The 40,635-nt window shown below is 32.7% G+C and carries 51 protein-coding genes; 38 read left to right on the top strand and 13 right to left on the bottom strand.

Annotated features, from left to right (window positions below; genetic code table 11):
- Positions 1-349 precede the first annotated feature (349 nt).
- The 16 genes from N456_RS22985 to N456_RS22910 all read left to right on the top strand — a co-directional run bounded on the left by N456_RS22985 (position 350) and on the right by N456_RS22910 (position 18,724).
- Positions 350-5,608: an Eco57I restriction-modification methylase domain-containing protein gene (locus tag N456_RS22985; protein ID WP_062062784.1), complete on the top strand. Its 5,259-nt coding sequence runs from the start codon at positions 350-352 to the stop codon at positions 5,606-5,608.
- Positions 5,605-6,024: a hypothetical protein gene (locus N456_RS22980; RefSeq protein WP_062062781.1), complete on the top strand. Its 420-nt coding sequence runs from the start codon at positions 5,605-5,607 to the stop codon at positions 6,022-6,024. Before N456_RS22985 ends, N456_RS22980 begins: the two co-directional genes overlap by 4 nt.
- 93 nt (positions 6,025-6,117) lie before the next feature.
- Positions 6,118-10,398, top strand: coding sequence for a strawberry notch C-terminal domain-containing protein (locus tag N456_RS22975; RefSeq protein ID WP_062062778.1), 4,281 nt, complete (start codon positions 6,118-6,120; stop codon positions 10,396-10,398).
- 90 nt (positions 10,399-10,488) lie between these two features.
- Complete coding sequence (locus tag N456_RS22970; RefSeq protein ID WP_240315584.1) at positions 10,489-11,388, top strand: AAA family ATPase; 900 nt, start codon at positions 10,489-10,491, stop codon at positions 11,386-11,388.
- 11 nt (positions 11,389-11,399) lie between these two features.
- Entirely contained in the window at positions 11,400-12,413 is a 1,014-nt protein-coding gene (locus N456_RS22965) for a DUF7192 family protein (protein WP_240315583.1), read from the top strand.
- Positions 12,410-12,754 carry a hypothetical protein gene (locus tag N456_RS22960; protein WP_062062772.1) on the top strand — a complete coding sequence of 115 codons (345 nt, stop codon included), beginning with the start codon at positions 12,410-12,412 and terminating at the stop codon, positions 12,752-12,754. The genes N456_RS22965 and N456_RS22960 overlap by 4 nt, the downstream gene beginning before the upstream one ends.
- Positions 12,755-12,757: 3 nt before the next feature.
- The gene (locus tag N456_RS22955; RefSeq protein ID WP_062062769.1) at positions 12,758-13,117 is read left to right on the top strand and encodes a hypothetical protein; all 360 of its coding nucleotides are present in this window, start codon (positions 12,758-12,760) and stop codon (positions 13,115-13,117) included.
- An 18-nt stretch (positions 13,118-13,135) separates the two neighbouring features.
- The gene (locus N456_RS22950; RefSeq protein ID WP_062062766.1) at positions 13,136-13,807 is read left to right on the top strand and encodes a hypothetical protein; all 672 of its coding nucleotides are present in this window, start codon (positions 13,136-13,138) and stop codon (positions 13,805-13,807) included.
- Between the two features lie 5 nt (positions 13,808-13,812).
- Positions 13,813-14,079, top strand: a complete 267-nt coding sequence (locus N456_RS22945) for a hypothetical protein (RefSeq protein ID WP_240315582.1) — start codon at positions 13,813-13,815, stop codon at positions 14,077-14,079.
- A gap of 19 nt (positions 14,080-14,098) precedes the next feature.
- Complete coding sequence (locus N456_RS22940) at positions 14,099-14,557, top strand: hypothetical protein (RefSeq protein WP_062062789.1); 459 nt, start codon at positions 14,099-14,101, stop codon at positions 14,555-14,557.
- 42 nt (positions 14,558-14,599) lie between these two features.
- Positions 14,600-15,061 (top strand): hypothetical protein, encoded by a 462-nt coding sequence (locus tag N456_RS22935; RefSeq protein ID WP_062062763.1) that lies wholly within the window; start codon positions 14,600-14,602, stop codon positions 15,059-15,061.
- An 81-nt stretch (positions 15,062-15,142) separates the two neighbouring features.
- Positions 15,143-15,643: a hypothetical protein gene (locus N456_RS22930; RefSeq protein WP_148639427.1), complete on the top strand. Its 501-nt coding sequence runs from the start codon at positions 15,143-15,145 to the stop codon at positions 15,641-15,643.
- A 12-nt stretch (positions 15,644-15,655) separates the two neighbouring features.
- Positions 15,656-16,075 carry a hypothetical protein gene (locus N456_RS22925; protein ID WP_062062759.1) on the top strand — a complete coding sequence of 140 codons (420 nt, stop codon included), beginning with the start codon at positions 15,656-15,658 and terminating at the stop codon, positions 16,073-16,075.
- Positions 16,076-16,082: 7 nt separating this feature from the next.
- Entirely contained in the window at positions 16,083-16,934 is an 852-nt protein-coding gene (locus N456_RS22920; protein ID WP_062062757.1) for a hypothetical protein, read from the top strand.
- Between the two features lie 47 nt (positions 16,935-16,981).
- Positions 16,982-17,893, top strand: a complete 912-nt coding sequence (locus N456_RS22915; protein ID WP_062062754.1) for a hypothetical protein — start codon at positions 16,982-16,984, stop codon at positions 17,891-17,893.
- Positions 17,894-17,905: 12 nt separating this feature from the next.
- Positions 17,906-18,724 (top strand): hypothetical protein, encoded by an 819-nt coding sequence (locus N456_RS22910; RefSeq protein ID WP_062062750.1) that lies wholly within the window; start codon positions 17,906-17,908, stop codon positions 18,722-18,724.
- Positions 18,725-19,206: 482 nt separating this feature from the next.
- On the opposite strand, the gene N456_RS22905 is transcribed toward N456_RS22910, so the two are convergent.
- Together N456_RS22905 and N456_RS22900 are read right to left on the bottom strand one after the other, a co-directional pair.
- Positions 19,207-19,578 carry a zinc ribbon domain-containing protein gene (locus tag N456_RS22905; RefSeq protein WP_062062747.1) on the bottom strand — a complete coding sequence of 124 codons (372 nt, stop codon included), beginning with the start codon at positions 19,576-19,578 and terminating at the stop codon, positions 19,207-19,209.
- A gap of 96 nt (positions 19,579-19,674) precedes the next feature.
- Positions 19,675-19,959, bottom strand: a complete 285-nt coding sequence (locus tag N456_RS22900; protein WP_062062744.1) for a hypothetical protein — start codon at positions 19,957-19,959, stop codon at positions 19,675-19,677.
- A 44-nt stretch (positions 19,960-20,003) separates the two neighbouring features.
- On the opposite strand from N456_RS22900, the gene N456_RS22895 reads away from it, so the two are divergent.
- Positions 20,004-20,267 (top strand): hypothetical protein, encoded by a 264-nt coding sequence (locus N456_RS22895; protein ID WP_062062741.1) that lies wholly within the window; start codon positions 20,004-20,006, stop codon positions 20,265-20,267.
- 41 nt (positions 20,268-20,308) lie between these two features.
- Here the strand turns inward: N456_RS22895 and N456_RS22890 are convergent, their stop codons facing one another.
- The 4 genes from N456_RS22890 to N456_RS22880 are packed head-to-tail and all read right to left on the bottom strand — an operon-like array spanning position 20,309 to position 21,679.
- Positions 20,309-20,863, bottom strand: coding sequence for a hypothetical protein (locus N456_RS22890; RefSeq protein ID WP_062062738.1), 555 nt, complete (start codon positions 20,861-20,863; stop codon positions 20,309-20,311).
- Positions 20,864-20,896: 33 nt separating this feature from the next.
- A complete protein-coding gene (locus N456_RS24695) occupies positions 20,897-21,055 on the bottom strand; it encodes a hypothetical protein (protein WP_158447958.1) in 159 nt (52 codons plus the stop codon).
- Between the two features lie 14 nt (positions 21,056-21,069).
- Positions 21,070-21,453, bottom strand: a complete 384-nt coding sequence (locus N456_RS22885) for a hypothetical protein (RefSeq protein ID WP_148639426.1) — start codon at positions 21,451-21,453, stop codon at positions 21,070-21,072.
- A gap of 16 nt (positions 21,454-21,469) precedes the next feature.
- On the bottom strand, positions 21,470-21,679 hold the full coding sequence (locus N456_RS22880) for a YqaE/Pmp3 family membrane protein (protein ID WP_062062732.1): 210 nt from the start codon (positions 21,677-21,679) through the stop codon (positions 21,470-21,472).
- Between the two features lie 445 nt (positions 21,680-22,124).
- On the opposite strand from N456_RS22880, the gene N456_RS24690 reads away from it, so the two are divergent.
- The 21 genes from N456_RS24690 to N456_RS22775 all read left to right on the top strand — a co-directional run bounded on the left by N456_RS24690 (position 22,125) and on the right by N456_RS22775 (position 34,391).
- Positions 22,125-22,289: a hypothetical protein gene (locus N456_RS24690; RefSeq protein ID WP_158447957.1), complete on the top strand. Its 165-nt coding sequence runs from the start codon at positions 22,125-22,127 to the stop codon at positions 22,287-22,289.
- A gap of 56 nt (positions 22,290-22,345) precedes the next feature.
- On the top strand, positions 22,346-23,167 hold the full coding sequence (locus tag N456_RS22875; protein WP_062062729.1) for a hypothetical protein: 822 nt from the start codon (positions 22,346-22,348) through the stop codon (positions 23,165-23,167).
- 64 nt (positions 23,168-23,231) lie between these two features.
- Positions 23,232-23,870: a hypothetical protein gene (locus N456_RS22870; protein ID WP_062062725.1), complete on the top strand. Its 639-nt coding sequence runs from the start codon at positions 23,232-23,234 to the stop codon at positions 23,868-23,870.
- 6 nt (positions 23,871-23,876) lie between these two features.
- Positions 23,877-24,689, top strand: coding sequence for a hypothetical protein (locus N456_RS22865; RefSeq protein WP_062062722.1), 813 nt, complete (start codon positions 23,877-23,879; stop codon positions 24,687-24,689).
- Between the two features lie 12 nt (positions 24,690-24,701).
- On the top strand, positions 24,702-25,292 hold the full coding sequence (locus tag N456_RS22860) for a hypothetical protein (protein WP_062062717.1): 591 nt from the start codon (positions 24,702-24,704) through the stop codon (positions 25,290-25,292).
- Entirely contained in the window at positions 25,293-25,520 is a 228-nt protein-coding gene (locus tag N456_RS22855) for a hypothetical protein (protein ID WP_062062714.1), read from the top strand.
- Between the two features lie 33 nt (positions 25,521-25,553).
- Complete coding sequence (locus tag N456_RS22850) at positions 25,554-26,051, top strand: hypothetical protein (RefSeq protein ID WP_062062711.1); 498 nt, start codon at positions 25,554-25,556, stop codon at positions 26,049-26,051.
- Between the two features lie 15 nt (positions 26,052-26,066).
- Positions 26,067-26,822 (top strand): hypothetical protein, encoded by a 756-nt coding sequence (locus N456_RS22845; RefSeq protein ID WP_062062708.1) that lies wholly within the window; start codon positions 26,067-26,069, stop codon positions 26,820-26,822.
- Positions 26,819-28,513: a YncE family protein gene (locus N456_RS22840; RefSeq protein WP_062062705.1), complete on the top strand. Its 1,695-nt coding sequence runs from the start codon at positions 26,819-26,821 to the stop codon at positions 28,511-28,513. Before N456_RS22845 ends, N456_RS22840 begins: the two co-directional genes overlap by 4 nt.
- On the top strand, positions 28,510-28,959 hold the full coding sequence (locus N456_RS22835) for a TIGR02594 family protein (protein WP_062062702.1): 450 nt from the start codon (positions 28,510-28,512) through the stop codon (positions 28,957-28,959). Before N456_RS22840 ends, N456_RS22835 begins: the two co-directional genes overlap by 4 nt.
- 101 nt (positions 28,960-29,060) lie before the next feature.
- Positions 29,061-29,519 (top strand): hypothetical protein, encoded by a 459-nt coding sequence (locus N456_RS22830; protein ID WP_062062699.1) that lies wholly within the window; start codon positions 29,061-29,063, stop codon positions 29,517-29,519.
- Positions 29,516-30,007: a hypothetical protein gene (locus tag N456_RS22825; protein WP_062062696.1), complete on the top strand. Its 492-nt coding sequence runs from the start codon at positions 29,516-29,518 to the stop codon at positions 30,005-30,007. The genes N456_RS22830 and N456_RS22825 overlap by 4 nt, the downstream gene beginning before the upstream one ends.
- A gap of 10 nt (positions 30,008-30,017) precedes the next feature.
- On the top strand, positions 30,018-30,545 hold the full coding sequence (locus N456_RS22820; protein ID WP_062062693.1) for a hypothetical protein: 528 nt from the start codon (positions 30,018-30,020) through the stop codon (positions 30,543-30,545).
- A 26-nt stretch (positions 30,546-30,571) separates the two neighbouring features.
- A complete protein-coding gene (locus N456_RS22815; RefSeq protein ID WP_062062690.1) occupies positions 30,572-31,039 on the top strand; it encodes a hypothetical protein in 468 nt (155 codons plus the stop codon).
- The gene (locus tag N456_RS22810) at positions 31,036-31,464 is read left to right on the top strand and encodes a hypothetical protein (protein WP_062062687.1); all 429 of its coding nucleotides are present in this window, start codon (positions 31,036-31,038) and stop codon (positions 31,462-31,464) included. The genes N456_RS22815 and N456_RS22810 overlap by 4 nt, the downstream gene beginning before the upstream one ends.
- Before the next feature lie 5 nt (positions 31,465-31,469).
- Entirely contained in the window at positions 31,470-31,712 is a 243-nt protein-coding gene (locus tag N456_RS22805) for a hypothetical protein (protein ID WP_062062684.1), read from the top strand.
- A gap of 3 nt (positions 31,713-31,715) precedes the next feature.
- A complete protein-coding gene (locus N456_RS22800) occupies positions 31,716-32,060 on the top strand; it encodes a hypothetical protein (protein ID WP_062062681.1) in 345 nt (114 codons plus the stop codon).
- 264 nt (positions 32,061-32,324) lie between these two features.
- Positions 32,325-32,621, top strand: coding sequence for a hypothetical protein (locus N456_RS22790; RefSeq protein ID WP_158447956.1), 297 nt, complete (start codon positions 32,325-32,327; stop codon positions 32,619-32,621).
- 27 nt (positions 32,622-32,648) lie between these two features.
- The gene (locus N456_RS22785; protein ID WP_062062672.1) at positions 32,649-33,098 is read left to right on the top strand and encodes a hypothetical protein; all 450 of its coding nucleotides are present in this window, start codon (positions 32,649-32,651) and stop codon (positions 33,096-33,098) included.
- A gap of 8 nt (positions 33,099-33,106) precedes the next feature.
- On the top strand, positions 33,107-33,742 hold the full coding sequence (locus tag N456_RS22780) for a glycoside hydrolase family 73 protein (protein WP_062062669.1): 636 nt from the start codon (positions 33,107-33,109) through the stop codon (positions 33,740-33,742).
- A gap of 154 nt (positions 33,743-33,896) precedes the next feature.
- Positions 33,897-34,391: a D-Ala-D-Ala carboxypeptidase family metallohydrolase gene (locus tag N456_RS22775; RefSeq protein ID WP_062062786.1), complete on the top strand. Its 495-nt coding sequence runs from the start codon at positions 33,897-33,899 to the stop codon at positions 34,389-34,391.
- A 73-nt stretch (positions 34,392-34,464) separates the two neighbouring features.
- On the opposite strand, the gene N456_RS22770 is transcribed toward N456_RS22775, so the two are convergent.
- The 7 genes from N456_RS22770 to N456_RS24685 all read right to left on the bottom strand — a co-directional run.
- A complete protein-coding gene (locus N456_RS22770; RefSeq protein ID WP_062062665.1) occupies positions 34,465-35,373 on the bottom strand; it encodes a phospholipase D family protein in 909 nt (302 codons plus the stop codon).
- Positions 35,374-35,493: 120 nt separating this feature from the next.
- On the bottom strand, positions 35,494-35,790 hold the full coding sequence (locus N456_RS22765) for a hypothetical protein (protein ID WP_148639424.1): 297 nt from the start codon (positions 35,788-35,790) through the stop codon (positions 35,494-35,496).
- A gap of 530 nt (positions 35,791-36,320) precedes the next feature.
- Positions 36,321-36,707, bottom strand: a complete 387-nt coding sequence (locus N456_RS22755) for a hypothetical protein (protein WP_062062657.1) — start codon at positions 36,705-36,707, stop codon at positions 36,321-36,323.
- 294 nt (positions 36,708-37,001) lie between these two features.
- A complete protein-coding gene (locus N456_RS22750) occupies positions 37,002-37,979 on the bottom strand; it encodes a hypothetical protein (protein ID WP_148639422.1) in 978 nt (325 codons plus the stop codon).
- 5 nt (positions 37,980-37,984) lie between these two features.
- The gene (locus tag N456_RS22745) at positions 37,985-38,968 is read right to left on the bottom strand and encodes a hypothetical protein (protein ID WP_205410299.1); all 984 of its coding nucleotides are present in this window, start codon (positions 38,966-38,968) and stop codon (positions 37,985-37,987) included.
- Between the two features lie 2 nt (positions 38,969-38,970).
- Entirely contained in the window at positions 38,971-39,852 is an 882-nt protein-coding gene (locus N456_RS22740; RefSeq protein ID WP_148639420.1) for a hypothetical protein, read from the bottom strand.
- A gap of 80 nt (positions 39,853-39,932) precedes the next feature.
- Positions 39,933-40,635, bottom strand: a 703-nt coding sequence (locus N456_RS24685) for a hypothetical protein (RefSeq protein ID WP_158447955.1), incomplete at its 5' end; no start/stop codon positions are given.

Genomic DNA, 40,635 nt, shown 5'->3' with positions numbered 1-40,635 from the left:
TTTTTACTATAGCAATGACTAAGTATTTCCTATAGGGATGATACATGGGTTTTTACTATAGCAATGACTAAGTATTTCCTATAGGGATGATACGTGAGTTTTTACTATAGCAATGACTAAGTATTTCCTATAGAGATGATACGTGAGTTTTTACTATAGCAATGACTAAGTATTTCCTATAGAGATGATACGTGAGTTTTTACTATAGCAATGACTAAGTATTTCCTACAGGGATGATACATGAGTTTTTACTATAGCAATGACTAAGTATTTCCTATAGGGATGATACGTGAGTTTTTAGTAAAGTACGAAGTTCAATAGTCTCATTTAATGAAAAGAAAAGAATTAAATGAGAATAACAAAATCATATAACGATACTCCTAAAGGAATTCAGCTTGAATTTGATCCTGAATTATCCAGTATCGACTTAAAGAAATATCTTATTTCAATTGGATTTAAAAATGCTAATCGAAATAAAAGTGTTTGGTATATACGTGGGGTTCGCCCTTCGTTTGATAGATATTCAAGTGCATTAGAAAATGCTAATAAAGAAGGTGGAGATCTTTTAGAGGTGAAAATTGAACCATCTTATAAGGCTATAAGAGATAATATTGATCACAAACTTTTTAGTTTGGTTACAGTTTCGATTGAATTTGAAGATCAGGAAATAAAGAATAAGCATTATGTTGTTTTTGAGGATTTTAGGGTTTCAGCCGAAGATATTGCAAACCGTTTTTTGACATCTCATTTAGGAGCTAAATTTAAAGGGCTTAAAGTAACAGCTAAGAATTTCAAAGAAAAAGCACGAAACGCATTTGATGAAGGACGAATTATTACAGTTGTTCCAGAAATCAAGAAAGTTGAGACTGAAAAAAAGAATACCTCAAAAGAAGATCCAAAATGGCTAATAACCAAAGAAGCTTATTTGTTGACATCTGGAGGGTCAGCAGAAGAACTCAAAGATAAAGAGTATGTCGATGCAGTAGCTCATGAACATGAACAATTACTATTAGAGGGATTACTAACAGGTCATACAATTCCTGATGGTATTTTGGAAGGATATCCGAAACTTAACAAATTAGATGATTTTGGGTATTCATATAGAGCATTACAATTTAAGTCAGAGGAAACCTTTCTTAAAATATTATTAGGAATAGGTAATAAAGGGGAGTATTATACAGCAAGATATATTAGGTATGATAAGTCAAAAGGAGTCCATGCTTATGTATGGATAGGAAATGATGTAAAAATAGTTACCGCTACAAATCCGCTTTTATATGGAGGATATGCATCGAGAACAGGAGTTGAAGGAAAACGAGATACTACAATTGAACTTATTAAAGCAATCAACCAAACACAAGATTTAGGTGGCGAGTTAGGATTAGACATCATTGGCTTTTCAAGTTTTATATTGTCTGAAATTTCATATTCCTATACCTCTTATACAGATGAAAATGGCATATATACAGAAGATCATGCAGGAGATCGTTACGAAACTATTGAAATTCCATTTTCGAAGAAGGCAAAATACAAAGCTACTATACGATTAGTAAAAGATGAACATGAAAAATTTCTTTTTGCGGTTGATTTTAGTAGAAACATTGGAACTCATTTTAGCTCTCAAGGCGGAGATATCTCGAAGCAACGACATGATCAATATAACTTTAAAAGTGAAGCGATAAGAGATGCCCTTAAAATCTTTATTGATAATATTCGAGAAGGGTTAGGCGAAAGTTATAAAAGTATTGAGGAGTTATACGATACTAGAAACGCATTAAAAATTGCGTTAATTGAAATAGGAGTTTTTGCTGAGAAACACGGTGTTTTTTCGATTTCTGAATTGACCAATAGTGCGGTTAAGAATTTAGATGAAGAAAATTTATTAATTGATTACCCAGAAATAAAGTCAAAAAAACTTGATAATAATACTTTAGAATCTATCGTAGAGCAATTGATAGAAGAACTTGCGTATTTAGAGGGTATTACAGAAAATAAGGATACAGAAGATCTAATAATCGGGACAAGGTTATATTTAGAAGAAACACTATCTCATAGTAATATAGAATCATTCGTTCGAGATTTAAAAGCGGTCATTAATAGACTTGTAACCTCTGAAGAACCTTTACCTCTTGAACTTTCAAATATTGTAGGTCAATACATAGAAAAAATCAACAAACTTGCCAAGCTATTACGAGTCAAAACTTTGGAGTTACCGTCTGTTATTCTAACTAATCAAGACGGAGTATATGCACAAGAAACGGGGGGAGATCGATTAGAAGTGTTGGAAGTTCCATTTCCTGAGTCTGCACATGTGAATGCATTGATCACTATAGTTCAGGGTGATAATAATCGTTATGGACATGGTTTGGAATATCATAATTGGGTTACAAGAAGTAGAATTCAATATCAAGCGAAGAAAAGAAGTGCTGTCTTTGATACTAGAAAACAAGCTGTCCAACATGCTTTATCATTTGTGATTGAGAGTCTTCATATAGATTTTAATGAAGCACTCTCTAAAAGGTCAGAAGATGATATTTATGCTATTCAAACTGCTTTAGTATCCCTAAATGATTTTGCTTCCCAACAGGGTATCGAATTACCACGAAAAGATATCAACTTAAACTATAAGAATTCCATAGAAATAGAAAAAGATGTCAGTGCGAAAAGAACAGATTCAAAACGCGCTATTGTTCAATCTATGATTGAAAAGCTAACAGCTTTAGAAATTGATACAGAAGGAGAAACCGAGACTATAATAGCAACTTTACGATTAGCATTAGAAGATGCATTACAGATTGAAAATGAGGTAACATTTATAGATAGTGTAATACAAGCTATAGAAGACCAAAAAGATTGGATTAATGATATAGAACCAGAAGCTGTTAGGAATACTTTCTTAAACTTGATCCTTTCAAATGCAGCAGCATTAGGATACACACCTTTCACAGTTCCCCACAGCTCTGGTTATATAGTAGAACAAGCTTGGACAAAACTGGATGATAAAACGGTAAAGAGTTTTGAGGAGTTTATCAATTCCAAACCTGATTTTATAACACATAAATATTATCCAGAGGAGTCAGAACCGTATGGACTTGTGATTACTTCTGATCGTGATCAAATTACGTTTCAAATTTTTAAGAATAATCGTATTGCTATAAGCAGTCATACTTCTATCAAAGAAGGTATGGTATATGGGGGCAGTACAATGTCAATGACTAAGCTAAAAAAAGCGATTCGATATATCTTATCAAATCCGAAAAAAGTAGTTGCACCTGAAGAAGATGTAAAGAAGGCAGAAGAAGAAAAGAAATATCCTGTAACAATGGATATTAATAGATATGGAAAAACAATTCGTAATGTTTTAATTCCATTTGGCGTAGCTCAGGTTTTTAATTCAGGAATGTATATTCAGGATGCGAAGAAAATTCAGGAAATAGCTCCTTATTTATTAGAAGCTTTGGATCACAATCTTTCAGAATTGACAGCAAAGGAGTTGTTTGAGTTAGTACAAATGGTGCATCCAAATGATTATGGGTTTGCTGTTACGAGATCTGCCATGTTACGAGAATGGGAAAAAAGGGGGCAGCAAATATTTGAGGAGTTAGGTTTCCCGACAGATGCCAAGTATCCATACGTAAATGTAAATACAGGGTACAGGAGTGTTTATCCATTACAGAATATCATAGGGAAATTTGGAAAAAATCAATCGTGGTGGTCTGCTGCTGAGAACTATAGACCTATTGGTGATTTAGAAAAAGCAATAGCAATTATTGAAGAAGAAAAAGTTGATTTCAAAAATCAACAATTAGCATATACAAATCCAAAAACGGGTAAGCCAAAATCTAATAAAAAAGACAAAGAATTATATCGGGAGATCCATTATAAAATTGAAGACCTTGAAAATTCCGCAGCGCTAATAAGATCTTTTTTAAAAACTCAAAAAAAGAAAATAGTTACTGAAAAATCGCAAGAAATTACAAAGACTAAAAAAGCATCTTTAGAAGAATTCTTTTTAATAGATATAAGTGAAGCAGAGCGTATTCGTAAAAAGTTTGTAAGGCAGGGTTTTACAGTTTATTTTACAGGTAAACAAGCCTTTGAGCGTAATCTAACAGTTACAGAATTAGGCTTACGATGGGGCTATAGTCAAGTAAAGCTAGATAAAAAAATAGAAAAGGAATTTACTAAATGGATTAAAATTCTTACTAAAAAAGTTGAGGAACTAGAAGGGAAAACAGATAAGAAAAGTAAACAAAGTAAGGCATTTAGATTAGATAGAATTTCGGCTTTAAAACGGGAATCTGAGGATTTGTCAGCATTAGTTGAAAATGAAGATAAGGTATTTCGGGATGAGTTGTTTGTTGTGATAGGTGATCGTGTGAAAGAATTAGGCTATGTCATAAATAGGGGTGACATAGCTAGCTTTCGTGACTATATGCTGAAAAACGTATTTGAGGATCGAATAGTTGAAAATTATCCTAATGAACCTATTCGGAAAATGGTAGATATCCTGATTGATGATTATTTCTCAGGGCATAAAGAAACTCCAAAAGAAGGTAGAGCCTTGGATTATTTGGATAAAGTGGTGGCAATTATGCACGATCACTATATCAAGGGAGAGCGGTTAAGTAAGAAAAAAATTGAAGCGGTTAAGGAAGAAGCAGGCGCACCTAATTTAGGTGTTTTATGGGAAGCCATTGAACTCAGTTGGCTTTTATGGTATAAACAGATATATAATCTTCCCATACCTTTTGAACAACGATTAGATCAAATGATCGTATTTTGGAATACGATACAACCGACCTATGCCTATTCAGATAGTAGCAAGGAACTGTTTAAGCAGTACTCTACGCCTTGCCCCATAGGAGCAATGGTAGCAGAATATACGCAAATGTCTGATGCGACACGCATTTTTGAACCTAGTGCTGGAAATGGATTGTTAGTACTAGGAGCAGATCCAGAAAAAACCCACGTAAATGAAATTGATAAGAGTAGGAGATATTCTCTGGAACTACAAGGATTTCAGGTTGTTACATATCTTAATGCTGCTGAACCTTTTCCAGAAGAATTTGCACATTCTTTTGATGTCATGGTAACTAATCCTCCATTTGCAAGTTGGGATGATTCAAAGTTTGATAAAGAACGTTGGACTCAAAAATACTTTAACAATCAGATTGATGTAGCAAAGCATATGCGCTTGGAGCATTTTATGGCAGGGCTTGCCTTGCACACCCTAAAAGACACTGGAAAGGCAGCTATCATAATTATGGGGCATGTGTATTTTGGTTCGGATGGATATATAGAAAAATACAAACCTTTTTTCAATTGGTTATACCGTCATTACAATGTGGATGATATTATCAATATGAACAGCTATAAACTGTATAACAAACAAGGAGCAGTTATCAAGACTATGTTGATTCTCATTAATGGAAGAAAAAAAACACCAAAAGGTGTTGCCCCAACAAGGAAGGAAAACCCTTTGATAGAACAAATGGTGAATAGTTTTCCTGAATTATGGGAACGTATCAATTCTCATATAGAACAACCTGAACAGTATGTACTAGATATGATTATCACTCAACTTAAAATAGAATTAGGACTATGATATTTTTTAATAATCAATTAATGACTTCAGATGGCAGTGCTACACTTTTTATGGTAAGCAATCCAATACCATTTGAAAATTTTGAAGATCATGAAGCAGGGGTTTTTATCCGATTACATAACTTAATAGCATGGTCAATGGCAGAGGGAGATGATCCTATTGCTCTTATTGAGGAATACCTAGAAACTGTCTATACGGATAGTAATACGGTTGATGAAATTGCAAATTTCCTAATGTACCATGATAAAATGCAAAGTGCCATGTGGACACTTAAAGAAAACTGGAGTACTCTGGACGATACCGTGCCAGATGATTCTCTAATGTATGGTGGGATGGAAAAGGAAGATGCAGTCCAAATATATGCAGATACTACTTTACGAAGGTATTTAGAAGTACTATCAAGTTTTGAAAGATAGGTAGCAAAACAGTAGATATACTACTTCTAGGCAAGCCTTGGAATATTAAACTTCACTTAGTGAGTAGAAGAAAGTCCTTTTAAAAAGAAAATTATGGAGAATATTGAATTACAAGTAGCGCAAGATGGATTCACTCAGGATGCAGCCCAAGTAGCGAAGTTGGCAGCCGATCAGACCTCCCTTGTTCCATATGTGCCAAAATCAAATGCAAGTTTTAAAATGAATACTCTTATTCCTAGAAATATGGCTTTTGAAGTTCAAAAGGCTTTAAACCATATTGTAAAGAAAAAAGGGAATATTGATAATTATGTCCGTAATGAATTAAAATATATATCCACAGCAACCTTATGGAATGCTTTTGCTGCGGAACAGATTGATGCAGTAGCATTATATCTCAAGCAGTTTGAACGTGAGCAAGGAATTATCATTGGAGATCAAACAGGAATTGGAAAAGGAAGACAAGCAGCAGCCGTTATTCGCCATGCAGTAATGCAAGGATATTTACCCATTTTCTTTACCAAAAGCTCTAGTTTGTTTACGGATATGTATCGGGATTTAAAGGCAATTGGTTTTGGAGATATCCAACCTTTTATAGTCAATTCTAATTCTGATTCTGGGGCAAAAATAAAAGATGCAGATGGGAATATCATTTTTACTCCATTATCGGGTAAAGCTCAGGAAGAATTATTGACAACCGTGAAGACTTTAGTTACTGAAAGTTCGGAATCTATAGAATGGCATAAAAAAACGGGTAGAAAATTACCTAATCCTGAAACTACACCAACGGTAACTATCTATGAAAATATAGATTATTTACCAAGTGGATATGATATGGTTTTTACCACCTATAGTCAGGTTCAATCTGCTAATTATTATAAACGTTCTTGGATAGAGAGTATATGTGAAAGTGGAATAGAAGGGAGTAAACGCTATAAAAAAGTGGTGTTTATTTTAGATGAATCGCATAGTGCAGGCGGATTTGATTCCATTATTGGGAATTGGATGCGTAGGGTACTGCCTAAAGTATATTCTTGTTGTTTTTTAAGTGCAACTTTTGCCAAATATCCAGAAGTAATGCCTTTCTATGGGAAGAAAACGGCAATTTCTGAAACAGGGTTAAAGGATGGAGCATTTGTAATGGCTATGCGTAGAGGAGGATTAGCACTTCAGGAAATCGTAGCATCTAACCTTGCAGAAAGTGGTCAGCTTATTAGGAGACAACGTTCTAATGAAGGTGTTAAAGTTGAGTATATCACATTAGACGAAGAACCAAGTCGAAGTAAGAATAGAGCAAGTGTAAATCGGATTATCAAATTGATGAATGAAGTCGTTCAATTCGAGGAAGAATACGTAGTACCAATATTGGCATTAGTTCACGCAGATGCAAAAGCTCAAGGAGAAAGAATGGAAAACAAACCTAGAGGTTTAGGGGTAAAACAAGCCCCTTATTTTTCTAGGGTATTCAATATTGTAGACCAAATGCTTTTTGCATTGAAAGTTGAAGAAGTAGCTAAAAAAACCGTGTCGCTTTTACGAGAAGACAAGAAGGTGGTCATCGCTTTCAAATCTACAATGGGTGCATTTTTAAAAGATCTGAACCTATCAAGTGGAGATGTTTTACCTAAAGAAGAATTAGATTTTGTACGAACGTTGATTAAGGGATTAGACAGTGTTTTTTTCTATAGTTACACAGATATTGATGGTAAAAAAAGTAGAGAGCGAATTGCGGTAACCGAATTGTCAAGAAAAGGGCAAGAGGAATATACTAGGATTAAAAAGGCAATGCTTTTAGAGCGTTCAGGACTTAGTATTTCCCCTATTGACCAGTTAGTGCAATTGATAGAAAATGAAAAAAAACCTTCTAATATAGGAGGGCATAATGATGAATATTTCAAGGTAACAGAAGTCACAGGAAGGAATCAAAAAATACGATACAGTGGTGAAGATGTAGTTGTCTCGTCTTTTAGAAGTGACACGGAGAAATCATTTCGATTATTTAACGGAGGGGATTACGATGTATTACTAATTAATCAAAGCGGTAGTACAGGTTCATCTGCACATGCGTCAAAAGATTTTGCAGATCAGAGACAGCGAGCTATGATCATTCACCAGTTTGAGTTGGATATCAACATCGAAGTACAAAAACGAGGACGCATTAACAGAACGGGACAGGTCAACTTACCTGAGTACTATTACATCACAAATGATATTCCAACAGAACGTAGACTAATGACAATGCTGAAGGCAAAACTAAAGTCATTGGATGCCAATACTACAGGATCTCAAAATACGAATGACGATACGCTTAAAAGTGCGGATTTTTTAAATAAATACGGAGATAAAGTGGCGTGGCAATGGATTAATGAAAATCCTGAAATGATGCAAAAATTAGGGCATCCCACGTATCATAAAGTAACCGATAGAAAAACAGGTGCAAAGTACTACGAGCGTAATGAGGGGAAAGAAGGTGCTATACGACAACTTACAGGACGTGCTGGACTACTTTTAGTAGAAGATCAGGACAATTTGTACACTATTTTACTGGAACGCTATGATCACCAGATCAAGCTGGAGAAACAACAAGGGACGTATAATTTAGAAACGGAGTTTCTACCCTTGGATGCCGAAATAAAAAAGAGATACTTATTCAAACAAGGGAATGGAGGAAATACACCCTTTGGAAAAGATACTGTTCGGGAAGTAAGCATTGTCAATAATTTAAAGCGTCCCTTAACCAAGCAAGATGTTGAAAATCGTATCACCAAAGCTTTGGACGGAAGAAAAACAGAAGTTGTAAAATCGGACTTAGTCCGCGATATCAATGAGAAGTTTCCATTACTTATTGAAGAACGTAGGGAAAAGCGTATGGTAGTAGTGAATAAGCTTCGAGAAGAATTAAAGGATTTACCTGATATAGGAAGTGGAAAAGATGATGATGAAAATGAAAAAATAGCGAATGACCGAGAAAATCTACAAGAATTGATCGAAGAAAAATTAAGTGCAGTCAATAAATATCTACAGGGATTAGAATATATCAAACAACAAATTGTAAAATATGTAGGGTATTTCGATATCGGACAAGTGCTGAAAATCCCATATCTGAATCCTACCAAAGAACCAGCTTGGGGTATCTTCTTAGGGGTTTCGTTGGGCACATCTGCTAAGAATCCATATACCTATGGTAATATACATTTACGATTTGCAGTAGCGGATTCTCGTAGACTTATTTCGTATTCATTACAGCCTGAAGAACATGTGTATCTCAGTTTGATTTATACGCAGAGTACCGATATTTCTGAAGAAGAACGTAAACAAATTCCAATTGAATGGAATGAACTTATAAAAAAGGCTTCTTCCAAACGAGAACGCAGGCATATTTTAACTGAAAATATTGTTGTAGCATCTGGAGCAATCGGAGGAGAAAACAAGCTAGTAAAATACAATACCAAAACAGGTGAGATTAAGAATGGCATTCTGATGGATAAAGAATTTGGTATAGATGGCATAAACAAAGCCCTCTTGCCAATGTCAGAAGCCCTCAATACTATCAAAGCCCTTTCTATTGATGAATTCTTTTCAGATCAAAAGGATCAGCTTCGCTTCAAACGTATTGGAGAGAATTATTTTCAAGTATATATTCATAAAGGAGAGCATTATAAAATGGCTATAGATCCTAAACTGCGTGAATTAATTAGAAGGGCAGAAGGTCAAACGGAAGATGAATTACCAGACTTCGTTCAAAATGGAGGAGAAATGACGGGAGTACTTCATCTGAAAAACTTAAGCGCTTTTCTAAAACAACTAGACACCTATGGTTTACAATTTTTGGGTAAAGTAAAGGAGCTAGAAGATTGGGAAATTGAAAATCAAAAAGATTGGGATCGAAATACTAAAGAATCTGAAGGAAATTATTCCTATGAATTGGGTAGACCCTATGGGCAGGGAAGTAATCCAATTACAGGATTTAAAGAGTACAAAGAACCAAAAAGCACTAAGTATCCTTTTGGTACTGTATCCTATACTCGACCTCTAAGTGATAAGGAGAAATTTAACTATTCCCTTATTCCTGTTTTTAAAAATGTAGTTGTTCCCTACAGAGCTTGGAAGCAAGCAATTAGTGGCACACCAGTAGAGAAAGAGTTTGAGGTTAAGGTTAAAGAAACTTCAAAACAATTCCTTTATGAAGCTAAAGATACATTAGGATTCTTCATCATTAATAACCCACATGAAGATGGAAACTCTGAGTTTGTTTTTGGAAGGTATACCGAGGAAGAATTAGGTCGGATAGCTTATGAGGATATGATTGGACTCATAGAGCCGATAGATATCGTACTAGATCAATTAAGACTATATCATAGTCTTCAAACCGCATAACGTACAGTGGCAAACAAGATATAATAGATTGATATGAAAAGAAGAATATACACCTTAGATATTCCAGAAATCAAGCAAATTCCAAACTTTATGAAAGTGCTTGATGATTTGAGTAGTGGAAACAATGTATTTCTGGTAGGAAGTGCTGGAACAGGTAAGACCACTTTAGGAGAGAAAGTAGCCTATGCGCTATTTGGTAGAACTGAAAATGACAAAAAAGCCTTGCCTTTTGTAGTAGTGAATTGTAATCAATGGACATCACCGATTGATATTAAGGGAGGACAGACAATTTCTGGATATAAGGAAGGTGCGCTTATAGAAGCTTGGAGAGATGGAAAAATACTCATCCTTGATGAGATGCCCAAATTAGATGCAAATACCGCAGGCTTATTAAATGATGCATTGGCAAAGAGTTCCAAATCTGATGCCATTATTTTTAATGGACTTAATGAACCTATTGTAAAACACGAAGACTTTGGCTGCATTGCAACGGGAAATGTTATAGGCAAAGGAGCAAGTGGGAATTATGTAGGAAATAATAAGCAGGATGCATCGCTTTTAGATCGCTTTAGTGGATGTATATATAGAATAGGGTTTAATGAAGTGTTGGAACGTCAATTAGTCTATCCTCCAGTAGCGGATATATGTATAAAAATACGTAAAGCCATTTTAGTATATGAAGGGAAAGAAATAGGTGATGATGATACAGAAGATATTATGACGCTCAGAACAATGCTTAATATGGAACGTGCTTATGAGTTAGAGATGAAAAGAGTTACTGGACTGAAAGATGAACAAGGAAAGCTCTATCGAAAAGTGCCAAACGGTAAAACTTTAAAAGATGCATTGGAAAGCTATTTTATGGTTATGAATGATGATAAAGCAAAGAAGATCAAAATCGAAGTGAATTTGGAGGGCTTTTTAAATTCATATAAAGGTGCTGTGATGATTAATGAGTTTAAGATGGAATATAAAAAGAGATTAGGATAATGAAAGCTCCAATGATACATAAAATTGCTGATAACAATGGTAGTATAGCTACTAGCTATGCTACTTTCGATAGTGTACAGGCATTTAATGATTTTGTAGATAGCCAAGCTGCTGTTTTGAATACTCATAATCGTGGCGTATTGAAACGAATGAATGAAAGAACAGCTTCAAGGATAAGAAAAAGTAGTACGTGGTATGGATCACCAAATCCAAAAGATGTAAGTGAATTGAATGACCATAAATACTTTTTAGGAATGGAACTATTGCGGACAATTCAACCTAAAATCAAAGATAAGTTAGCCGAGTACATAAAACTAATAAGTGATCAAATTCTTTCAAAACCAAAAGTCGCATATAATGATAGAGGTCTAGGAGTTTTTTCCTTTGATCGGGCAGCGATGGGATTATACCGATTGCAACCTACAAGGAAAAAGAAACCAATTGAAAATATCATTAGCCAGCTTCAAATAGAATTGGACACTTCAAATAAAACAACTGCGGTTAAAAGTGTATTTGCCTATTTCAAAGATAGAAAATCATCATATCCAGCATTGAGATTATATCTGATGTCGGGTGGTAATGCAAAAGTAGAAGGTGATGAACTCTTATATGTTGGTTTGGGGTGTGCTGAATTAGTAGAATTTATGGAGGTACGAGGTGTGGCAGTAGAGGTGAACACATTATTAGGAACTTCTTTTAATGACAATGTAGTGATGGGAGTCATTCGAATTAAACGATTTCAGGATCGATTGGATAAAAATCAACTGTTATTGATGACAAGTGATCCAAGATATTTTCGCTATAGAGGATTTAAGTCACTTATAGCATTAAGTGATCATTTTGGTCTAAACATTCCTGATGGGTTAGGATCATTAAAGGAAAATATGGGTAAAGACTTTGTAAAAGAAATAACTGAAAAACAAGATGGCTATGCTGTTTTTGAACAGAGTTATTCTATAAACGAAGCGGTACGTGAAGTCACACAGATTATAGAAAATTACACCCAACAAATAAGCAAGAAATGAAAAAGGAAATCAATAGAAAAACTCAAAATATTTCGGAGCATATCATCAAGGCTATAATGAATAGAGCTATAGAAATTAACAAAGAGTGCAAAGAGCATTGTAGAGATTTCAGAATTATGGAATCATCAATGCATAGAAAGACGAGAATTTTACGATGGACAACCATTGATATTAGCAATGTTGATCGTCCTGTACAATGCTATCGATACGAATGTTTTGATATGGAAGGCACTCCCCAAAACTGTTCTATTCATTATTCTGATCAGGAAGAAGCAAATGAATTCTTTCTGAGTTTGACAACACTATATAAACAAGAATTTTCAATCGATCACACCCTTTAAATTATGTACAAGACAAAAGATACCAAGGTAAAATACCTTAAATCAGTTGAGATCCAGCATCAGGAAGAAATTTTGGCTAGAACCAAAAGAAAACTTGATCCAGTTCAAGCCTTTGAAGTCATTAAAAATGAATCTAAAGGTTTCAGTAAAGCAGATGTAAAAGCGCAGGAAGCAGATGAGCTTTTATATCAGTTGTTGAATCGTGATGTTAAAGGTATTTCAAGAACCACTTCAAAGAAGAGGGGTACTATAAAAAAAGAACTATCTGTAGAGGAGATACAAATTCAAGCACGAGCACGAGCACGAACAATAGAATTATTGGAACTAGAGCTAGAGTTAGAATTGAATATAAAAAGTGCATAATCTTAAAAAACAAGAAAAATGGCAACAATACATGATTTATTAAAACTAGATCTTTCTAAAATACGACACGAAGCTGTACAGAAATCAGTAAAAGGGATTATTGATGATTATAATGAAATTGAATCTAAAGCTGTTTTTGAGAAAGAAGAAGAAACCAGTATCAATAAGATATACCAAATGATAACAAAAATATCTCCAAATGCTATTATAGATATAAATCCTTGTGCAGATCCAGAAGAAGAAAAAGTGAAAACTTCAAAACCAAAAAAAAAGAATTTATCGACAAAGGATAAGAACAAAGCTATACCTAAAAAAGAGCAAACTAGGAGAGTAAAAGATAAACCTGAGCAAACAGTTGGCAAAACAGAGATTGATGAGTTAGAGAAAGTGGTAAAGGAATGTCGGGTAAAAATGAAAATATACAGAGAAGAAAAACGGAAGTTAGAAGGAGCAAAACCTAAACCTACCCGATATGCTAAAATTAAAGGACATATGATCTCATTGGGTAATCTTATTCCAGACAGGTTAGAAAGTAATCTTGAAGTACAAAAAGAATCCAAGAAATTACTTAAAAGTACACATCGAAGCTTGTTAAAAATCTATAAGATGAATGCTATCCGAGGACAGAAAGATAATGAAGAACTGAAAGAGCGTTATGAGAAAATTGAAGATAAATTAGAAGAAAAATAAGGGTTATGGAAAAAGAAAAAACCAGGAAAATAGATAAGACTGTAATGATCGTAACAGGAGCAGGGGTAGCAATAGGATTAGGCGAAGCACTTTTGTATTACAATCTTGGAAAAAATGCAAATAGTAAGGCTTTTAAATTTGGAATACCAAAAGGTAAAGAATTACTACAAACTCTTACAGTAGTTGCAGTTACTTCAATACTTACAGGAATATTATCAAAACAAATTGAAAAGGCAGTACAACAAGAAAAGGTAAATATTTCGAAAGTGTAATATAATGAAATTAAAAAACATGGAATATAACGAAATTAAATTCAAGCAGTTTTTAAAAGAAAATAGTTTAATGGTTAAAAAATTACCACAGCCATTACAAGAAAAGATCAATATATTTTATCGTTTTCATGAGTTAATAGATACTATTCATGAGCCAGACCTTCAAGAATTATTAGAATTAATAGAGCAATTAGATATTGAAATCCTTGAAGATATTGAAGAAGAATATGAAGATCAGTTGACAAATAATGAGCCTTTAGTCGTACCACTAGCCCAAAAAAAAGGGAAATCTATAAAATCTGATACAATGATTTTAGAAGAATTAGTGAAAATGGGAAGAACCAAAGGGATTTCAAGATCAAAATTACAAGAAATGGGCGTAAAAAGTAAAATAGGCAGAAGTACTGTAATTGGAAAGTATGTGCTTAAAAAAACATCTCTTTTTTATTACCGATATGATATCATTCCATTACACTAAAAAATCAACAGCCATGGATTTACACATATTAAACATATAGAAATGGAGAAAATAACAAACAGAGAATTTCTTGATTTACAGCAAAATATAGATAAGTTGGTTTGTAAGTTTGGAATTTCTAAAGCAATAGACATTTTGGAGCAGTTATCTAAAGATCCAATAGTTGAAAAAGCAAAAAAACAATGGGATCAATTGTTCTTCACTTTTATACTATCTGAAGCTTCTTCCATCTTTGAAGGAGCTAATACTATAGAAGATGATGGGAGCTTTAAAAAGTACAGTAAAGAGGTACGAATGGCAAGCTATTATTTATTAAAGCAACATACATCTTTAAGTTATCATCAGATAGGACAACATTTTAATGATGCTAAGTCTGTAGTGCATTACCATACCAATAAGTGTAGGGAATATATAAGTATGCCACAGTTGAATAGACCTTTTGTTAAAAAGTATACTGTTTTAGAAAAAAGTATCCTTCAGTTTATCGCAAAAATAAGCTCATAATCCAATAATATGATAAAAGAGCTGATACAAAAGTCTCTTGATCCTTGTGTATTCCATCATCAATCAAAGAACAGTATTGTTATGAAACATAGAAAAATAAAATTTCAAGAATTTTTAATTGACAATGGAATTAGCAAATATCATTTGAAACAAGTGATTAAGAAAAAAATCATAGATTTTCATGAACGCTCTTTAGACCTTCAATCGATAGATTATAACCTTAAAGATGATCAACAAAAGAAGGTGTTTTTGGAAGTAATGGATATTGAACTTTTAACAGCCATTCGTAACAATCTGATACAAAAAATAAAACGCACTACAACAAGTGATGTTGAGATTTTAGAAGCTCTAAAAAGAATCAAATGGACTAAGCATATTTGGGAATCTGATTTAAAAAGCATGGGGCTTCAAGCTTCATTATCATGGAATACCACGATTCTAGGGACATTGAAATTGACACGTATTAGCACTCATATTCCATGCTATCAACTGATATCTATAGGTGAGAATTTTAAAAGCCAAGATAGAAAAAACAAAACCTCAAAAAAAAAGAACGCTAAAAAGCTGGCGGAAACCCTTTAATATACTTGAGATATGAATGATAAAAAAAAGAATGTTAATTATTCAGATTTACAAAAAGGTATTGATGAATTGATTTCCAAATTTGGAATCTCTAAAACCACGCAAATTATCGAGAAATTATCAGGAAAAGGAACTTTTAGAAATGAATCCCAAGATGTAAAAAAACTCATCAGTTTTATCATTTCTAAAAGTAAGCAATTGTATGAACATGAAACTAATTATTCTCGAATGGCTGCATACCATTTGATCAAGAAATATACCAATAGAAGCTATAAACAATTAGGAAAGGATTTTGAACAATCTAAAAGAGCTGCTATTTATCATCACAATAAATGTGAAGAACTATTATCAATCCCGAAGTTCCACAAAAACTTTACAGAAATATATAAAAATTTAGAAGACGCTATTATCCAATTTATTGCTAAAAATTAGATACGACATGAATGATATTGAAAAAGAAGTAGTAGATGTGCTTACAAAAGATCCAGATACGATTGATTTTGAAGAATTGCAATCGGAACACGATAGTCCTTTAAATCAAGCGGTCATAGAAAAAGATATTCACGAAAATAGTTCTAAAAACTGGAACGCTTGGAAACCTGAACAAAAAGAAGAATACCATCAAAACAGTAAAGAACCTGTAATAGATTCTACTCCTTTAGATGCTCCAGAACAAGATATAGGGAATGATACAGTTACGGATGATAAACAGCATTCGGAGTCAGAATTTGAATTGCCTACAGCTACAGCAAAACAAGCTGCCGATACCATATTGGGAATGACCAATAATGTATTGAGTGTTGGCGGTGGTTTTTTGATGAAAATTAAGAAGCATAAGGATTTTTATGATTTTGATGAAATCGTAGAGCTGATTGATCAGCAGAATGAAAAGAATCTACAGCGGATAATACTTGATAAGGATGATAAGGCAATGTTAAAACCTTTGATTGTAGCTATCCTAAAGAAGAAAGCAAAAAAGCTTACTCCAGAGCAGCAACTAACAGGAGCTATTTTATCCATTCTAATGAAAAAAGCACAAGTAGTTTTGGAAGTGCGTGGTGAAAATGAGATTTTATTTGATCGTATTTTAGATATCGTACAAAAAGAGAAAGACTATCCAGATCCAGATACCGATGTAGACCAAGAAAATATTGAAGATGATATATCAGATACTACTTATGAAGAAGTTCATGAGAATTCTGAGCCTGATCTCCAAAAGATAATAGAGTCTGAGGAGTCAGAAGCTGTCATTGAAACTGTATATGATGATGAAGAACCGAGTGTAAACTAAGGAATTCTTGAAAATAGTAGAAGATAGAAATACTAAAGAATAAATCTATGAAAGGTAGAAAACCGATACACTATAAAAAAGAGGATCTAGAACGACAAAACGTAATTGTGGTGGTATGTGGAGAGACGGGCGTTGGGAAAACTTACAGAAACAAACTGGAAATCAAAAAATACCTAAAAGATAATCCTTCTATTAGAAAGAAAGGTCGCAAGGTGTTAGCCTTTGATACAAACGATGACGATTATCCTGAGTTTAGAACATTAAACCCAAATTACATCAAAGCATTAACGGCAGTATCGTGTAGACGGATAAGACCATTTAACCCTGATGGTACACCAATGAATGATGATGATAAAAAGGAAATAGTTGATAAGATTCTAAAGCATTTTAAAAATGGAATGATTGTGCTAGATGATATCGATCACTATATGGCGGGAGCGAAAGGACAATCGATGATAGGTGCATTGTGTACCGTACGACATAAAGGAATTGATGTTTTGCTGACACATCAGTCCATCGCAAAAATTACCACTTCCGAGTGGCAAAATTGTACTTGGCTTCGTTTGCATCATCAAGTGGATGATGTCATACGATATAGAAATCGTATTCCCAAATATCAAATGGTGCGTATAGCACAGCTTATCGTTGATGAACAATATGATTTATGCTCACGTGCTTTTACTGAAGGTAAGATTACAGAAGAAGAGTACAAGGTAAAGAAGAGTTTTTTTGTGTATGTCAATATGCGACAACGTAAGATTATGGGGTGCAGTCGAGCTGCCTTTATAAGAGCATGCAAAAGATATATCGATCAGGAAGAAGGAAAAAAAGTACGTATGCTTTTAAATGAACGTGATTTTAAAGGAAGGTTGAAATATAAAGATCGTAATACTGCAATTATCAAGTTGATTTGTGATTTTACTAGATATCATGATTCTAGAACTACAGAAATACAATAAAGAATAAGTACTATGGAACATCATATTATTTCATTAGGAGCAGGAATACAATCAACAGATCTACTATTACGTGGTCTTGATGGAGCGTTTGATAAGATTCCTACACAGGCTATTTTCTCTGATACAGGGAATGAACCAAAAGGAGTATATCGTTACTTAGATTGGCTAATAAATTATGTGGATAAAGAGTATAATTTCACAATTGATGTGGTGTCTTCAGGAACTATTTATAAAGATGCTCTTTCATATATGAATGGAGAGAGAAAGCGATATGAAGGAGTACCTTATTATACTCGAAATCCAATAACAGGAAAAAAAGGAATTTTAAGACGCCAATGTACCGCAGATTATAAGATAAGACCTGTTCGTAAACGTATAAGAGAAGTTACTTCAAAAGGTGATAGTATTAGTCTATGGCTAGGGATCAGTTACGATGAAATGCAACGAATGAAAGCATCGAATGTCAGATACTTAACACATCGGTTTCCTTTGATAGAAAAAAGAATTAGACGTATCGATTGCATCAATAATTTTAAGGCTAAAAATATCCCTGTTCCGATACGTTCAAGTTGTATCATATGTCCTTATCATTCCGACAAGTATTGGATCTGGATTTATCAAAATGAACCTGATAATTTTGATGCTGCGGTTACCTTGGATGAGAAAATTAGAAACTACCCAAAGATTCAGGGTGAGTGTTATTTACATCGTTCTTGTAGACCTCTAAAAGAAGTGATTATTGACTTGATTAAGGGTAAAGAACTGGCTTCTAAACAACTTAATATATTTCCAGAATTAATCGAAGAATGTGATGGTCTTTGTGGAATTTAAATTCAAAAAACACACATATTAGTAGTTTTTTGCTAGATATTACAGGAAAAACATATCAGTTAATATATGTAGCTGTTAATTGTATTAATCAATCTGATCCTGAAAATTTAGTGATTAATGGAACAACTTATCAATTAATGCCATTCAATGTGTCTGATTCCTTTTTTTAATGGTATTGCTACATTAGAAGGGGTGATCAGTTTTTTGTAAATAAGACCAAGTATTTTTACAGAGTTTTCTTAAATATTATTTTCAGTGGCTTTCTGAAGGAAAACCAAGTTGGGAAAAGGAATTAGCAGAAGAACAAGGATTGGTTTTATAAAAATTATGCTGAAGGGCATCTGATATAGTGATCTATCAAATCCCCTTATTTTTTAATTGTTCTATATTTAAAAATAGCCTATAACCTAATATTCAAAAAACAAACTTACCTTTTGTCCTTCAATATAAGTGTCGCTATAGTCTTTCTAAACTTTTGGGGATTATTTCTCTTGGTTAATTTGAAATGTAGTTTTTTCCCAGTCGAATTTTTTTCTCCATCTCATTAAATTTGGAACTTTTTTTAATCTAGATTTAATTTCTGACTCCTTAAACCCTTTTAACAATAATTGCTCTTCAATTTTTTCTAAAAATTTAGATAATGAAATATCTTTATCAATAAACCCTTCAGTATTATAACAATTTGAGCAATAGTTACTTTCTTTATCAAATTTATCATCATCTATAAGATACATTCCACAACTTTGACATTTAGGATGTTTTACTTTTAGATTGATATATTCAGAATAAAGTATTTTGTCTTTAAATACTTGTTTTTTAATGAATTGAATGAGTCCGATTAATGAAAAAAACAAGCCAAAAATGATGACTGATAGGTAGATTAAATTTTCGTTTTTGTGAAATTTTGATTTGTAGTTTTTTTCAATATTTAAGATATCGTACTTTTTTTTTTAAATTTCATACTCAACTTCAATTTCAGTTTTTTTGTTTTGACTTTCTGTATTTAGTGTAATTTTTTCATGAATACTTTTCGATGCATCAGTTGATTCGTTAGTGAAAAATTTAAGCTTATTCCTGTTTTCCTCCAATTGATAACGTAGTATACCCGATTGAGTAGAATAGTCCTCTACAAGGCGTTTATATTCATACTGTTTTGAAATACCATAAAGTATTAATATTAATCCACTAATAAATAGGATACTCCAAAGATCGCGTGTTGTTGGTAGTGTGGTCATATTTTTTTTTAAGAATACATTATGAGATTTCGCATCCCATAATTATGGTTTATAAAATTGGTATTATTTTTGAAACTCGTAGTGTTATTGAAAAACAGCAAATGACAGAAATAGGAATTGAAGATACATTATTAGAATATCATAAAGTTACTGGCAAAGGTCAGAATTATACAATCAAGTTTGTAGATAAACTTCCAGAAGATGCCAATCAAATACAATCCGTGTGTATTAATAGTAAATATATTCAATTTTATGAAAGAGTTGATTTAGAAAAATTGAGTAATACTATATTTTGGGCTTTAGAATAATTTCATTTCCTTTTAATCTTTCAATAGATAAATATATGTTATTAGATTTTTAATTTATGTGAGTCGATCCATTTACTGACACGGTAAAATGTTGTTTTTGAAAACCCGAATTCATTACAAATTCCTGCTATATTTTTTAAAGTATGTTTTTCTAAATATTTTTTAACTTGAATTGTTTTTTCGATTGATTCATCCATTGGTCTTTTCTGTCTCCCTTTTGTTTTTACTTTTTTGCGATACTTTTCTTTTTGAAGATCTTTTAATTTGAAAACTATATCGTTCTGTGTTAACGTTTCCATACCAAATTTTGTTTTTAAAACTCTAAAAGGAATGGACATAACTTCATTTTGGTTATATTGTTGACTATAATTGTATAAGTAAATAGATACATCAAATTTTTTGTAATCTTGCACTATAACTGTATTGTCAATTAGTTCAATAATTCTTGTTCTATTCTCTTCTATACTAGAAAGACTTTTGCTTTTTAGTTTATTTTTCAAGTTTTGATTTGCTAAAAACTCTGCAAGATCTTCAATTTCTTTATATGTAGCTATTCGTGTTTCAAAACCATATTTTTCTTTTAAAGAATTTTTCATTTCATCGTTTATGTATTATACTTTTAGTTTGATCTATTCTGATTGATTTTTAACATCTTTGAAATTGGTTTTTGGAAATTCGAAATCTTCCATCTTTTGATTTGTGATTGAATATGAAATTTTATTTTTTTTACAAAAAGCAATTACTTTTTTTAATTCTTCATTGCTTCCAGATACTTGAATATTTCTCATCGTTTATTTGAACTTTAATATTTACAGTTACTCTCTCCTAAAATAATTCTATTAAAAACACCATTCTTTAGCTCTTTTTTAGGCTCATACTTTATTACTTTAATTTCAAGGTTTATAGGTTTGAAATCTAAAAGAACTTGACACAAGTAATCTGCATATCCATCTCTAGATGTTCCATCATCTAAAACTTCTACGTACAAAATACTATCATCGGAAATAAAAGCATTCTTAATTTTAGATTCTGTTTTGATTTCTTTTAATGCTCTTAAATTATTAGCATTTTCAGATGGTTTTTCTACTTTTTCAATTGCTTTTGTTACTTTAGGTTTTTCGGTATTTCCACAACTAAACAATGTGCATATTAAAATAATGACTAAACAACAGTTTACTTCTTTCATATTTCTCATCGATTATTTAGATTTTATGTTGAGAGTTAACGATTCTTTTTTCCATTTGATTTATTCTTTTTCTATTTTTTCCATCTAATCTGGATGCAACAGCCCAAATTGCTTCGGGAATCCATCCTATTAAGGTTAATTGTAAAACTAAACAGATAATTCCAGAAATTATTTTCCCTCTTAAAAAGAAAGATAACCAAGGGAGTAAAATAGCTATTAGTATCATAGGTTATTTAGTTTTTTAAAATATTCTTGCTACTGTTTTAGGATTACCTAATAATTTTTCTAAAAAGCTCTATTAATTTCTTTTTTAATAAAGGATCAGTTTGAGGCATATTCAAAATATACATCTATAATTCATAAAGATAAGCTTTAGAAATAAACAAATAAAGCAAACTCTTGGAGTAGCTAATAAATTTGGTACAATTTTCTTAGGCGACTTTTTTTAGTTTTTTACAAAAGGTTATTTATTTCATTAAACTCTATAATAGAAAACCGCTATAAAAATTTCGTACCGCTTGTACCTTGCTGTATCCCTTATAAATACTTACGTCATTTTTTTTCTACGTCACGAGGTACGAAAATGATACGCGGATTTTTGGTCTATGATGTTGATATTAGCAATCAACGGTTTAGAAACCAGCCAATTATTCACTTAAAAACAGCAAAAAATGGCACAATCAAAAGATTTCGATTATACAACCTTAACTGTTGGCGCAGTAGCGCTTTTAATTGGAGCAAGCATCGGTGTATTTATGATTGCTCCTTGGAAGGAGAAAGTAAAACAGAAACAATTAGGAACTAAAAAAACGGATACACAAAAACCAAAAGGATAACTCTTTAAAAAAGAGAGAAACACTAAAAAAAGTAACTAAACATAAAAAATAAAAATATGAATTATAATGACGAATTAATGCGTTATCAAGACGATGCAGAAGAGCGTTATGATAACTATAATAGCTTAGAAGATCATGATTATGAAGAAGATGATTTCGATAGTGGTATGGAAGGGTTAGATGAATATGATAATTATGATGATGATGAATTTGAAGAACACGACTATATGGAAGTATATGATGAACAAGATTATGACGATTACAGACGTTCCTCGATTGGCTCTATAGATGCCAATGATCGAACGCTAACGGTAACGGTAAAAAATACTACTGATGAGTCTAAAACGGCAGTTATTTTTGGAGGAAATCAAGAAGTACAGCAAGTTGATGGTGTAACGGTAGAGGTTGAAGAATCGAGCCACAAAGAAGTACGAGAAGAAAGTAAGTCGAACCCTTTTAAAATTGTTGGGTTAAAGTACTCTGTAAGTGATGCATTGCAATTTGATAATGTACTAAAAATTGTCAATAAAACAGCGTCAGGAACGATTACGACTCGAGTGTGGCAACCTCGTAATTCTAGTTCTCCACAAAACTTTGACAAGAATATGGTAGATTCGGGAGGATTTGCGATGAATGTGAGTGGGCAAAGCTCCATACAACTTACCATCAATGCACAAACCACCGCAGTATTTACGTTTACTATTAAGGTACGCGCTAATATGGGTAATTTGCTAAAAGGAAGAAATGTAGCGGAACTTTCCCGTACACCAAGAGCCACGGGCTTACCACAAATCGACATGTTACAACGAAGACGACGGAAACGACGTAGTCGTAAACCAAGAGTCATTAAGTCTACTTCTCGTTTAAAAAGAAGATAATTGATATTCCAATAGTAGTCCTATGTGTTGTATCTGCTATTGGAATTTTTAACCACAGATATTTATGAGAAGTTCAACAACAAAAACAGATTTTGCTCAAAATAGTATAGACTACATTGTGTATAACAATGTAGATGCTGTACGAAAATTGATCTATGATTGTGGTTTTGAAGCTTCAAAAAACCCACATCATCTGGTAGAAGCGACTAAAGAGTTAATTCGAAAAAAAGGAACCTCAGTTATTACCAAGTTATTAAAAATTCACCCTGATAAACACGCGATTCTCAATTTAGAAAAACCTACCAAAAAATCTAATAGTTGTAATTCGTGTAGTAATGATAATTATTACAATGAGGATAATTTTTGTGGAAATTGTGGACATTCGAACTACAATGGCTCAGGAGATGAAGATATGTTTTTAGATCAATTTACAGATACTAGTGATCGAGAATTGGAAAAATACTATAAACGTATTGTTAAAAAATCAAATATTAACCCTACAGATCAAAAGCTTGCAAGTGAGGTGCAAATGGTATGGAATGAATTACGACAACGACGACTGTTACCTCAAAGCAGCGCAAATGAGGTTGATGACACTCCTAAAGAAAAAGAAGTTTCTACTACGATCAAACGAGATGAAATTATGATGATAGGACTATCGTTTTTAAGCGGTGTAGTCCTCTGTTCTGTATTTAAAAAATAACTAGCAATGAAACAGCAACAATATAACCAAACGATCAATTTGATTAGCCATTTGATCTTGACCAAGCCTGAAAGTGTTATTTCTTTATTGAGTGACTATGGGCTTGGTTTTAAAAGTCCGCCAAATCGAAAAGATTTGATAGAATCTGTCATTACCATGATGCCTGATGATGCTTTTGTAGATGATTTAGGAGATCTAGTAACTATTCATGTTCAAAAGAATGGAAAGGAATTACTACGATCTGAATATAGTTCTTATCTGAATCAAGACGATGAGGAAGATGAGTTTTTTGGATCGATTTTGAAAGGTGGACTTAAATTAGTAGGAGGATTACTTAAAGGGCGATCTCGAGGTGGTTCTCGAGGTGGTGGCAATGGAAATGCTGCTGCTTTAGCAGCATCCAGAGCAGCAGCCAGACGTGCAGCCGATCAAGCAGAACGTTCCAGAAGAGATATGGAGCGACGGGTTCGAGAAATGAGAAGACAACAACAACGAAGAGAAGAACAACAACGAAGAGAAGAACAACAACGAAGAGAAGAACAACGACGAAGAGAAGAACAGCAGCGTAGAGATGAGCAACGTAGACGAGAAGAACAACGACGTGCTGAAAGAAGAAGGCAAGAAGAACGGGAGCGACAACAACGAGAGGAAGCTAAGGAAAAGGAAGAAAAAGGAGGTAAAGGCATGTCAAAAAATACAATGCTAATGGCTGGAGGAGTTGGTGTTTTCGTACTTCTGATTACAGGTGTATTGGTTTTTACTAAAAAATCCGCTACACCAGTACCTAATTATACTGCTTCGCTACCTATATCAAAATAGTAGCTACGAGTTATGATCCTTGACCCTACATATAGAATACATCATCGAAACTCTTTTGGTTTGTTTTCAAGAAAGCGAGCGAAAAAGAAGAGACATTTTCCTCACATATTTAGACCTGCAAAATTAGCTGCTAGTTCTTATAAAATAGGAAAACGGAGACGTATTAAAGTTGTAAAAAAGCATATCCCTGTAAAAATACATGCCCCAGTAAAAAGGGTTTACAAAAAAAAGAAAAGACCAGTTTTAATCGCTGTAGAGTCTCGAAGAATTGCAAAGAGAAATAAAGTAAAACCAACTAAAAAAATACAACGATCACAATCAATTCAACAAAAAAAAATACACCAAAAAAAGAAAAAAGAAGTACCAAAACAAAAAATGATTACCAGAAGGTATATGGCTAATGTTCCTCCCATTAATCCCATGACTCAAAAAGATAAGGGTATACAAGATAAACAAGCACAGGAACAATATCATAAAGAAACGGGGGAAAAAAATGGACGAACAACAAAATATAAAAACATAAAAGTAGGAATTGCAATCACAGCAATCACTTTAGTGAGTGCTTGGGCTATTTTTTCCTATACCACTAAAACAAAATACTAGATGGATATACTAGCAAAAATAACAGAACAGGAGTTTACTGAATCGGGAGAAATCCCGTTAGGGTTTTTATTTGCTTCTGTTAAAAATATAGGAGATACCCCTATAACAGTCAACAATGTGACATTAAAATCAGGGGAAGCGAAAAGTTACCCGTTTATCGGAAAGCCTTACAACGCAATTTCATTTGAGACGAATGATTCTACGCTACAAGTGCTTTATGTACTCTAACCATTTAGAATCATTCAAAAAAATAATACTATCATGATAGCAGGAGAAACTGAACAATTTATAGAAGATCATCTAGGCGAGGAGCAATATGATGATTTTTTTAGAAGTAAAGCAGAACGTATCAAACGACGTGCTTTACGAAAAGCTAAACGCCAAGCCAGAAAAAAAGAGCGACAACAAATACGAAAAGAACGACGACTAGCCAATATCAGAAGGGGAGGTTTTTTTTCCAGATTAGGGCAAGCGTATCGTGATCTTGGAGGAGGACAAGCGATAGGAGGAGCAGTAGATACAGTACTTACCAAACCGATACCTGTACAATCACAAGAATTAGCAAAAGATTATAATATAGGGCTTAAAAACAATGCTAAAGATACTACTTCGAAGGATGATGCTCTAAATGATGATAAGAAAAAACCAAACTACACTCCTTACATCATAGGAGGTGTAGCACTCCTTTTTGTAGGCATTGCAGGGGTTATACTGTACAATAACAATCAAAAGAAATACTTACATATCACAAAAAAATAATACTTACATCTATCTATGGTTATTCCAATTCCCTCAAATCGAGAAGCTCTTACCATTCTACTTACAATCAAAGTAGAATGGGCAATTGAGGTTGGAATCAAGGTTTTTGATCCTAAGTATTCCAATACGCATTATTTCCGAAGAAAAGTAAGCTTAAAAAAAGGACAGCAGAGAAATATTGAGATTCCATTACCCGTAAGTGCAAAGCAGCTCATCTTACAGGTATATGATAAAAGAAATCCTAACGACTCAGGGATTACAATCACTGATTTTAGTGTAGAAAAAATGACTCCTCCTAAAATATGGTCTACTCCTGAACGACAGCGTTTTATGGATTTTTCGGTTCAGTTTGCTCAAAAAGCAGGATATACCCCTACAGGATTTTATGATAGTCCAACACAAGAATTTCTATTCCAGTACCTCCCTGCGATTGTAGATAGTTTTGGTAATGAATTAATTACTCCTGCTCGCACACACCGTAAAATGCCAAGGGTACAAATCTCACAGCGTTTATTTAGAACCTTTACAATCCCTATTCGCGTAGCGATATTAGCTCATGAAGGGTGTCATTGGTTTTTAAATACCAGAAGTCAAAAAAGGGCAGATCTATGTGGGATAGCGTATTATTTAGCATATGGTTTTCCGAAAATTGAAGCCGTCTACGCAGCAACTAAAATTTTTAGCATGTATCCTGAATTAGTAGGGAAAGCACAAGTAGAACGCACCAAAGATATTATAGCATTTATTGATAATTATACCCTGTCACAATGAAAAAAAGTACCGAAATAGCATTACTTACGAGCATTGGATTAGTGGCACTTTTTACATTATTGAAATGTAGTTCACAAAAAGCAAAGACCAAAGCGTTAGATGCAGAAGCATCAAGTGATGAAGATGGTTTTATAACAGCAGCAAAGCATATTGATGCAAAACCAACAAAAGTTATTTCAGAATCATCTAAAAGCTTAAAAAATCAAAGGAATAAAAGACCTGAAAAACGCTTATTTAAAAAAACAATAGCAACAACGAATCCTAGTATACTACAACAGCAAGAAAAAAACCAACTAACCATTACCAACACTTCATCGATAGAACGTGCAATACATTTATGGAGCGGTCATAAGAAACCTCCATTAAGTCCTGTATTATCAGGAGATATCAAAGATCATAGTGTACATACCATTAGTATAGAAAATAGTACGCAACCTAATATCTATCCACAAGGAATGCTTATCAATCCTTTTAATGGATATACCTATATCGCAAATCAATTGTCTAGTACCATAAGTATTTTAAATAGTGATGGATCATTGATCCGTAGTATCGCAATTCATCCATCATCTGCCTATGGCAGTTCGCCCGTAGATCTGGCTGTAAACTCCCTTGCTGATTCCCCAAACTACGGAAAGGTCTACGTGGCGAATATTTTAAACAATACTGTTAGTATTTTAACGACAACATTAGAAGTTGAAAATACCATTGTAGTAGGGGTTCGACCTATAGGAATCACTTTTAATACCGTAAATCAACAACTATATGTCGCCAATATTGGAGAAAATACAGTAAGTGTACTTGATGCTACAGAAAATCTGATTGCTACGATACCTGTAGGGAAATATCCTCGCAGTATTGCGTTTCATCCTGAGCGTGGAGATAGTTACGTTTTAAACTCAGGAGATAATAGCATTACTGTATTAGATCAAAATAATACGGCAGAGACTACAATTACTGATATCGGAGATGGACTAACCACTGCTATTTTTAATCCTATAAACGCTAAATTATATGTCGTATCATCACGGAGTAATTCTGTAATTCCAATAAATTTAGAGACTCACACTAAAGAAACTGAAATCTCTGTAGGGGCAGCTCCCTACCGAATCGTATATAATCCAAATACTGAATTGATGTATGTTGGAAATAGATATGATAATACCTTTTCGATTATCAATAGTATAGATCAGGTAATTGAAACCTTAGCATTAGGCGTGGTAAATACAGGAGTGGTTGTAGATATCAAGAATGATCTGATTTACAGTACTGATACGACAGGGTCTTCGATTTCTTTGATTAGCTACAAAAAAGAAAGTAGTGCCGTACGTATTAATGAAGAATACTATAGTAATCGAGAAGATTTTACATTCAATCCTGTAAAAATACAACACGTAAAGTTTGTTTTTTCAGGAACAAAACGCTTTGAAGTATTGACGCTTCAAAAAGAAACAATAGCAGGGAAAGCAAGTACACACTCGATTTCGTTATCGAAATATAGTAGCCCTCAAAATTTCAACACTATTGCGGAAGTCACCGAATTTAAAGATACGATTCTAAACGGGCGTGTGGGATGGCTTTTTTCTATAGCTCCAAAGCAAACGATTACGATTATAACCTATTATCGTCAGATTGAAATGCAACAACTTCTTAACTATGATATGGGTATCATTAAAAACAAAAACAGATGAATACATGTATTGAAATAGCATTAGCAGAGTATGGTGTTACCGAAAGAAACGGCACATTACATGACAAAAGGATTCTTCAGTATTTTAAAGATATTGGACATTCATGGGTTACAACTGATGAAGTGGCATGGTGTAGCGCCTTTGTCAATTGGGTAGCCCTGCAATCAGGGTGCTCCAGAAGTAATAAGCTCAATGCGCGATCATGGCTCAACGTAGGCAATAAAGTTACTACGCCTACTCTTGGAGATGTGGTTGTTTTCTGGAGAGAAAAAAGAAGTAGTTGGAAAGGGCATGTAGGCTTTTTTATAGGATATAGTGAGGATAAACGCGAAATCTATTGCTTAGGAGGTAACCAAAATAATCGAGTATGTATCAAGGCATATCCTACATATCGATTATTAGGGTTTAGAAATATAAAGACATGGGGACAACCGATATCAGCATAAGAGGATATTACAAATATATAAATAACACTAGATATGAACATCTCAGATCGACAAATTAACGAAAAAATCAATCGAGTTTTTGAACTATAAATTAGTATGTCATGCCTATTGAAATTACTATAGAAAATAAAAAATTCATCGTTCCAGAAGGTAATGATCCTTGTGAATTATGGGTTGGATATTTCAACAGCTTAAAAAAAGAAACCGGTAAAGAAAAAGCAAAAATGTTATGGCTGATTACGTGGAAAACCAATCACAATGTCAGTTGCACTACCAATGCGAACTTCAATACATGGTTAAAGGAAAATGGTATAGATGTATCTAATGCAGCGACTCGTCATATTGCTGATGTTTCAAAAATAGGAAGTAACATTCTTGGAATGGGGAAAAATCTCAGTAGTTTTTTATCGTGGGGTGTCCCTGCTGCATTAGCATTTATAGTACTGGTGATAGGGATTGTACTTTGGAAATCTTCTAAAGATTTAGATGCTAAAGATCTAGCCATGTTAACACCAATAGGCAGAGGAGCAAAAGGAGCTTTAAAAATCGTAGGAAAATGACCAAGACTGGGAAATTAAAAATAAGTGCAGCCATAGCATCCGTAGCGTTTGGAACGGTTCTATATTTTCGAATACGAAAGCATCAACAAAAGCAGCTTAGTGATAAGCTATTGAGTCTTTTAATGCTAAAATTAAACCCTGAGACTAAAGGACTTTCTGCCCAAACAGCCTTTGATATTAACTATGCACAACGAGTCCTCAGTACGCGTTCAGGAACGATAATCGTATTGAAAGAAACTACTGCAAAGCGCTTTGCAGCGAAAATACATTCAGGATTTGGATCTTGGTACAAGGGAGATAATGAAGAGAGGATTTATAATGTTTTTAGAACATTAAAAGATAAGGTACAAGTATCACAAGTAGCAAAAGCATATCAAGAGCTGTATGATATCAACTTGATTGAAAAATTACAAAAGCGTTTCGATAAACAAGAAATCAAAAAAGTACTTGCTATTGTTGATCCCTTAGATGATTATCGAATAGTATAAAAAATGAAAAATGGAAATCACCAAAAATATACAATATACAATTGCAACAGTAGGGGTACTCGGTATAGTTGCAGGATATCTGTTATATAAAAAATCAAAGAAAAAAGAAATGGGAAATATGCATCCTCCTGCTGTTACGACTTCTTCAGGAAAACCCATCAAGGTTTCAAGAATGGGGTCGAGAACAGCTAAAGTACTTGAAGAGCCAAATTGGAAAGATCCCTTTGATATGAAGTATACCAAAGATGTAAAAGACTGGTTGAGAAAACCCATTAAAGAGCTATCTCCTAAAATAGCAAAACAATACGCTAGGAACTTAAAAAATGCAAAAAGAAGATTTAATGATGATGAAGCAGCAGTAGGACGTGTTTTTAAAAGACTAAAGGATAAAACACAAATTGCCACACTATCGAAGGCTTTTTTTGATCTCTATAAAGTTGACATGTGGAAACATCTCGATAGTTTTTTAAGTACCAAAGAAATGGAGCGATATGTCTCTAGATTTAAAAGAAAATTACCGAATTACCGATTGGCATAGATAGCGAGATAATAAAGGATAGAACAATGAAAAATACCAGTAGTAATATAAAAAAACAGTCAAACTATTTCCTATGGGGAGGAGTAACTCTAATTGGAGTGTTAGGGTGTGTTGTATGGTATTTTAGTCCCAAAAATAAATTTGTAGAAGTTGGAGAAACTCAAATACGATCAGATTATCAAAAGCAGAATGATCAAGAAAATATGATAGCAGAACCTGTTATTGAAAAAAAAGTGCGTAGCTCTAGATTTCGATGTGTTAATAGAAAATACCCACTAGCCTACGGTACATGTCATCCAGATGTAGAAACACTTCAGAAATACCTGAAGATATATAAAGAGGATCTTGGGAATTCTGGAACAAATAAAGATGGGGTTGATGGGATGCTTGGTAGAAAAACGATTAAAGCAGCACGAAAACGATTAGGAAAAAACTCGTTTACAGAAAAAGATATAGAAGGAATGAAAACAGATATAAAAATTATTAAGATATGAAGAAGTCTCAAAAAGCACTATGTATCGTAGGAATTATAGGTATTAGTATTTTAGGCTATAGTTTATTTCAAAGAAAAAAGAAGCCACTTCTAAACAAAACAGCACCAGAGAAGCCTTCTAGTTCTTCAATTCATCAAACGACACAAGCACAAAGTAGATCAACTCAAAAGTGTACTACTATAAAAGAAAAACCATCCGAAAAACAAAGTGTATTTCCATTACAAAAAGGAGATCGAGGAAAAGAAATTGAACGATTACAAATTTGGTTATTAAGAAATCATGGATGGAAAGGAGAAATTACAAAGGTATTTGATTTACAAACACTCCAACTTGTACGTAAAAGCTTAAAAAGGGATCAGGTAGCACAGGAAATCTACCAAAAATATAAAATGGGAACCCCTATTTATCAAAAAACAAAACACTAATACCTATGGCTGCGAAAAAAAGAACTATAAAGCACTATCTCGATGCTCTTGTCGATAAAGATGGGTTAAAGACAGAAGTCACCATAACACTTACCAATCATACCATGATGAAAATTGTAGCTTCTCTATTGATTTCAGGAATTTGCATTGTTACCATATCACACTTAATAAAAAATTACTTCCCTAATATGCAATTAGCAAAAATTCAGAAAGAAGTAATGGACATCACAAAAACATTAAAAAAATAACCTATGGAAGCTTTATATCAAAATATTATAAAATATATCAACACCCTAGATTGGGCATATGTCATCACATTTATATTACTCTCATATGCCATCAATCATTATAAAGTTACGGAATGGATTGCCAACGGTATTGGCATAACAATTCGAACACGTTATCGCGTACTTATCGTAGGGGTCATCTATGGAATTATCGTATTTTTTGCACGAGACTACACCCTACAGAGAGTAGAACATCTATTACAATCATTTGTATTTGCGATTGTATTTCACAAGTTCATCATCGAAATTTTAGTAGAACGAGTATTCCCAAAGAAAGATAAGCGAACTACTACTAATGAATATCTATGAGTAACTGGAAATTGATAACTCCTATTCTCATAAGTATAGGAATACTTACAATTTTAATGATATGCATATTTCCATTAGAGCAAAACATTGTTACGCAAAAAAATCTGAAAAAAATAACAGAACTAGAGTATCATAATAAGATGTTGATAGAAGTGAATGAGATTTTAGATGATAAAATCTTTGTACTAGAAGCACAAACTGATAGTTTAACAAATTTGATTCTACAGAACCGAAAGGAAGTCATCCAATTAAAAACAAAAAGACATGAAAAAGTACGTGCTATGGATAATTACAACGATGATCAATTATATCGCTATTTCACAAAGTTTAGAACCAAAAGTGATTCAACAAAACGATAGTACTTATTTCTGTTTTACAGTAGTACAGTCTAAAAAGCTAGCCAAGCTCATAGAATTAGGAAATTATAATGATACTTTAGTTAAGAAGCTTACTACTACAAATTGGAAGTTACAGCTCGTAAGTGATACAAAAGATAATGTGATTGATTTTAAAAACCAGAAGTTAAGTAGCTATGCAACTATTGTAGAGGTGTGGTCATAACAACAACCCTTTTAATAACTAAATAATATGAAAGCAGGATATCAAAGTGATAAATTTGAAATCACAAAAAATAAGCAGAAAGTATTTTCTGTTCTTGATGAGAATGTAAATTCAGAAAGTGTATTGTATATCAATGATAGAAATACGTATGCTGTTATTAATACTAATTTAATAATCCCCCTGAATATAAGGCTTCGTAGGGTTGGTGGTGCAGGAAAAATAGGAGGAAGTGCAGATGAGGGCACTGTTTTAAAAATGCCTGTTCCAAAAGAAGTCAATGGAGTGATTGCTTGGACAACGCTAAGTAGCGAAGGGAATTTTTTCTTTTGTCAATTTAGTGGATTTGGGGTTTTAAATATTGAAGGAGAGTTTACTTCTGAATTAGATGAAGTCATGATACATTTTCCCTCGTATATCGCAAAAACTCCCTTGGAAATACCACAAACACCTATTTTTAATACTGTACCAACTCCATAAAATAGCATATGCCTTCATTAATCAAAGAACAGTTTGTAATTCGTTATTACGAATATGCTAAAAAAGCATCGGAGAAATCAGACATGCCGATTCTTTTTGCCTTAGCGCAATGTGCATTAGAAACAGGGTGGGCAAAACATATCAAAGGCAACATGATGTTTGGTATGAAAAAAGGATCAGGTAGAAATTATGGCGGATGGACAGAACGACAAACCCAACTGATTACGACTACGGAATATTCGAATTCCAATAATCGAAAATTTCCATTTATTTTCTATGGATATCCTATTCGAGCAAATGGTAAATGGAAATACAAAATAAAAGATGTTTTTAGGGCGTATCCAAGTCCGCTATATTCGTTTATTGATTGGGCAGGATTACTCTTTCAAAACAGGAGGTACAGGTATGCATTACAGTACAAAAAAGATCCCTACCGCTTTGCAGAAGAAATTGCAAATGCAGGCTATGCTACTGATCCTAATTATGCCAGAAAGGTCAAACGTATTATGAAAGATATTGAGCAAATTATTGCGCTTAAAAAACTAAACAGAAAGAAAACAGTTCCCATGATTCCGATAGCACTAATGTTAATTAGTGTTGCAATTATAGCAGTAGTAGTGCTAAAAAGAAATTCAAATAACTAATCAAATGATCGTAGACAAAGACAATTCAAAAGGCAATGGTCTAATTAAACTATTCCTAATTTTCAGTATCATCAATCTAGGTTTTAACATCTACATAAAATCAAAAATGGTTGAAAAAAAGAAAAACGGGTGTAATTGTACTAAAAATTAAATGATGCATCGCAAATCAACTGTTTTTATGATTTTAGGAGTAACTAGTATTGCGATATTGGGAGGGATTATTATATCAAAAAAGAAAAAAAAAAAATCGACTAAGGTTGATCTTTCTCCTTTTGATAGTCCCGATAGTCCTGACTCTGGAAAATGTATGGATCGAAAATTCATACAAATGCTTCAAAAGCTTGAACAAGAAACGAAATATCCCATATTTAAAAAGATTAACTCTGGAGCTAGAACAGCATACTGGAATAGTAAAGTTGGAGGGGTTTCGAATTCTGCCCATAAAATCCCAAAATGTAAAGCTGCCGATATTGCTACACCTACAACTGCTATTAGAAATAGAATTGTTAGAGCAGCTCGTCAGGTAGGGTTCAAAAGAATTGGGGTTGGAAAAAGATTTGTACATTTGGATAATGACACTTCTAAACGTCAATATGTGGCATGGGGATATCCAAAAGGTGCAAAACCTGCGATTAATCCTTTTGTATGAATATTACTAGTTTTATTTTTTTGATATTAAAGATGTTGTTTATTCCTTTTTAAAATGATTACAATCAAAAATATTATTCCATAGGTAGTAGTACTTCTTTATCTACTAGATTAGAATTTTTGATTGTTTTGTCAATTATCGATAGTATATATTGCATCACTTTCTCTAATCCTTCGGGAGTTTTTTCAAATACCCTCTTTTTTTCAAGATAAATACAAACTCGTTTGGGATTCCAATAAAAACGAATCCCTTCCAGTCCATTACTTATACTTGCGATGTGTTGTTCTCTATAAGAGTTAAAATCAAAATCACCATAGAATCTTAGAATAATTCGATAGCCAATTTCTAAATTAATATTTTTTTTAGGAAAATCTCTAATTATCAACATCTCATCTTCTATTTCAGTTTCTATCTTATCTGATAGCATTTCAAAATAAGCTTTAAATGCAGGAATATAAAAGTTACCTTTATCCATATACACTTCATCTAATTTTAAAATATCTTTCTTGGGAATAAACAGTGGTTTTAGATCACATTTAGAATTTTCAAAATCTTTTTCAAGGACTGATACACTCCTTATAGAATTAACTTCTTCTACCGCTTTAAAATAGATGTTTTCATCTAACTCTCGGTTTAATTCAATGCCCATTTCTCGATTATATCTTTCAGAAAATTCATGTAAATTCATCGATGTTATGATTAATGAGTCTTCATTATAATAACACTTAGCATGGAGGTTTTCACAAAAGTAAATTTGAACATTTGCTAATTCATACAAAACCTTTTTTTCTCGTTCCTTTAGCTCACTTTTACCATATATTAAAGTAACTTTAATATTCTTTTTACAAGCATATTCTATTCGCTCTCTCAGGGTTTTAGAAAGTTTTAAGTACGGAGTAACAAGAGTTAATTTACTTTGAGCATTTAAAATTAGTTGCTCAATAGAATTAGTAGTTCCTGCCGTAGTTAAAAAATTTGCCATTTTCTGAAGAGTAATTTTGTGTAATTTGTGGTTAACTCATTTTTCAAATATAACGACTACAGAAATAATTACCAAGAATACCTGTTGCATAGAACATTATGTGAAAAAGGTTTAACAGTGTTATTCGTTAGATAATAATTCAATAGATTTAATATCAACTAAATAAGGGTTGTTTGTTCTAGAAATTAGATCGAATTTTTCAAGGATTTCATTAATAAAAACTTTACCTATAACTGTTATATACTTACCGTTGTTTTCTTTAATCAGTACTTTTCCTGTATTTTTATATTCATTTAGGAGTAAGACTATTTTAGTTTTATCTTTTAGAATTATACGATGAGTAGAAAAAAGAATATTTTCTTTTTGATGAGAAAATCTCCCTGTAATTGACAAAAATTTCCCTTCATTTTTCTTCAAATATTTTAGACCTTTAATATATTCATTTTTGATCTTTACGGTGGTAGAACACCCAAAAAAACAAATGAGAAATGTAACTGATATACATGTTAAATTAGATCCCATTAACTAATACTTAAAAATATTCCACTTAGAGTTTTGATAATCGACCTCATGAATAGTAACCGCTACTCTTGTAGTATTTGATGCAACAGAAAGTTTATTCATTATGATCAGTTTGTTACAAAATTTTAAGATCTCTTCAATAGGAAGAGATCTTAAATATAAGGCATCTTCAATTTCTGCTTCTCCAGTGATACTGGTGGCATAATCAGTGCCATTGCGGGGTACTGTAGGGATAGAATAGTAGAACTCATTACTCTCTGAATTTGTTAAAAAANCAGGGTAATCAGACAAGAAATCTGTAGTATTATGATGAAGTGAACACCTAAAATCAGGGTTCAAAATCGTGTCTATAGTATTTTTTATGGTCGTTGGTTTCATTCTATTGGTTTTAAGAATAGTAAACATTATCTGATTAAGTGTGTAACTTAATATATTGATACTGCTGCTTTAAGACTATTTTCTAGCTTAACAATTTTGGCTTCTATGTCAGCTAAAGATAATTCTTCTTTCATTCTATTAAATGTTGAAACAAATCGAGTAACATTCTTTTTGTTTTTTCCGAAATCTATTAGTTGACTTTCGATACAAGCACTTTTTAGACGAATAGAGCCATTATTAATACTAATCGTTACTTCTTCGCTCCATGATCTCCACGAGAATTTAGTAATTGCAACACATTCTGTTTTGAACAAAGAATCAACATTCCATTTTAGTTCTTCTATGGTTTCTATAACTATAATGAATAATTGTTTATCTGATAGTCCTGGTACTGTAATGTTTTTGACATATTTTGGTGGAAATCCGAATATCATATTATTTATTGTTTAGTTGTTGTACAAAAATACTTAGGGATTAATTTTGAAAATTTTTAGAATAAGGAGTACAAAGAGTCTATGCTATATAAGTTCTATTGGTCTATTTTTAATGCTATTTTGTGTTTAGTAAAACACAAAAACCAATAGTATAGCAGTAGCTCAATTATGAGATATAAGTGTATGTAACTCCATCTCGACTAATGTCAATTTTAGTTGTTGATAACAGATATTAGTCTTTTTTTCGTTTCGTTAGCCAAAGGAATTAATCGGATTTTGGGTGGGGAATTACCATTATCGTATAATTTCTAGCTTATTACTGCCTTTGGGTTTATGAAGATGTAAATATTTTGATTGCCTTTCTTTTCTCATTTTACCACTCATCTCAACCTCGACACCATAAGAGTAAGCTGCTCTACCTTTTCTGTCAATACTTTTCAATGTCACTACTTTTCCGTCACCTCCAAAAATAATTTTATACTTATCCATAGGAAAAGGTTCTATAAAATCGCTATCAATAACATTAATAAAGTGATTTATTCTGCTTCTTATTCCTGAGTTTTTAGAGTCATTGTAATGAGCAGATTTCAAATACTCCAATTCTCTGGTTGTAGCCATGTCAACCCATTTTTTCTCATCTTGATTTTGGATAATATCATCATATTCTTTATAGAAATCTAGAATTTCTTGCTCTAATTCTTTTGGATCCATATCTATAAGTACTTGTGATTCGCTCCACCCATTTAATTGATAGGGTACTTCTGCCTCAAAGGTAAATGTCTCTTCATAATAGGGCAATCCATCAGTAAGAGGGGCATAATGTTCTTTTACAATATCATAGGCTCCAGCTTCATATGGTTGTTTTTTATCTCTCTTAAAGATTTTAAGCCTAAAACTATCATCGGCATCTATAGTTGTATATTCCTTATTATTAATTTTACCCAATGGGAATAGTTTGATCGTTACTTTTTGAATACCACTTTGTAATATCCTGCTATTAATAGGTGTAGCATGATTCATCAATCCTACATTTTCGTAATGTTCAAATATTAAAATACCATTGATATAAATTTCATAAAAACAACCACTCTGATATCCTTCTATAAAATATTGTGGCATGGTAGTATAGTCTAGTGAATCTACATTACTATATAATCGTTCTATAGGTCTTTTCATATTGTTTTTTTTATGATCTTGTGCGCAAGAGCCACAAAACACAAAAACCGATAGTAAAACAGTCGCCCAATAGGATATAGCTATTTGAAACTTCATTATCATTATCGTATAATCTCTAATTGATTACTACCTTTGGGTTTATGAAGATATAAATATCTATATTCTTTATATTTATAACTTTTACCATTTTTTATTTCTTCAATTCCATAATAATATGGGGATTTACCAAGTTCTATCAAACTTTTTAATGTTACGACTTTGCCATCTCCTCCAAAAATAATTTCATAGGTATCTAATGGAAATTTTTCTTTAAAATTACTGTCAAATGCCAAAGTAAAATTATCTATCCTATTTCTTATTTTCGAATTTGTAGAGTTATTATAGTGAACGGATTTTAAATATTCTAACTCTCTGTTTTTTATCATTTCTACCCATTCTTTTTCATCTTGATCGTAAATCACATCTGCATAATGATCATAAAACGTCAATATTTTTTGTTCTAATTCTTTTTGATCCATTTCTGTAAGTACCTGCGATTCACTCCACCCTTTTAATTGATAAGGCACTTCTGCTTCAAAAGTAAACGTTTCTTCATAATAGGGTAGCCCATCAGTAAGTGTAGCATAATGCTCTTTTACTACATCATAGTCTCCTGCTTCATATGGTTGTTTTTTATCTCGTTTAAAAATTTTAAGTCTAAAACTATCATTGGCATCTATAGTTGTATACTCCTTATCATCGATTTTACCAAGAGGAAATAACTTAATTGTCACTTTCTGAGTGCCACTTTTTAAAATTAAATCATTAATCGGAGTGGCATGGTTCATCAATCCTGTATTTCTGTAGTGTTTAAATCTTAATATTCCGTTTATATAAACTTCATAATAACAACCACTTTGGTATCCTTCTATAAAATATTGTGGCATAGTGGTATAGTCTAGTGATTCTACATTACTATATAATCGTTCTATAGGTCTTTTCATATTATTTTTTTTATGGTCTTGTGCGCAAGAGCCACAAAACACAAAAACCGATAGAATAACAGTAGCCCAATAATAAAAGATGTGTGTATGTAATTTCATCATTGTTACCGTATAATCTCTAGTTTATTACTGCCTTTAGGTTTGTGGAGATATATAAATCTCGAAGTTCTTACTTTCTGTCTTTCTCCTTGATAGTCTATATTTTCAATAAATGAAAAAGCTGATTTACCTCTTCTTTCTGTACTTTGCAATGACACCACTTTTCCATCTCCTGAAAAAACTATTTTGTATTTATCCAGTGGTTTTATTTCAATATCTTCGTTATCAAAAGTATTTGTAAAATAATCTGTTCTTAATTTAATTTTTTCTTTATCAAAATAGTTAATTGAATGATTAGTCTCTTTTTCAATATTATATATAAGATTAACCCACTCATCTTCTTTGTGATTCTTTAATATATTACCATATCTTTTATAAACATCTAGGATTTCTTTCTCTAATTGGTCTTGATCCATTTCTGTAAGTACCTGCGATTCACTCCATCCTTTTAACTCATAAGGTACTTCTGCTTCAAATGTAAACGTTTCTTCATAATAGGGTAATCCATCAGTAAGTGTAGCATAATGCTCTTTTACTACATCATAGTCTCCTGCTTCATATGGTTGTTTTTTATCTCGTTTAAAGATTTTAAGCCTAAAACTATCATCTGCATCTATAGTTGTATATTCTTTATCATCGATTTTTCCTAGAGGAAATAGCTTGATCGTTACTTTTTGAGAACCACTTTTTAATATAACATCATTAATAGGAACAGCGTGATTCATTAACCCTACATTTTTATAATGTTTAAACATTATAAAACCGTTTACATAGATTTCATAATAACACCCACTTTGATACCCTTCTATAAAATACTGTGGCATAGTAGTATACTCTATTTTTTGTTCATGAAGTTTGTAAATTTTATTAATAGGTCTACTTTTCATTTTTTCATTTTTTTTATTTTCTTGCCCGCAGCAAACAAAGATTACTAAAAAGGTAATTAATATTGTTTTGTTGAAATGTTTCATTTTTTATAATACTTTTCTGGTTTGTGTGGATTAAATATCTCAAATATATACATTCTACCCAGACTCGCTGTGCCATACCCGAATTTAGGAATTTCGTTTGTTTCGTTTGTTTCGTTTGTATTTACTAATTCTATATCATCATGTACAGTGATAGTCATTTTTTGAAAATACTCCCCTGTGATCCCATCAAAGAATAGAGTGTCTTCTAGATAGGGACCTAGATTTGGATGAATTCCAAATCGTCGGGTGATCCCTGCGGCAGTATGTAAGTTTAGTTTTCCTTCTGCTTTAGCATGCACTTTTACAGGAAATAATTCAAAAAAAACTTCTTGCCATTTGCCTTCTATTTTTACTTCTCCCTCTAAGGTAACTCCTATCTGCCCTTCTAACTGTATGATGTCTCCATCTTTTAAGACATTACCACCGCCACCTTCTTGATGTACAGCAGTATTGTTTATTCTAAATTCTTTTTTTAGCGTATCGTATAGGATATTAATATCAAAACTAATAATCCCTTCTACCAACGCTGTTACTTTAAATTTTTTCAACGCTTTGGGTAATCGTTCAGGATCGAATTCATATTCTGATGAGATTGCAATTAGAGGGTCTGCCCGTAATGTATATTGTATAATTCTGGTAACTTCTCCTAGCTTATCTTTACTTTGTTCTCTATGAAATCCAAAATTACAACTCACTTTT

The sequence above is a fragment of the Aquimarina longa SW024 genome (genome assembly GCF_001401755.1).
GTDB lineage: Bacteria > Bacteroidota > Bacteroidia > Flavobacteriales > Flavobacteriaceae > Aquimarina > Aquimarina longa.
Note: the sequence above shows the minus strand (reverse complement) of the source record. Positions and strands in the feature narration are given on the sequence as shown.

Coding starts and splice junctions, on each gene's coding strand:
- N456_RS22985 (WP_062062784.1), top strand. CDS start 350: ATGAGAATAACAAAATCATATAACGATACTCCTAAAGGAATTCAGCTT.
- N456_RS22980 (WP_062062781.1), top strand. CDS start 5,605: ATGATATTTTTTAATAATCAATTAATGACTTCAGATGGCAGTGCTACA.
- N456_RS22975 (WP_062062778.1), top strand. CDS start 6,118: ATGGAGAATATTGAATTACAAGTAGCGCAAGATGGATTCACTCAGGAT.
- N456_RS22970 (WP_240315584.1), top strand. CDS start 10,489: ATGAAAGTGCTTGATGATTTGAGTAGTGGAAACAATGTATTTCTGGTA.
- N456_RS22965 (WP_240315583.1), top strand. CDS start 11,400: ATGATACATAAAATTGCTGATAACAATGGTAGTATAGCTACTAGCTAT.
- N456_RS22960 (WP_062062772.1), top strand. CDS start 12,410: ATGAAAAAGGAAATCAATAGAAAAACTCAAAATATTTCGGAGCATATC.
- N456_RS22955 (WP_062062769.1), top strand. CDS start 12,758: ATGTACAAGACAAAAGATACCAAGGTAAAATACCTTAAATCAGTTGAG.
- N456_RS22950 (WP_062062766.1), top strand. CDS start 13,136: ATGGCAACAATACATGATTTATTAAAACTAGATCTTTCTAAAATACGA.
- N456_RS22945 (WP_240315582.1), top strand. CDS start 13,813: ATGGAAAAAGAAAAAACCAGGAAAATAGATAAGACTGTAATGATCGTA.
- N456_RS22940 (WP_062062789.1), top strand. CDS start 14,099: ATGGAATATAACGAAATTAAATTCAAGCAGTTTTTAAAAGAAAATAGT.
- N456_RS22935 (WP_062062763.1), top strand. CDS start 14,600: ATGGAGAAAATAACAAACAGAGAATTTCTTGATTTACAGCAAAATATA.
- N456_RS22930 (WP_148639427.1), top strand. CDS start 15,143: ATGAAACATAGAAAAATAAAATTTCAAGAATTTTTAATTGACAATGGA.
- N456_RS22925 (WP_062062759.1), top strand. CDS start 15,656: ATGAATGATAAAAAAAAGAATGTTAATTATTCAGATTTACAAAAAGGT.
- N456_RS22920 (WP_062062757.1), top strand. CDS start 16,083: ATGAATGATATTGAAAAAGAAGTAGTAGATGTGCTTACAAAAGATCCA.
- N456_RS22915 (WP_062062754.1), top strand. CDS start 16,982: ATGAAAGGTAGAAAACCGATACACTATAAAAAAGAGGATCTAGAACGA.
- N456_RS22910 (WP_062062750.1), top strand. CDS start 17,906: ATGGAACATCATATTATTTCATTAGGAGCAGGAATACAATCAACAGAT.
- N456_RS22900 (WP_062062744.1), bottom strand. CDS start 19,959: ATGACCACACTACCAACAACACGCGATCTTTGGAGTATCCTATTTATT.
- N456_RS22895 (WP_062062741.1), top strand. CDS start 20,004: ATGGTTTATAAAATTGGTATTATTTTTGAAACTCGTAGTGTTATTGAA.
- N456_RS22890 (WP_062062738.1), bottom strand. CDS start 20,863: ATGAAAAATTCTTTAAAAGAAAAATATGGTTTTGAAACACGAATAGCT.
- N456_RS24695 (WP_158447958.1), bottom strand. CDS start 21,055: ATGAGAAATATTCAAGTATCTGGAAGCAATGAAGAATTAAAAAAAGTA.
- N456_RS22885 (WP_148639426.1), bottom strand. CDS start 21,453: ATGAAAGAAGTAAACTGTTGTTTAGTCATTATTTTAATATGCACATTG.
- N456_RS22880 (WP_062062732.1), bottom strand. CDS start 21,679: ATGATACTAATAGCTATTTTACTCCCTTGGTTATCTTTCTTTTTAAGA.
- N456_RS24690 (WP_158447957.1), top strand. CDS start 22,125: ATGGCACAATCAAAAGATTTCGATTATACAACCTTAACTGTTGGCGCA.
- N456_RS22875 (WP_062062729.1), top strand. CDS start 22,346: ATGAATTATAATGACGAATTAATGCGTTATCAAGACGATGCAGAAGAG.
- N456_RS22870 (WP_062062725.1), top strand. CDS start 23,232: ATGAGAAGTTCAACAACAAAAACAGATTTTGCTCAAAATAGTATAGAC.
- N456_RS22865 (WP_062062722.1), top strand. CDS start 23,877: ATGAAACAGCAACAATATAACCAAACGATCAATTTGATTAGCCATTTG.
- N456_RS22860 (WP_062062717.1), top strand. CDS start 24,702: ATGATCCTTGACCCTACATATAGAATACATCATCGAAACTCTTTTGGT.
- N456_RS22855 (WP_062062714.1), top strand. CDS start 25,293: ATGGATATACTAGCAAAAATAACAGAACAGGAGTTTACTGAATCGGGA.
- N456_RS22850 (WP_062062711.1), top strand. CDS start 25,554: ATGATAGCAGGAGAAACTGAACAATTTATAGAAGATCATCTAGGCGAG.
- N456_RS22845 (WP_062062708.1), top strand. CDS start 26,067: ATGGTTATTCCAATTCCCTCAAATCGAGAAGCTCTTACCATTCTACTT.
- N456_RS22840 (WP_062062705.1), top strand. CDS start 26,819: ATGAAAAAAAGTACCGAAATAGCATTACTTACGAGCATTGGATTAGTG.
- N456_RS22835 (WP_062062702.1), top strand. CDS start 28,510: ATGAATACATGTATTGAAATAGCATTAGCAGAGTATGGTGTTACCGAA.
- N456_RS22830 (WP_062062699.1), top strand. CDS start 29,061: ATGCCTATTGAAATTACTATAGAAAATAAAAAATTCATCGTTCCAGAA.
- N456_RS22825 (WP_062062696.1), top strand. CDS start 29,516: ATGACCAAGACTGGGAAATTAAAAATAAGTGCAGCCATAGCATCCGTA.
- N456_RS22820 (WP_062062693.1), top strand. CDS start 30,018: ATGGAAATCACCAAAAATATACAATATACAATTGCAACAGTAGGGGTA.
- N456_RS22815 (WP_062062690.1), top strand. CDS start 30,572: ATGAAAAATACCAGTAGTAATATAAAAAAACAGTCAAACTATTTCCTA.
- N456_RS22810 (WP_062062687.1), top strand. CDS start 31,036: ATGAAGAAGTCTCAAAAAGCACTATGTATCGTAGGAATTATAGGTATT.
- N456_RS22805 (WP_062062684.1), top strand. CDS start 31,470: ATGGCTGCGAAAAAAAGAACTATAAAGCACTATCTCGATGCTCTTGTC.
- N456_RS22800 (WP_062062681.1), top strand. CDS start 31,716: ATGGAAGCTTTATATCAAAATATTATAAAATATATCAACACCCTAGAT.
- N456_RS22790 (WP_158447956.1), top strand. CDS start 32,325: ATGAAAAAGTACGTGCTATGGATAATTACAACGATGATCAATTATATC.
- N456_RS22785 (WP_062062672.1), top strand. CDS start 32,649: ATGAAAGCAGGATATCAAAGTGATAAATTTGAAATCACAAAAAATAAG.
- N456_RS22780 (WP_062062669.1), top strand. CDS start 33,107: ATGCCTTCATTAATCAAAGAACAGTTTGTAATTCGTTATTACGAATAT.
- N456_RS22775 (WP_062062786.1), top strand. CDS start 33,897: ATGCATCGCAAATCAACTGTTTTTATGATTTTAGGAGTAACTAGTATT.
- N456_RS22770 (WP_062062665.1), bottom strand. CDS start 35,373: ATGGCAAATTTTTTAACTACGGCAGGAACTACTAATTCTATTGAGCAA.
- N456_RS22755 (WP_062062657.1), bottom strand. CDS start 36,707: ATGATATTCGGATTTCCACCAAAATATGTCAAAAACATTACAGTACCA.
- N456_RS22750 (WP_148639422.1), bottom strand. CDS start 37,979: ATGAAGTTTCAAATAGCTATATCCTATTGGGCGACTGTTTTACTATCG.
- N456_RS22745 (WP_205410299.1), bottom strand. CDS start 38,968: ATGATGAAATTACATACACACATCTTTTATTATTGGGCTACTGTTATT.
- N456_RS22740 (WP_148639420.1), bottom strand. CDS start 39,852: ATGAAAAGTAGACCTATTAATAAAATTTACAAACTTCATGAACAAAAA.